51 protein-coding genes are annotated in these 50,839 nt (G+C 60.3%); 35 read left to right on the top strand and 16 right to left on the bottom strand.

The annotated features are described in order from the left end of the window. Nucleotides 1–379: 379 nt before the first annotated feature. Entirely contained in the window at nucleotides 380–1,600 is a 1,221-nt protein-coding gene (locus tag AC0IXA_RS10400) for a CaiB/BaiF CoA transferase family protein (RefSeq protein WP_073470759.1), read from the bottom strand. 14 nt (nucleotides 1,601–1,614) lie between these two features. Next, nucleotides 1,615–2,796 carry an acyl-CoA dehydrogenase gene (locus tag AC0IXA_RS10395; protein ID WP_024015035.1) on the bottom strand — a complete coding sequence of 394 codons (1,182 nt, stop codon included), beginning with the start codon at nucleotides 2,794–2,796 and terminating at the stop codon, nucleotides 1,615–1,617. Between the two features lie 157 nt (nucleotides 2,797–2,953). On the opposite strand from AC0IXA_RS10395, the gene AC0IXA_RS10390 reads away from it, so the two are divergent. The 10 genes from AC0IXA_RS10390 (at nucleotide 2,954) to AC0IXA_RS10345 (ending at nucleotide 12,806) form a co-directional block, all read left to right on the top strand. After that, a complete protein-coding gene (locus tag AC0IXA_RS10390) occupies nucleotides 2,954–3,853 on the top strand; it encodes a LysR family transcriptional regulator (RefSeq protein WP_471812917.1) in 900 nt (299 codons plus the stop codon). Nucleotides 3,854–4,287: 434 nt separating this feature from the next. After that, nucleotides 4,288–5,409: a Re/Si-specific NAD(P)(+) transhydrogenase subunit alpha gene (locus AC0IXA_RS10385; RefSeq protein WP_471812915.1), complete on the top strand. Its 1,122-nt coding sequence runs from the start codon at nucleotides 4,288–4,290 to the stop codon at nucleotides 5,407–5,409. 15 nt (nucleotides 5,410–5,424) lie between these two features. Next, on the top strand, nucleotides 5,425–5,745 hold the full coding sequence (locus AC0IXA_RS10380; RefSeq protein WP_003220416.1) for an NAD(P) transhydrogenase subunit alpha part 2: 321 nt from the start codon (nucleotides 5,425–5,427) through the stop codon (nucleotides 5,743–5,745). Further along, nucleotides 5,745–7,178, top strand: a complete 1,434-nt coding sequence (locus AC0IXA_RS10375; RefSeq protein WP_110644713.1) for an NAD(P)(+) transhydrogenase (Re/Si-specific) subunit beta — start codon at nucleotides 5,745–5,747, stop codon at nucleotides 7,176–7,178. Before AC0IXA_RS10380 ends, AC0IXA_RS10375 begins: the two co-directional genes overlap by 1 nt. A gap of 214 nt (nucleotides 7,179–7,392) precedes the next feature. Further along, nucleotides 7,393–8,886: an acetyl-CoA hydrolase/transferase family protein gene (locus AC0IXA_RS10370; protein WP_471812912.1), complete on the top strand. Its 1,494-nt coding sequence runs from the start codon at nucleotides 7,393–7,395 to the stop codon at nucleotides 8,884–8,886. 321 nt (nucleotides 8,887–9,207) lie between these two features. After that, on the top strand, nucleotides 9,208–9,423 hold the full coding sequence (locus AC0IXA_RS10365) for a DUF1127 domain-containing protein (RefSeq protein ID WP_007911656.1): 216 nt from the start codon (nucleotides 9,208–9,210) through the stop codon (nucleotides 9,421–9,423). A 333-nt stretch (nucleotides 9,424–9,756) separates the two neighbouring features. Continuing rightward, nucleotides 9,757–10,074, top strand: coding sequence for a DUF2388 domain-containing protein (locus AC0IXA_RS10360; protein ID WP_042608980.1), 318 nt, complete (start codon nucleotides 9,757–9,759; stop codon nucleotides 10,072–10,074). A gap of 108 nt (nucleotides 10,075–10,182) precedes the next feature. Then, entirely contained in the window at nucleotides 10,183–10,500 is a 318-nt protein-coding gene (locus tag AC0IXA_RS10355; protein WP_471812909.1) for a DUF2388 domain-containing protein, read from the top strand. A gap of 27 nt (nucleotides 10,501–10,527) precedes the next feature. After that, on the top strand, nucleotides 10,528–10,848 hold the full coding sequence (locus AC0IXA_RS10350) for a DUF2388 domain-containing protein (protein ID WP_041476450.1): 321 nt from the start codon (nucleotides 10,528–10,530) through the stop codon (nucleotides 10,846–10,848). Next, complete coding sequence (locus tag AC0IXA_RS10345; RefSeq protein ID WP_024015030.1) at nucleotides 10,845–12,806, top strand: DUF7844 domain-containing protein; 1,962 nt, start codon at nucleotides 10,845–10,847, stop codon at nucleotides 12,804–12,806. Before AC0IXA_RS10350 ends, AC0IXA_RS10345 begins: the two co-directional genes overlap by 4 nt. A 58-nt stretch (nucleotides 12,807–12,864) precedes the next feature. On the opposite strand, the gene trpA is transcribed toward AC0IXA_RS10345, so the two are convergent. Next, nucleotides 12,865–13,674 carry a tryptophan synthase subunit alpha gene (gene trpA, locus AC0IXA_RS10340; protein WP_024015029.1) on the bottom strand — a complete coding sequence of 270 codons (810 nt, stop codon included), beginning with the start codon at nucleotides 13,672–13,674 and terminating at the stop codon, nucleotides 12,865–12,867. Beyond that, nucleotides 13,674–14,906 (bottom strand): tryptophan synthase subunit beta, encoded by a 1,233-nt coding sequence (trpB, locus tag AC0IXA_RS10335; protein ID WP_016772302.1) that lies wholly within the window; start codon nucleotides 14,904–14,906, stop codon nucleotides 13,674–13,676. Before trpB ends, trpA begins: the two co-directional genes overlap by 1 nt. A gap of 113 nt (nucleotides 14,907–15,019) precedes the next feature. Here trpB and AC0IXA_RS10330 point away from each other — a divergent pair, with 113 nt between their 5' ends. After that, complete coding sequence (locus AC0IXA_RS10330) at nucleotides 15,020–15,937, top strand: LysR family transcriptional regulator (RefSeq protein ID WP_471812905.1); 918 nt, start codon at nucleotides 15,020–15,022, stop codon at nucleotides 15,935–15,937. Here AC0IXA_RS10330 and AC0IXA_RS10325 read toward each other — a convergent pair. Then, nucleotides 15,910–16,236: an ElaB/YgaM/YqjD family protein gene (locus tag AC0IXA_RS10325; RefSeq protein WP_039757078.1), complete on the bottom strand. Its 327-nt coding sequence runs from the start codon at nucleotides 16,234–16,236 to the stop codon at nucleotides 15,910–15,912. The two genes, AC0IXA_RS10330 and AC0IXA_RS10325, sit on opposite strands and share 28 nt — an antisense overlap. 166 nt (nucleotides 16,237–16,402) lie before the next feature. Between AC0IXA_RS10325 and AC0IXA_RS10320 the strand changes: the two genes are divergently transcribed. Both AC0IXA_RS10320 and AC0IXA_RS10315 read left to right on the top strand, forming a co-directional pair. Next, the gene (locus AC0IXA_RS10320) at nucleotides 16,403–16,618 is read left to right on the top strand and encodes a dodecin (RefSeq protein WP_016772305.1); all 216 of its coding nucleotides are present in this window, start codon (nucleotides 16,403–16,405) and stop codon (nucleotides 16,616–16,618) included. Between the two features lie 129 nt (nucleotides 16,619–16,747). Beyond that, nucleotides 16,748–16,972 carry a DUF1161 domain-containing protein gene (locus AC0IXA_RS10315; RefSeq protein WP_313871143.1) on the top strand — a complete coding sequence of 75 codons (225 nt, stop codon included), beginning with the start codon at nucleotides 16,748–16,750 and terminating at the stop codon, nucleotides 16,970–16,972. 164 nt (nucleotides 16,973–17,136) lie between these two features. On the opposite strand, the gene AC0IXA_RS10310 is transcribed toward AC0IXA_RS10315, so the two are convergent. Next, the gene (locus AC0IXA_RS10310; RefSeq protein WP_313871139.1) at nucleotides 17,137–18,138 is read right to left on the bottom strand and encodes an LLM class flavin-dependent oxidoreductase; all 1,002 of its coding nucleotides are present in this window, start codon (nucleotides 18,136–18,138) and stop codon (nucleotides 17,137–17,139) included. Nucleotides 18,139–18,378: 240 nt separating this feature from the next. On the opposite strand from AC0IXA_RS10310, the gene AC0IXA_RS10305 reads away from it, so the two are divergent. Continuing rightward, nucleotides 18,379–18,810 carry an OsmC family protein gene (locus AC0IXA_RS10305; RefSeq protein ID WP_016772308.1) on the top strand — a complete coding sequence of 144 codons (432 nt, stop codon included), beginning with the start codon at nucleotides 18,379–18,381 and terminating at the stop codon, nucleotides 18,808–18,810. Between the two features lie 240 nt (nucleotides 18,811–19,050). Beyond that, the gene (locus tag AC0IXA_RS10300) at nucleotides 19,051–19,290 is read left to right on the top strand and encodes a DUF1161 domain-containing protein (protein WP_313871137.1); all 240 of its coding nucleotides are present in this window, start codon (nucleotides 19,051–19,053) and stop codon (nucleotides 19,288–19,290) included. A 4-nt stretch (nucleotides 19,291–19,294) separates the two neighbouring features. On the opposite strand, the gene AC0IXA_RS10295 is transcribed toward AC0IXA_RS10300, so the two are convergent. Together AC0IXA_RS10295 and AC0IXA_RS10290 are read right to left on the bottom strand one after the other, a co-directional pair. Beyond that, nucleotides 19,295–19,714, bottom strand: a complete 420-nt coding sequence (locus AC0IXA_RS10295; RefSeq protein ID WP_125917046.1) for a PA0061/PA0062 family lipoprotein — start codon at nucleotides 19,712–19,714, stop codon at nucleotides 19,295–19,297. Nucleotides 19,715–19,754: 40 nt separating this feature from the next. Beyond that, the gene (locus AC0IXA_RS10290; RefSeq protein ID WP_400502137.1) at nucleotides 19,755–20,177 is read right to left on the bottom strand and encodes a PA0061/PA0062 family lipoprotein; all 423 of its coding nucleotides are present in this window, start codon (nucleotides 20,175–20,177) and stop codon (nucleotides 19,755–19,757) included. Nucleotides 20,178–20,235: 58 nt separating this feature from the next. On the opposite strand from AC0IXA_RS10290, the gene AC0IXA_RS10285 reads away from it, so the two are divergent. Continuing rightward, nucleotides 20,236–21,327, top strand: a complete 1,092-nt coding sequence (locus AC0IXA_RS10285) for an aminopeptidase (protein WP_471812900.1) — start codon at nucleotides 20,236–20,238, stop codon at nucleotides 21,325–21,327. 39 nt (nucleotides 21,328–21,366) lie between these two features. On the opposite strand, the gene AC0IXA_RS10280 is transcribed toward AC0IXA_RS10285, so the two are convergent. Both AC0IXA_RS10280 and AC0IXA_RS10275 read right to left on the bottom strand, forming a co-directional pair. Next, on the bottom strand, nucleotides 21,367–22,017 hold the full coding sequence (locus AC0IXA_RS10280) for an HAD family hydrolase (protein ID WP_016772313.1): 651 nt from the start codon (nucleotides 22,015–22,017) through the stop codon (nucleotides 21,367–21,369). Between the two features lie 28 nt (nucleotides 22,018–22,045). After that, nucleotides 22,046–22,591 (bottom strand): gamma carbonic anhydrase family protein, encoded by a 546-nt coding sequence (locus AC0IXA_RS10275; RefSeq protein ID WP_471812898.1) that lies wholly within the window; start codon nucleotides 22,589–22,591, stop codon nucleotides 22,046–22,048. An 89-nt stretch (nucleotides 22,592–22,680) separates the two neighbouring features. On the opposite strand from AC0IXA_RS10275, the gene prlC reads away from it, so the two are divergent. The 3 genes from prlC (at nucleotide 22,681) to AC0IXA_RS10260 (ending at nucleotide 27,157) form a co-directional block, all read left to right on the top strand. After that, on the top strand, nucleotides 22,681–24,732 hold the full coding sequence (gene prlC, locus AC0IXA_RS10270; protein ID WP_095182345.1) for an oligopeptidase A: 2,052 nt from the start codon (nucleotides 22,681–22,683) through the stop codon (nucleotides 24,730–24,732). Further along, entirely contained in the window at nucleotides 24,729–25,019 is a 291-nt protein-coding gene (locus AC0IXA_RS10265; protein ID WP_016772316.1) for a YheV family putative zinc ribbon protein, read from the top strand. The genes prlC and AC0IXA_RS10265 overlap by 4 nt, the downstream gene beginning before the upstream one ends. A gap of 113 nt (nucleotides 25,020–25,132) precedes the next feature. Further along, on the top strand, nucleotides 25,133–27,157 hold the full coding sequence (locus tag AC0IXA_RS10260) for a M3 family metallopeptidase (protein WP_471812895.1): 2,025 nt from the start codon (nucleotides 25,133–25,135) through the stop codon (nucleotides 27,155–27,157). A gap of 5 nt (nucleotides 27,158–27,162) precedes the next feature. Here the strand turns inward: AC0IXA_RS10260 and AC0IXA_RS10255 are convergent, their stop codons facing one another. Then, complete coding sequence (locus AC0IXA_RS10255; protein WP_471812893.1) at nucleotides 27,163–27,810, bottom strand: phosphatase domain-containing protein; 648 nt, start codon at nucleotides 27,808–27,810, stop codon at nucleotides 27,163–27,165. 280 nt (nucleotides 27,811–28,090) lie between these two features. On the opposite strand from AC0IXA_RS10255, the gene AC0IXA_RS10250 reads away from it, so the two are divergent. From AC0IXA_RS10250 to AC0IXA_RS10225, 6 genes are all read left to right on the top strand, one after another. After that, nucleotides 28,091–28,837 carry a gluconate 2-dehydrogenase subunit 3 family protein gene (locus AC0IXA_RS10250; RefSeq protein ID WP_471812891.1) on the top strand — a complete coding sequence of 249 codons (747 nt, stop codon included), beginning with the start codon at nucleotides 28,091–28,093 and terminating at the stop codon, nucleotides 28,835–28,837. A 2-nt stretch (nucleotides 28,838–28,839) separates the two neighbouring features. Next, on the top strand, nucleotides 28,840–30,624 hold the full coding sequence (locus AC0IXA_RS10245) for a GMC family oxidoreductase (protein ID WP_471812889.1): 1,785 nt from the start codon (nucleotides 28,840–28,842) through the stop codon (nucleotides 30,622–30,624). A gap of 12 nt (nucleotides 30,625–30,636) precedes the next feature. Continuing rightward, nucleotides 30,637–31,938 (top strand): c-type cytochrome, encoded by a 1,302-nt coding sequence (locus tag AC0IXA_RS10240; protein WP_471812887.1) that lies wholly within the window; start codon nucleotides 30,637–30,639, stop codon nucleotides 31,936–31,938. 74 nt (nucleotides 31,939–32,012) lie between these two features. Then, on the top strand, nucleotides 32,013–33,071 hold the full coding sequence (locus tag AC0IXA_RS10235; RefSeq protein ID WP_471812885.1) for a PA0069 family radical SAM protein: 1,059 nt from the start codon (nucleotides 32,013–32,015) through the stop codon (nucleotides 33,069–33,071). Between the two features lie 237 nt (nucleotides 33,072–33,308). Beyond that, nucleotides 33,309–34,037 carry a carbonic anhydrase gene (locus tag AC0IXA_RS10230; RefSeq protein ID WP_016772323.1) on the top strand — a complete coding sequence of 243 codons (729 nt, stop codon included), beginning with the start codon at nucleotides 33,309–33,311 and terminating at the stop codon, nucleotides 34,035–34,037. 90 nt (nucleotides 34,038–34,127) lie between these two features. Next, on the top strand, nucleotides 34,128–35,654 hold the full coding sequence (locus tag AC0IXA_RS10225) for a SulP family inorganic anion transporter (RefSeq protein WP_071173969.1): 1,527 nt from the start codon (nucleotides 34,128–34,130) through the stop codon (nucleotides 35,652–35,654). Nucleotides 35,655–35,790: 136 nt separating this feature from the next. Here the strand turns inward: AC0IXA_RS10225 and AC0IXA_RS10220 are convergent, their stop codons facing one another. Continuing rightward, nucleotides 35,791–36,441, bottom strand: coding sequence for a hypothetical protein (locus tag AC0IXA_RS10220; protein ID WP_024015006.1), 651 nt, complete (start codon nucleotides 36,439–36,441; stop codon nucleotides 35,791–35,793). 370 nt (nucleotides 36,442–36,811) lie between these two features. Between AC0IXA_RS10220 and coxB the strand changes: the two genes are divergently transcribed. From coxB to AC0IXA_RS10200, 4 genes are all read left to right on the top strand, one after another. Beyond that, nucleotides 36,812–37,939, top strand: a complete 1,128-nt coding sequence (gene coxB, locus AC0IXA_RS10215) for a cytochrome c oxidase subunit II (RefSeq protein WP_016772326.1) — start codon at nucleotides 36,812–36,814, stop codon at nucleotides 37,937–37,939. Between the two features lie 82 nt (nucleotides 37,940–38,021). After that, nucleotides 38,022–39,608 (top strand): cytochrome c oxidase subunit I, encoded by a 1,587-nt coding sequence (ctaD, locus tag AC0IXA_RS10210; protein WP_016772327.1) that lies wholly within the window; start codon nucleotides 38,022–38,024, stop codon nucleotides 39,606–39,608. 261 nt (nucleotides 39,609–39,869) lie between these two features. Beyond that, nucleotides 39,870–40,421 (top strand): cytochrome c oxidase assembly protein, encoded by a 552-nt coding sequence (locus AC0IXA_RS10205; protein WP_076564848.1) that lies wholly within the window; start codon nucleotides 39,870–39,872, stop codon nucleotides 40,419–40,421. A gap of 25 nt (nucleotides 40,422–40,446) precedes the next feature. Then, nucleotides 40,447–41,334 carry a cytochrome c oxidase subunit 3 gene (locus AC0IXA_RS10200; protein WP_471812881.1) on the top strand — a complete coding sequence of 296 codons (888 nt, stop codon included), beginning with the start codon at nucleotides 40,447–40,449 and terminating at the stop codon, nucleotides 41,332–41,334. A gap of 90 nt (nucleotides 41,335–41,424) precedes the next feature. Here AC0IXA_RS10200 and AC0IXA_RS10195 read toward each other — a convergent pair whose 3' ends face one another. After that, on the bottom strand, nucleotides 41,425–41,628 hold the full coding sequence (locus AC0IXA_RS10195) for a twin transmembrane helix small protein (protein ID WP_471812879.1): 204 nt from the start codon (nucleotides 41,626–41,628) through the stop codon (nucleotides 41,425–41,427). A gap of 70 nt (nucleotides 41,629–41,698) precedes the next feature. On the opposite strand from AC0IXA_RS10195, the gene AC0IXA_RS10190 reads away from it, so the two are divergent. From AC0IXA_RS10190 to AC0IXA_RS10170, 5 genes are read left to right on the top strand one after another with little or no spacing between them, the layout of a single operon-like run. Further along, on the top strand, nucleotides 41,699–42,439 hold the full coding sequence (locus AC0IXA_RS10190) for an SURF1 family protein (RefSeq protein WP_471812877.1): 741 nt from the start codon (nucleotides 41,699–41,701) through the stop codon (nucleotides 42,437–42,439). After that, nucleotides 42,405–42,998, top strand: coding sequence for a hypothetical protein (locus AC0IXA_RS10185; protein WP_471812875.1), 594 nt, complete (start codon nucleotides 42,405–42,407; stop codon nucleotides 42,996–42,998). Before AC0IXA_RS10190 ends, AC0IXA_RS10185 begins: the two co-directional genes overlap by 35 nt. Before the next feature lie 10 nt (nucleotides 42,999–43,008). Further along, nucleotides 43,009–44,088 (top strand): COX15/CtaA family protein, encoded by a 1,080-nt coding sequence (locus tag AC0IXA_RS10180; RefSeq protein WP_039757117.1) that lies wholly within the window; start codon nucleotides 43,009–43,011, stop codon nucleotides 44,086–44,088. Continuing rightward, nucleotides 44,076–44,975 (top strand): heme o synthase, encoded by a 900-nt coding sequence (cyoE, locus tag AC0IXA_RS10175; RefSeq protein ID WP_471812873.1) that lies wholly within the window; start codon nucleotides 44,076–44,078, stop codon nucleotides 44,973–44,975. The genes AC0IXA_RS10180 and cyoE overlap by 13 nt, the downstream gene beginning before the upstream one ends. Further along, the gene (locus tag AC0IXA_RS10170) at nucleotides 44,972–45,607 is read left to right on the top strand and encodes an SCO family protein (protein WP_341638270.1); all 636 of its coding nucleotides are present in this window, start codon (nucleotides 44,972–44,974) and stop codon (nucleotides 45,605–45,607) included. Before cyoE ends, AC0IXA_RS10170 begins: the two co-directional genes overlap by 4 nt. Nucleotides 45,608–45,839: 232 nt before the next feature. On the opposite strand, the gene AC0IXA_RS10165 is transcribed toward AC0IXA_RS10170, so the two are convergent. The 3 genes from AC0IXA_RS10165 to AC0IXA_RS10155 all read right to left on the bottom strand — a co-directional run bounded on the left by AC0IXA_RS10165 (nucleotide 45,840) and on the right by AC0IXA_RS10155 (nucleotide 48,356). Further along, on the bottom strand, nucleotides 45,840–46,610 hold the full coding sequence (locus AC0IXA_RS10165; RefSeq protein ID WP_039757123.1) for a MetQ/NlpA family ABC transporter substrate-binding protein: 771 nt from the start codon (nucleotides 46,608–46,610) through the stop codon (nucleotides 45,840–45,842). A 64-nt stretch (nucleotides 46,611–46,674) separates the two neighbouring features. Continuing rightward, nucleotides 46,675–47,349 carry a methionine ABC transporter permease gene (locus tag AC0IXA_RS10160; RefSeq protein ID WP_016772337.1) on the bottom strand — a complete coding sequence of 225 codons (675 nt, stop codon included), beginning with the start codon at nucleotides 47,347–47,349 and terminating at the stop codon, nucleotides 46,675–46,677. Then, nucleotides 47,349–48,356, bottom strand: coding sequence for a methionine ABC transporter ATP-binding protein (locus tag AC0IXA_RS10155; RefSeq protein WP_016772338.1), 1,008 nt, complete (start codon nucleotides 48,354–48,356; stop codon nucleotides 47,349–47,351). The genes AC0IXA_RS10160 and AC0IXA_RS10155 overlap by 1 nt, the downstream gene beginning before the upstream one ends. A 262-nt stretch (nucleotides 48,357–48,618) precedes the next feature. Here AC0IXA_RS10155 and katE point away from each other — a divergent pair, with 262 nt between their 5' ends. Next, nucleotides 48,619–50,760 (top strand): catalase HPII, encoded by a 2,142-nt coding sequence (gene katE / locus AC0IXA_RS10150; RefSeq protein WP_471812870.1) that lies wholly within the window; start codon nucleotides 48,619–48,621, stop codon nucleotides 50,758–50,760. Nucleotides 50,761–50,839 lie beyond the last annotated feature (79 nt).

Below are 50,839 nucleotides of genomic sequence, written 5' to 3'. Positions count from 1 at the left end.
AATTCTTCAACAACTTCAACCACTTGCGCTTCCGATCTCTCGTTAGCGGGAGGCGAATTCTACAGCGTTAATCGCTGCTGTCAACACCTCTTTTTCTCCGCTTTCGACCGAGAAGATCGAACCGTTAAAAGAGCCAAACATCACCGCTCTTTCAACTCCTTCCAGGCTTCGATGATCTGAAGCAAGTCACTGTCGAAAACTGCGTAACTCTTTGAATCTCAAGGAGTTTTCCGTTTCGACTGCGCCGGAAGTGGGGCGAATTATAGACCTCTGGTATCTGCCGTCAACCGTTAATTTCGCTTTTCTTTCAATAACTTGCGAATTGGTTAAAAAACATCCAATCAGATGAGAAAAGGGCGTCTTCTATATAGAAGAAGACTTAAAGGACGCCTTCTTCCTTCAACATAGCCACCGCACCTGCCCCCAGACCCAGTACCCGCTGCAGAACCTCTAACGTGTGCTCACCTAATAAAGGAGGCGCATGACGATATTCGACGGGCGTCTCCGACAATCGAATCGGGCTGGCCACCTGGGGCACCATCCCCGCCAATGCATGAGGCAGTTCGATCGCCAGACCGCGCGCCTTCACTTGTGGATCTTCAAACACCTGCGACAGATCATTGATCGGCCCACAAGGCACACCCGCCTGCTCCAATTGAGCAACCCACTCGGCCGTAGTCTTGAAGACCGTAGCTTGGCGGATCAACGGGATCAGCACCGCGCGGTTCGCTACCCGCAGCTTGTTGGTCGCGAAGCGCGGATCATCCGCCCACTGCGGTTGCCCCGCGACTTCGGCGAACTTGCGGAACTGCCCGTCATTGCCCACGGTGAGGATGAAGTCGCCATCCGCCGTAGGAAAGTCCTGATAAGGCACGATGTTGGGATGGGCATTGCCCAGACGCTTTGGCGCATTGCCGGTGGTCAGGTAGTTCATCGCCTGGTTCGCCAGACATGCGACCTGAACATCCAGCAACGCCATATCGATGTGCTGGCCGCCACCGTCGTGATCGCGATGAGCCAATGCCGCGAGGATCGCTACCGTCGAATACAGCCCGGTAAGAATATCCGTCAGCGCTACACCCACCTTGACCGGACCCGCCCCCTCGTCCCCTTCGGGTCGACCAGTCAGACTCATCAAGCCGCCGAGGCCCTGGATCATGAAGTCATACCCTGCACGCTTGGCGTAAGGGCCGGTCTGGCCGAAGCCGGTGATGGAGCAATAGATCAGATTCGGGTTGAGCGCCTTCAGCGACTCATAGTCCAGACCATAGGCCGCCAAACCACCTACTTTGAAATTCTCAATCAGAATGTCCGACTTTGCCGCCAGGTCGCGCACCAGTTTCTGCCCTTCAGGCCGGGTGAAGTCGATGGTGACCGATTGCTTGTTGCGGTTTGCCGAGAGGTAATAAGCCGCTTCCGACGTGTTCTCGCCGTAAGCGTCTTTAAGGAAGGGCGGACCCCAGGCGCGGGTATCATCACCATTGCCCGGGCGCTCGACCTTGATCACTTCGGCGCCAAGGTCGGCGAGGATTTGCCCGGCCCAAGGCCCGGCCAGTACTCGCGATAAATCCAGTACCCGCAGATGCGACAGCGCGCCCATGGTCCGCCCTCCTATTAATAGAACGCCTGCAGACCGGTTTGTGCACGCCCGAGGATCAGCGCGTGAACGTCATGGGTACCTTCATAGGTATTCACCACTTCCAGGTTGACGAGGTGACGGGCCACGCCGAACTCATCGGAGATGCCGTTACCACCGAGCATGTCGCGCGCCATCCGCGCGATATCCAGCGACTTGCCGCAGGAGTTGCGCTTCATGATCGAAGTGATTTCAACGGCGGCGGTACCCTCGTCCTTCATCCGGCCCAAGCGCAGGCAGCCTTGCAGTGCCAGAGTGATTTCGGTCTGCATGTCGGCGAGTTTCTTCTGTACCAGCTGAGTTGCGGCCAACGGACGACCGAACTGCTGACGATCCAGAGTGTATTGGCGCGCAGTGTGCCAGCAGAATTCGGCAGCGCCCAGCGCGCCCCAGGAAATGCCATAGCGTGCGGAATTGAGGCAGGTGAAAGGACCTTTCAGGCCACGGACATCCGGGAAAATGTTCTCTTCCGGCACGAACACGTTGTCCATGACGATCTCACCGGTGATCGAAGCGCGCAGGCCGACCTTGCCGTGAATCGCCGGAGCGCTCAGACCTTTCCAGCCTTTCTCCAGAACGAAACCACGGATGTCGCCAGCATCGTCCTTGGCCCAGACCACGAATACGTCAGCGATCGGGCTGTTGGTGATCCACATCTTCGCGCCAGTCAGGCTGTAGCCGCCATCGACTTTGCGCGCCCGGCTAATCATCGCGCCCGGATCGGAACCGTGGTTCGGTTCGGTCAGACCGAAGCAACCGATCCATTCGCCGGAAGCCAGTTTCGGCAGATACTTCTGTTTCTGTGCTTCGGTGCCGAATTCGTTAATCGGCACCATCACTAGCGAGGATTGCACGCTCATCATCGAGCGGTAGCCGGAGTCGACGCGCTCGACCTCTCGGGCAATCAGGCCGTAGCTGACATAGTTCAGACCGCTGCCACCGTATTGTTCGGGAATGGTGGCGCCGAGCAGTCCGACTTCACCCATCTCGCGGAAGATTGCCGGATCGGTCTTCTCATGACGGAAAGCTTCGAGCACACGCGGCGCCAGACTCTGTTGAGCGAACTGGGCGGCGGTGTCGCGGATCATCCGCTCTTCTTCGGTGAGCTGTTGATCCAGCAGCAGGGGATCGATCCAATTGAAACTAGCTTTACCGCCCATGAGTGTGCCCTCGCAATCGGGTGAATTAACGTGGCATTGATCCTAGGCGCGGTTCGCCATCGCGGCAAACGAGGATTTCGCATCCTGTTGTGCTAATTTCTCACTCCGAAACGTCGCGAATTGCCTTTTATGCGGCGCATTAGTGAGGTTGACGTACATGCGCAGGAAGATCCCCAGCACCGCCGCACTGATCAGCTTCGAAGCTGCCGCCCGCCATGAGAGCTTTACCCGGGCCGCTGAAGAGCTGTCGCTCACACAGGGTGCCATTTGCCGACAGATCGCCAGCCTTGAGGAATTCCTCAGCGTGGAGTTGTTCCGACGCTCGCGACGTGGGGTGAAGCTGACGGAAGCGGGACTTTCCTACAGCCGCCGGGTGGCGACTCAGCTCGATGCAGTGGAGCGCGACACCCTCTCGGTGATGGGCCAGCAGGGCACCAACGTCATCGAGCTCGCTGTCGTCCCGACCTTCGGCACGCAATGGCTGCTGCCACGGCTCAAGGATTTCCAGCTCAAGCACCCGGAAGTGACCGTCAACCTGACCAACCGCACTCGGCCATTCCTGTTTGCCGACACCGAATTCGATGCCGCGATCTACTTCGGTGATGCCGACTGGTCGGGTACCGAATCCCACAGATTGATGGGCGAAAATCCTATGCCGGTGTGCAGCCCCGCCCTACTCGGCGATCACACGCAGCTGACAGCGCAAGCCATCGCCGAGCTACCGCTGCTTCAGCAGACCACCCGACCTTACGCCTGGCGCCAATGGTTCAACTCGCAACAGCTGAATATTCCGCGCGACATGACAGGTCCACGCTACGAGCTATTCTCCATGCTTGCCCAGGCAGCCATGCACGACATGGGCGTCGCGCTGATTCCGCCGTTTCTGATTCAGCGCGAGCTGACAGAGAAACGTCTGGTGGTTGCCAACTCTCAAGCGCTCTCCAGTATCAAGGCCTATTACCTGATGATTCCGGAGCGAAAGGTCGAATCGGCATCGCTGAAGGCATTTCGTGACTGGCTGGTGAATCAGGCGCAGAGCTACAGCCTAGAAGAATAAAGGTCTTGCGCAATACTTAACCCCGTAGTCAGGAAAACCAAAGCCCTACAGATATAACTATTTGTCGCTTTTGCGCAGACTGTATCCGAAAGTCGTACAGACGTCCCACAAGCTGCCAAACACGTGGCTTTGAGCCTCAAATGGCGACGCATTACTGCCTATTCACGCCACCGATGCGAATTTTTTTTAAATTCAGCCAGAATCCTTGCAGGGCACGGCCCGCAAGGGGTTCAACTGGCCATCTGCGACATTCGGTCACGGCATGACTTGTAGTTAATTTTCCGTCACCAGTCATAATCCCTTGAAGGGCATAAAGTTCGCCTGCAAAATGCCGCGCCCCGCCCTGATTCGGCGGGATCGTGCTGATCGGCCGCCCCAGTCGCACCATCCGTAGTGCATGGGTTTACTCAATAAGATCACGCAGGAGATTTGACGTGCACATTGGTGTTCCTCTCGAAACCCAGACCGGTGAAACACGGGTTGCTGCAACCCCGGAAACCATCAAGAAGCTGATCAGCCAAGGCCATAAGGTCACTGTGCAAAGCGGCGCTGGCGTCAAAGCCAGTGTCGTCGACAGTGCCTATGAAACGGCCGGCGCAACCATTGGCACCGCCAATGACGCGTTCGGCGCCGAGCTGATACTCAAAGTGGTCGCGCCAAGCGATGCCGAACTGCCGCTGATCAAGCGCGGTACGGTGCTGGTGGGCATGCTCAACCCATTCAACAACGAGACCATCGCGAAGATGGCAGAGTGCGGCATTACCGCGTTCGCCCTCGAAGCGGCGCCGCGTACCTCGCGGGCGCAGAGTCTTGATGTGTTGTCGTCGCAGGCGAATATCGCCGGCTACAAAGCGGTGTTGCTCGCGGCTCACTATTACCCACGCTTCATGCCGATGCTGATGACCGCTGCGGGCACCGTGAAAGCGGCGCGGGTGCTGATTCTTGGCGCAGGCGTGGCCGGATTGCAGGCGATTGCCACGGCGAAACGTCTGGGTGCGGTGATCGAAGCGTCCGACGTGCGTCCAGCGGTGAAGGAACAGATCGAATCCCTCGGCGCGAAGTTCGTCGACGTGCCTTACGAGACCGATGAAGAGCGCGAATGCGCCGTCGGTGTCGGCGGTTACGCGCGGCCGATGCCGGCGAGCTGGATGCAGCGTCAGGCGCAGGCTGTGCACGAGCGCGCCAAGCAGGCCGATATCGTCATCACCACTGCGCTGATTCCGGGCCGCAAAGCACCGACGCTGCTCAGCGCCGAGACCGTGGCACAGATGAAACCGGGCTCGGTGGTCATCGACCTCGCCGCCGCCCAGGGTGGCAACTGCCCACTGACCGTCGCCGATCAGGTCGTTGTGGAAAACGGTGTGACCATCGTTGGCCCGACCAACCTCGCCGGTGAAGTCGCTGCCGATGCTTCGGCGCTGTACGCACGCAACCTGCTGGACTTCCTCAAGCTGGTGCTCACCAAGGAAGGCCAGTTCGACGTCAACCTCGAAGACGACATCGTCGCCGCGTGCCTGATGTGCCGCGACGGCCAAGTCATCCGCAAAAACGCCTAAGCAGGGATTCAGACGATGGAAGAGCTTATCTCCCCCGGTATCTACAACCTGATCATCTTCGTGCTGGCGATTTATGTCGGTTACCACGTGGTCTGGAACGTTACACCTGCGTTGCACACGCCGTTGATGGCGGTGACCAACGCTATTTCCGCGATCGTGATCGTCGGTGCCATGCTCGCTGCTGCGCTGACCGTCACGCCGCTGGGCAAGACCATGGGCACGCTGGCTGTGGCACTGGCGGCGGTCAATGTGTTCGGTGGCTTCCTGGTCACCCGCCGCATGCTTGAGATGTTCAAGAAGAAAGCCCCGAAAGCAAAAGAAGAGGCGCCGAAGTAATGAGCATGAATCTCGTCACGACGCTTTATCTGATCGCGTCGATCTGCTTTATCCAGGCCCTCAAAGGCCTGTCGCACCCGACCACTTCGCGGCGCGGCAACCTGTTCGGCATGCTCGGCATGGCGTTGGCGATCCTCACCACCGTCGGCCTCATCTATAAGTTGGGCGCCGAGCTGGCCACTGCCGGTATCGGTTACGTGATCGTTGGCCTGTTGGTCGGCGGCACCGCCGGCTCGATCATGGCCAAGCGCGTTGAAATGACCAAGATGCCGGAACTGGTAGCGTTCATGCACAGCATGATCGGCCTCGCGGCGGTGTTCATTGCCATCGCGGCCGTGGTCGAGCCGCAGTCGTTGGGCATCGTTAAACAGCTAGGCGATGCGATTCCGGCGGGCAACCGTCTGGAGCTGTTCCTCGGTGCTGCGATCGGTGCGATCACCTTCTCGGGTTCGGTGATCGCCTTCGGCAAGCTCTCGGGCAAATACAAGTTCCGTCTGTTCCAGGGCGCACCGGTACAGTTCGCCGGTCAGCACAAGCTCAATGCGGTTCTAGGTCTGGCTACGCTGGTTCTCGGCCTGACCTTCATGTTCACCGGCAACCTCACGGCGTTCGCGCTGATGCTGGCGCTGGCGTTCGTGATGGGCGTGCTGATCATCATCCCGATCGGCGGTGCCGACATGCCAGTGGTGGTGTCGATGCTCAATAGCTATTCCGGCTGGGCGGCGGCGGGGATCGGCTTCTCGCTGAACAACTCGATGCTGATCATTGCCGGCTCGCTGGTGGGTTCGAGCGGTGCGATCCTCTCGTACATCATGTGCAAGGCGATGAACCGCTCCTTCTTCAATGTACTGCTCGGCGGTTTCGGCAATACGGCAGATGCAGGTCCTGCCGGTGCGCAGGAAGCCCGTCCGGTGAAATCCGGCTCGGCTGATGACGCAACCTTCCTGCTGACCAACGCCGACACCGTGATCATCGTCCCGGGCTACGGTCTGGCAGTCGCCCGTGCACAACACGCGCTGAAGGAGCTGACCGAAAAGCTGACCCATCGTGGCGTGACCGTGAAGTACGCGATTCACCCGGTGGCCGGCCGCATGCCTGGGCACATGAACGTCCTGCTCGCCGAGGCCGAAGTGCCTTACGACCAGGTGTTCGAGATGGAAGACATCAACTCCGAGTTCGGTCAGGCCGACGTGGTGCTGGTGCTCGGCGCGAACGACGTGGTCAACCCGGCCGCGAAGAACGATCCGAAGTCGCCGATTGCCGGTATGCCGATTCTCGAAGCGTTCAAGGCCAAGACCATCATCGTCAACAAGCGCTCGATGGCCAGCGGCTACGCCGGCCTGGACAACGAACTGTTCTATCTGGACAAGACCATGATGGTTTTCGGCGACGCGAAGAAAGTCATCGAAGACATGGTCAAAGCGGTCGAGTAATTCACCGCTGCAATAGCCAACGCCCCGACTTGTCGGGGCGTTTTTGTTTGCGCCAGACGCTGGACAATTTGCCGCGTTGTTGCAGATCCGGTAACGGTGTTTTACTGCAAACCCGCGAAATAGAGGCCTCGTTTGCGACCTTGGTAGCGGGACAGGCGCCGGCCAAATTCACTAGACTGCGCATCCTGCTACTCGTTGCCCGAGATAATAATCCATGTACCGTGACCGTATTCGCCTGCCTTCGTTGTTGGACAAAGTGATGAGCGCTGCCGACGCCGCTGCTCTGATTGAGGACGGCATGACCGTCGGCATGAGCGGTTTCACCCGCGCCGGCGAAGCCAAGGCCGTTCCCCACGCACTGGCCGAGCGCGCCAAGGTCACGCCGCTGAAGATCAGCCTGATGACCGGCGCCAGTCTGGGTAACGACCTCGACAAGCAACTGACCGAGGCCGGCGTGCTGTCGCGGCGCATGCCGTTTCAGGTCGACAGCACGTTGCGCAAGGCAATCAACGCCGGCGAAGTGATGTTCATCGACCAGCATCTCTCGGAAACCGTAGAGCAACTGCGCAACCAACAGTTGAAGCTGCCGGACATTGCCGTCATCGAGGCAGTCGCCATCACCGAACAAGGCCATATCGTGCCGACCACTTCGGTGGGCAACTCGGCCAGCTTCGCGATTTTCGCCAAACAAGTGATCGTCGAGATCAACCTGGCCCACAACGCCAACCTCGAAGGCCTGCACGACATCTATATCCCGACGTACCGCCCGACGCGCACGCCAATCCCGCTGGTGAAAGTCGACGATCGCATCGGCAGCACGGCAATTCCGATTCCGCCGGAGAAGATCGTTGCGATTGTCATCACTCAGCAGTCGGACTCGCCGTCCACAGTGTCGGTACCGGACGTTGATACCAACGCTATCGCCGAACACCTGATCACCTTCTTCAAGCAGGAAGTTGCGGCCGGCCGCATGACCAACAAGCTCGGCCCGCTGCAGGCTGGCATTGGCAACATCGCCAACGCGGTGATGTGCGGCTTGATCGACTCGCCGTTCGAAGACCTCACCATGTATTCGGAAGTGCTGCAGGACTCGACCTTCGACCTGATCGATGCCGGCAAGCTGAGCTTCGCCTCGGGCAGCTCGATCACCCTGTCCGAGCGGCGCAACAGTGACGTGTTCGGCAACCTGGAGAAGTACAAGGACAAACTGATTCTGCGGCCGCAGGAGATTTCCAATCACCCGGAAGTCGTGCGGCGGCTGGGTATTATCGGCATCAACACTGCGCTGGAATTCGACATCTACGGCAACGTCAACTCCACCCATGTCTGCGGCACGCGGATGATGAACGGCATCGGCGGCTCCGGCGACTTCGCGCGCAACGCGCATCTGGCGGTATTCGTGACCAAATCGATCGCCAAGGGTGGCGCGATTTCCAGCGTGGTGCCGATGGTCAGCCACGTCGACCATACCGAGCATGACGTCGACATCTTGGTGACCGAAGTCGGCCTCGCCGACCTGCGTGGCCTGGCGCCACGGGAGCGTGCACGAGTGATCATCGACAACTGCGTGCATCCGGACTTTCGCCAGGCACTGAATGACTATTTCAGCGCTGCCTGTGCAATCGGCGGGCACACCCCGCACATTCTGCGCGAAGCCCTGAGCTGGCATATGAACTTGGAAGAAACCGGGCGCATGCTGGCGATGTGATTCACACAGATAACCACCGAGGCAAACACAGTTTTGCCTCGGTGGATGCCCGCGAGAAGCAGGATCGCAAAAAACTGTACTGCTGTACCGGTCTTTTCCTACAGCAAAGCCCCACTCAATTCCGTGATACGAGCCGAAATGCACCAATCAAGTGCGGACAGGTACAGTTTGCCCAATTTCGACCCGTACACCATCCATAAACAGTTAACTGCTCACTCACAATACAAATGAACTGTATCTACAGAGACTATCCAAACGAGAGGATCATGGGCACCAGTCAAACCACTACCTGATCCCGCCACAAGCGGAAGGATGTCAACCATGGAACGTACACTCAGTTCCGAACTGTTCTTCGAAGACAAAGCTGTAAACACCCAGGCTTCCCTGCCTCTGCGCGTTATTGCCAACCTGATGTTGTGGCAGCGCCGCATCTCCAGCCGCCACCAACTGGCCCGTCTGGATTCGCGTCTGCTGGCTGACGCCGGTATCAGCGAAGCACAACGCTACGAAGAGCTGAGCAAGCCGTTCTGGCGCTAAGCAGCGTCGCTGGCTCTGGTCGTCAGACCCACCGCCAGCAACCCGAATTGCACAAGCAGAACCCGTCGTGGGCAACCACGACGGGTTTTGTCGTTTCAGGGGCCTTGAATGCTCTAAAACGCATATATGAACGAGCACAGGTACAATTTAAGAAATACTCGAATATACCAGTACAGTTATCCAGAAACTTTGGAGTATCACTGGCCACCACTGGGCGAACCGCATCTGGCAGCCTAATATCCATGCAGAACGTGGCGAACGTTGCGCAACAGGCGTCTGACTCCTCAGATACCGAGCCACCTCTCACTACGGTTTATCCAAAGGAGTTCCATCATGACCCGTCTTCGTCTGCTCAGTGCCGCCGCCCTGCTGGCCGTGGCTGCCAACGCCAGCGCTACCAGCTTCATCGTCACCACCGACTCGATCGTCGGCGCGCTGAAAGCCTCCTCCGACGCCACTTCCGATGTGACCTCCTCGTTCCGTGACGACAAGATCGTCCTCGCCGCCCGCGACGATGCCGCCAGCTTCGTGGCCAGCGAAGGCGATATCCGTGGAGTGAAGCTGGAAAGCGCGCTCGATCACATCCGCCATCAGGCGCCACAACTCAATGCCACCGATGCCCAATTGGCTCAGGCCATTCTGACCCTCTGATTGTTTGCGGTATTGCGGGACACGCCACCCGTGTCCCGATGTTTCAACGCTGGCTCTGGTCCGGGCATTTGCGCTAGCCTTCAGGCTCGTTAACAGTTGTCGAGTCCCATGCGCTTTCTTCCAAACCTGCTCATTTTTTCTACTTTATTCACGGCCTGCTGGGCGATGTCCGCCAACGCCTTCGATGCTTTCAATGCGTCGACCCAAGGCACGGTTGTCAGCGGTTACGCCACCAGCATGGTGTCTTCTGCGCCGTTCGACCGTAAACTGCTGCGCGCCGCTCATGATGACGCGGCCGCCTTTGTTGCCAGTGACGGTGAATGGCGAGGCGCAAGGCTGGAATCCGCGCTGCATTACCTGCGCAAAACCCGGCCGAAACTTCATGCCAGCGACCTTGAACTGGCAGAGGCAATTCTCGTCCAATAGTTATCCTTGTCCTTCCGGAGTCGTTCCATGCGTAGCCCGCTGATTGCTGCCGCCCTTGGCCTGTTTGTGTTGGCCGATGTGGCCCAGGCGCACACCCTGGTAGCCACCAGTAACATCATCGTTCGTGCCTCCCAGCGCAGCATCGATTTCACTTCCGATACCACCACGTCGATTCGCGATTCGAAAATCATCCGCGAAGCCCACGACGACGCCGCCAGTTTCGTCGCCAGCAACGGCGACATCCGTGGCGCGCACCTCGAAGCCGCCCTCAACACCTTGCGCACTCGTGTACCGGAAGCGCGCGACGCCAGTGATCAGGTACTCGCCGAAGCCATTCTCGCGCTGTGAAGTCCGTTGGCGCCTGGCTGCTGGCCGGGGCATTGTTGCTGCTCGGCAACAGCGCCCACGCCGGCCTGCAATTGCGGCTCAAGACCGAGGGTCTGAGCCCGGCTCAACAACAGGCCAGTCAGGCGCTGATCGATGAGGCGATGGCGAAACTGCCGCCGAGCTTCATCGAGCGGCTGGATCGGCGCATCGACGTCGGCTGGACCGACGACATGCCTGCCAACGCTTACGGGCAGGCGACGCTGGTGTCCGAGCTCGATCTGAATCGCAAACTGCTCGCCGGTCTAACCGATGGCAGCGCGGCGAAAGAGAAAACCAATCGCCCCCACGGCACTGTGCGCCAGGAACTGCTGGCCACAGTACTGCACGAAATCACGCATATCTACGACCGCGCGCGTTTATGGCCGAGCGCCGAGCGCACGTTGATCCAGCGCTGCACCCGACGCTTCAACAGCGCCGGGCTGATCGGTATTCCCGATGAGTGTCGCGGGCAGAACGGTCGCCGCTTCACCATCAGCGACGACCCGCGCCTGCTCGATCTGGCCGGGTGGCAACAGTACGTCGGCCGCCGTGGCGAGCGTGAACAACACAACCGCCAGATCGCCCGCAGCCCGGACCTCTACGAAATTTCCAGTCCCAAGGAGTTTGTCGCGGTCAACATGGAGTACTTCCTTCTCGACCCGAGCTACGCCTGCCGCCGCCCGGCGCTGTATCGCTACTACAAGGAACATTTCGGCTGGGCGCCGCCAGCGCAGGACACCTGCAGCAAGAGCTTCGCCTTTCTCAATGCGGGCAATGACTTCGCCAAGCAGCCTCTGGGGCAAGTCGATCCGGAACGGGTCTACGCTGTCGATTACCTGCTGGCCGAGGCCAATCAGAACTGGGTCAGCCGCTGGGGCCACAGCATGCTGCGCCTGGTGATCTGCGCCCCCGGTCGTCCGCGTGGCCCGGATTGCCGCCTCGACCTCGATCAGCACCTGGTGCTGTCCTATCGCGCTTTCGTTGGCGATGTGCAGCTGTCGAGCTGGGACGGACTGGTCGGCAAATACCCGTCACGGCTGTTCGTGTTGCCGCTGGCGCAAGTGATCGACGAATACACCAAGACCGAGCTGCGCAGTCTCGCTTCGGTGCCGCTGAAGCTGTCTCGCGAGGAAATCGAAGGCGTCGTCGAACATGCTGCCGAGATGCACTGGAGCTACGACGGCAACTATTTCTTCCTGTCCAACAACTGCGCGGTAGAAGGTTTGAAACTGTTGCGCAGCGGCAGCAATAACAGCCAACTGGTCGGCCTCGACAGCATCATGCCCAACGGCTTGCTGGAAGTGCTCAAGGGCCGTGGTCTGGCCGACACCAGTGTGCTCGACGATCCGAAAGAAGCGCTGCGTCTGGGTTACCGCTTCGACTCGTTCCGCGATCGTTATCAGGCGATGTTCGATGTGTTGAAGAAGCAGCTGCCGATCAAGCAGACCACTGTCGAAGACTGGCTGTCACTCAGCGCTGAGCAACGCCGCGAATGGTTCGACCGCGCCGACCTGCGCACCAGTGCCGCGCTGTTGCTGCTCGAGCAGGCCAGTTTCCGCCGGCAGTTGTTACTGGCGCAGGATGAGGTCAAGCAACGCTACCTCGGCGCCCGCGAGCTGGAAAACGGCGGCATGGACAAAGCCAATGCGACCTTGCAGGAGATCCTCGCCAACAGTGGCTTCCTCAGCCGCCCGGCGGAACTGCTCGACTCTAAAGGTTACGGACTGCCCCAGCCGAGCGAGTTTGGCCGACTGGAAGCGGAAAGCAGCCAGCGGCAGAAGAAGCTGCTGGCGCTGTCCGGCGACCTCGATACTGAAGTGCGCAAGCTGCTCGAACCCAAGCGCGCCGCCGAGATTGCCGCCAGCGAGGCCAACGTGAAGCAGATTGGCGAGCATTTGCGCAAACTGCACAAAGCTTCGGGCGGACTGCAATTACCCTGAGCACAAAAAAAGGCTTCAGAACGCCTGTTCTGAAGCCTTTTTGCTTTCCCCTGCGGTCTTAGACGCGAGCCTTGCGCACGCCTTGGGACAGCGCCGAACACAGACTCAACACGCCATCGATGGCCTGTTCAGGCGTATCGGCACTGGCGATGTGATCGATCAACGCCGAGCCCACCACCACACCGTCAGCCAGACGCGCGATGGCCGCGGCCTGCTCCGGTGTACGGATGCCGAAGCCAATGCTGATCGGCAGGTCGGTATGCCGACGCAGACGTGCAACCGCCTCTTCCACGTGCTCCAGAGTCGCTGCACCGGCGCCGGTGACACCTGCGACCGACACGTAGTAGACAAAACCGGAACTGCCGTTGAGCACACGCGGCAGACGCGCGTCGTCGGTGGTCGGCGTGGTCAGGCGGATGAAGTCCAGGCCAGCAGCCTGCGCCGGGTCGCACAGCTCTTCGTTGTGCTCTGGTGGCATGTCGACCACGATCAGGCCGTCAACGCCAGCCTCTTTGGCTTCGGCGATGAAACGCTCGACGCCGAATTTGTGGATCGGATTGAAGTAACCCATCAACACCAGCGGCGTGTCGCTGTTGCCTTCACGGAACTCGCGAACCATTTGCAGGGTTTTCGCCAGATTCTGTTTGGCGCCCAGTGCCCGGATATTAGCCAGCTGGATCGCCGGGCCATCGGCCATCGGATCGGTGAACGGCATGCCCAGCTCGATCACATCGGCACCTGCGGCAGGCAGGCCTTTGAGTATTGCCAGCGAAGTGTCGTAGTCAGGATCACCGGCAGTGACAAAGGTCACCAGCGCGGCGCGGTTCTGTTGCTTGAGGTCGGCAAAGCGGGTTTGCAGGCGGCTCATCAGTGTTTCTCCTGCTGCGACTGTTGCATATGGTGCATCACGGTTTGCATGTCCTTGTCGCCACGGCCCGAGAGGTTGACCACCATCAGGTGATCCTTCGGCAGCTTCGGTGCGCGCTTGAACACTTCGGCCAGGGCGTGGGCGCTTTCCAGGGCAGGGATGATCCCTTCCAGACGGCAGCATTTGTGGAACGCTTCAAGAGCTTCGTCGTCGGTTACCGAGGTGTACTGGACGCGGCCGATGTCGTGCAACCAGGCGTGTTCAGGGCCGATGCCCGGGTAATCGAGGCCGGCGGAAATCGAGTGGGCGTCGATGATCTGGCCATCGTCGTCCTGCAGCAGGAACGTGCGGTTACCGTGCAGCACGCCCGGCACCCCGCCGTTCAGGCTGGCCGCGTGCTTGCCGGTTTCGATGCCGTAACCGGCGGCTTCGACGCCGATGATCTCGACGCTCTTGTCATCGAGGAACGGGTGGAACAGGCCCATGGCGTTGGAACCGCCACCGATGCACGCCACCAGGCTGTCCGGCAGACGACCTTCCTGAGCTTGCAGTTGATCGCGGGTTTCCTTGCCGATGACGGCCTGGAAGTCGCGAACCATTGCTGGATACGGGTGCGGGCCGGCCACGGTGCCGATCAGGTAAAAGGTGTTGTCGACGTTGGTCACCCAGTCACGCAGGGCTTCGTTCATCGCATCTTTGAGAGTGCCGGTGCCGGCCACGACCGGAATGACTTCAGCGCCGAGCAGCTTCATGCGGAAGACGTTGGCCTGCTGACGTTCGATGTCGGTGGTGCCCATGTAGATCACGCAGTCCAGACCGAACCGCGCAGCGACGGTGGCCGTGGCCACGCCGTGCATGCCGGCGCCGGTTTCGGCGATGATGCGCTTCTTGCCCATGCGCCGCGCCAGCAGAATCTGGCCGATGCAGTTGTTGATCTTGTGCGCGCCGGTGTGGTTCAGCTCTTCGCGCTTGAGGTAGATCTTCGCGCCGCCGCAGAACTCGGTCAGGCGTTCGGCGAAATACAGCGGGCTCGGACGTCCGACGTAATCACGCTGGAAGTAGGCCAACTCTTCCTTGAATGCCGGATCTTCCTTGGCCGCTTCGTATTCGCGGGCCAGGTCGAGGATCAATGGCATCAGGGTTTCCGCTACATAACGGCCACCGAACGCACCGAACAGGCCGTTGGCGTCAGGGCCGTTACGCAGATCAGAGGTGTTCGAAGTCTGGGTCATGGGTCGCTCCAGGTGAATTCGGTCAGAAGACAATGACGATCACTCTACCCCTGACGTTGCAGGCTGAAAACCGATAAGATCGCCACAACCTGTCAGGAAAACTCACAGATACCATGAGCCATGACCTTCCCCCGCTGAATGCCTTGCGCGCCTTCGAGGCCACCGCCCGTCTGAACAGTGTGAGTCAGGCTGCCGAACAGCTGCACGTCACCCACGGCGCGGTCAGCCGCCAGCTCAAGGTGCTTGAAGAACATCTAGGGGTGAGCCTGTTCGTCAAGGACGGACGCGGCTTGAAACTCACAGATGCCGGAGCGCGTCTGCGCGATGCCAGCGCTGAGGCGTTCGATCGGTTGCGCAGTGTTTGCGCCGAACTTACGCAAAGCACAGCGAATGCGCCGTTCGTGCTGGGTTGTTCGGGGAGCCTGCTGGCGCGCTGGTTTATTCCGCGTCTGGGGCGGCTGAATGCCGATTTGCCTGATCTGCGCTTGCACCTGTCGGCCGGTGAAGGCGATCTCGATCCCCGGCGCCCGGGCCTTGATGCGTTGTTGCTGTTCGCCGAACCACCGTGGCCGGCCGATATGCAGGTCTATGAACTGGCGGCGGAACGCATCGGCCCCGTAATGAGCCCGTTGTATAGCGGTTATCAGAAGCTGCACACCGCTGTGGCCGCAGATCTTTTTGATGAGCCCTTGCTGCACACCACCTCTCGCCCACAAGCCTGGCCCAGTTGGGCGCAGCAAAACCACCTCAACACCAGGGCGTTGAAGCTCGGGCAAGGTTTTGAGCATTTGTATTATTTGCTGGAGGCGGCTGTTGCAGGTCTCGGCGTGGCAATCGCGCCGGAGCCGCTGGTAACCGAAGATCTGAAGGCGGGTCGCCTGGTTGCGCCGTGGGGCTTTTGCGAAACCCCGGCGCAACTGGCGTTGTGGCTACCCAAGCGCGCCGCAGACGGACGCGCCCGGCAACTGGCGCAATGGCTCAAAAACGAGCTGCGCCAGACTGATCACTCACCGCGCTTGAACAAAAAGTAGGCAGCGAGCAGACCGATTGCACCGACAGCCACGCCGGCTGTGGTCCATGGGTGTTCCTGCGCGTAGTCACGAGTGGCAATGCCGGTCTCGCGGGTTTTCACTTTGACTTCTTCGTACGCGTCGCTGAGCAGATGACGGGAATGTTTCAGCGCACTTTCGGCGTTGCTTTTCAGCGCCTTGAGGGTCTTGCGCGACTCGTCCGAAGCATCGTCTTTCAAGCTTTCCAACGATTTGAGCAGACTCTCGATCTCGGCTTCCATGCTTTGCAACGAGGCTTTACGTAAAGAGGTGTTGGCCATGGTGGCTCTCCTGCATTGGTGATGAGTGGCGTGTGTTGGTTGGGACTTCAGCATGTCGAGAAAGTGCAGAAATTCTGAACTTCGGCAGCGCAGCGGCGCCGAAATCATCAGTGCAATTGCCTGCTAGGCTCAATTTCACACGCCATTCCAACCCAAGGAGAACGCCATGAGTGACCATCACACGTACAAGAAAGTCGAGCTGGTCGGCTCGTCCACCACCAGCATCGAAGACGCCATCAACAATGCACTGGCCGAGGCGAACAAGACCCTGCGCAATCTGGAATGGTTTGAAGTGACCGAAACCCGTGGCCACATCGAAAATGGCCAGGTAGCGCACTTTCAGGTCACGCTGAAAGTCGGCTTCAAGATTGCCGCCAGCTGAGTTTGAGCTAGTCTTCTGAACTTGCGCGCTGGCCGAGTGCCATAGGGAATGGCAAAGCGCTACAAGGTGAGCGCATCGGGTGGATGACTCGATGCCCGCCTCTTTCAATCCGACCAGGGAGTGCGACCGATGAAGAAGTTCATGTTGGCAGTAGGTTTGTTGAGCCTTGCGGGTGGTGCGTTTGCAGCCGGCAAGCCATGTGAAGAGCTGAAAAGCGAAATCGCCGCGAAGCTCGACGCCAAAGGCGTCTCCGGTTATTCACTGGAGGTTGTCGACAAGGGTGCGGCGACTGATGGTGACGTCGTCGGCAGTTGCGAAGGCGGCAGCAAGGACATCGTCTACAAGCGCGGTTGATTGCGCCTGAAATACAAAAGCCGACGCGGATGCGTCGGCTTTTTTATGGACGATGATTTTCCGGGCAGGAGCTGCAGCATGCTGCGATCTCTTGATCTTGATTTCAAATCAAGATCAAGAGATCGCAGCCTCGTTTTACTCGACAGCTCCTACAAGGGTTCGCGTTATCCCTTCATGACTTGCGCAAGCAGTTCGTAGGAATGGATGCGATCGGCGTGTTCGTAAAGATCACTGGTGAAAATCAGCTCGTCCGCCTGGGTCTGCTCGATCAGCACCTCAAGCTTGGCGCGGATCTTCTGCGGGCCGCCGACCATGGCGAGGCCGAGGAAATCGCCCACCGCTTCACGTTCATGGGGCAGCCACAGGCCATCCATGGTTTTCACCGGTGGACGCTGCACCAGGCTCTGGCCACGCATCAGCGCAAGAATGCGCTGATACACCGACGTCGCCAGGTAATCGGCTTGCTCATCGGTATCCGCTGCCACCAGCGGCACGCCGAGCATCACGTACGGCTTGTCGAGCACCGCCGACGGTTTGAAGTGATTGCGGTAGATACGGATCGCCTCGTGCATGAAGCGCGGCGCGAAGTGCGAGGCGAAGGCGTAGGGCAAGCCGCGCTCACCCGCCAATTGCGCGCTGAACAGACTTGAGCCGAGCAGCCAGATCGGCACGTTGGTGCCGGTGCCGGGCATGGCGATCACGCGTTGCTCCGGGGTGCGCGGGCCGAGGTAGCGCATCAGTTCGGCAACGTCGTCAGGGAAGTCGTCAGCGCTGCCCGAGCGCTCACGGCGCAAGGCGCGGGCGGTCATCTGGTCAGAGCCGGGCGCGCGGCCCAGACCCAGGTCGATGCGTCCCGGGTACAGGCTCTCGAGGGTGCCGAACTGCTCGGCAATCACCAGCGGCGCATGGTTGGGCAGCATCACCCCGCCGGAACCGACGCGGATCGTCGACGTGCCTCCGGCCAGATAGCCGAGCAACACCGAAGTGGCCGAACTGGCGATGCCGTCCATGTTGTGGTGTTCGGCGACCCAGAAGCGCGTGTAGCCGAATTTCTCGGCATGTTGCGCCAGGTCCAGCGAGTTGCGCAGCGATTGCGCCGCGCTGCCGTTTTCGCGCACCGGCACCAGGTCGAGGGTGGAAAATTTAACGTCGGACAGTTTTTTCATGAACCTGCATCTCCGGGTGGGGAGGCAGGTTTTTCTTGCGAACGAAAACCTGCCAAATCCATAAGCGTGTTTTATGGAATGAGGGCATATACCCGAGATTCAATAGCAGCGACGAAATTTCCTACTAAAAAAGTCAACGATTCAGCCAGGCTGAACTTTGTTCCGCCGTCTATCCTCAGAAGCCTTGCTAGTAAAAACCGCGACGGCGCGGCGTTCCGCGCCATATTTGAGGAGGCAGAAATGGCTATCGTGAAAAAGGCATCGGCGCATTGGGAAGGCGATCTGAAAACCGGTCTCGGCTCGATCTCCACCGAAACCGGCGTACTGCGCGAAGCGCCGTACGGCTTCAAGGCGCGCTTTGAAGGCGGTAAAGGCACCAACCCGGAAGAACTGATCGGCGCGGCCCATGCCGGCTGCTTCTCCATGGCGTTTTCGATGATTCTCGGCGATGCCGGCCTGAAGGCAGACAGCATCGACACCAACGCCGAAGTCACCCTCGATCAGGTTGACGGCGGCTTCGCGATCACTGCGGTGAAGCTGATTCTCAAGGCGAAGATCCCGGGCGCAACTCAGCAGCAGTTTGAAGAGTTGAGCAACAAGGCCAAGGAAGGGTGCCCGGTTTCCAAGGTGCTGAATGCGAAGATCACCCTCGAGGCTTCGCTCGTCAGCTGATTCGGCGTTTGCCGGGCTGACGCTTTCGCGAGCAGGCTCGCTCCCACAGGGGATTGGTGCACGTCGCAGATCCAGTGTGGGAGCGAGCCTGCTCGCGAAGGCAGTCTCGAAACCTGCTCAGCGGCCGGCAATTAATACAAGGTGTGAGCAAAGTCAGAACCCGCTCTGCAGAAGTGTGGTCGAATAATCGACAGCAGCTTCAGCGCACGCCCGTGCGCGCTGCCTCAAGGAGCTTCATCGATGAAACGTATTGGCTTGGCGATCCTTTGCAGTGCACTGGCCACATCCGCTTTCGCAGCCCCCAAGGACTGCGAAGAGCTCAAAAAAGAAATCGAGGTCAAAATTCAGGCGAAAGCGGTCCCAACGTACACCCTGGAAATCATCACGGCAGAAGAGGCGAAGCAGCACGACTCGGCCATGATCGTCGGTTCTTGCGAGAACGGCACCAAGCGCATCATCTATCAGAAGAACGACAGCTGAAGCGCTAGATGATGCAGTGGAACTCGCGGTCTTCAGCAACGATCTCGCGCTTGGCATTGTACAAACGCGCGCTGGGCGTGAATGCCAACGAACGTCCTTCCAGCAGATAGCGCTGGCCGGCTTCGAAGTGGTCGTAGCGGATCGTCAGATAACACAAACGCTCGACCGGGCCGGTGAGCAGACTGCCACCGCCGCCAAACACTTCGAAGTCGAAACGCACCCGCAACTCATGGCTACCGGGCGTCACCTGGAAGAAACGCCCGTCGTTCAAGCGCTGGTTGTCGAGACGCTCGGCCATCAGCAACTTGCCGCCGGGGCTTGGCGTGGAGAAGTCGACCCAAGCCATGTGCGGATCAACCGGTGGCAATGGCGTCTGGCATCCGGCGACGAGACCGACAACGAGCAACAGCAGCAAGGTACGCATGATGGATATCCGCAGATTCGAATAGCCAGCATAGCGCCGATCAACTGCTCTGACAGCCCGCCGGTGTGCCCTGACCGACTACCTTGCGCTGTTCGTCATAAAGCTTGGCCCAAGGCCGGAAGCCGATGCTGCCCGCCTGCAGCTGATAGCGCTGGCCGGCGTTGAAGTCCTTGAATTTCACACTCATCTGGCAATCGCGCCACAGCGGTTCGGCATTCGGGCCGATATTGGTGGCCTCGACCGGGAATTGATAGCGCACCTTCAGCTCATGGCTGCCGGGCTGCACTTCGAAATAACGTTTGTCGACAGCCTGTGTGGCATCGACTTGTACGGCTTGCAGCGCCGTGTCGTGTTGGCGAGCGTCAAGATCGATCCAGGCTTGCGAAGGGTCGGGGTCGGGCATTCCGAATCCGGCACAACCGGCCAGCGTCAGCAGGCCTCCTGTCAGCATCAACATGCGCATAGCGGTGCTCCTTGAGGCGGGATAGTCTTGGGGCAGACTTTCCGGGGAATTTCTTATTTTGATCAGGCCGTTTTCCAGCCTTGGGTTACTTGATCGCGTTTTTCCGATTTTGTTTCCGGGTGTGTTGTTTTTGTTGCTCAACGGTTGCGCCAGCGTCAGCTACTACAGCCAGTTGGCCAGCGGACAATTGCAATTGCTGCGCGCGCGCGAGCCTGTTGAGAAGGTCATTGCCGACCCAAGCCGCGACGCCAGATTGCGCGCGCATCTGACCCAATCGCAAAAGGCCCGCTCGTTCGCCAGTGAGCATCTGCACCTGCCGGACAACCGGAGCTATCGGCTGTACGCCGACATCGGTCGCCCATTCGTGGTGTGGAACGTGTTCGCCACCGCAGAGTTTTCCCTGACGCCACAGAATCACTGCTTCCCGATTGCCGGCTGCGTGGCCTATCGCGGCTACTACAGCCAGAGCGCGGCCCGTGGCGAAGCGGCGCTTCAACGTCTGCAGGGCATGGACGTGTCGATCGGCGGGGTCGAGGCGTACTCGACGCTCGGTTGGTTCAATGACCCGATCCTCAACTCGATGATGGGCTGGGGCGATGAGCGTCTGGCCACACTGATCTTTCATGAACTGGCGCATCAGCGTTTCTATGTGAAGGACGACACTGAGTTCAACGAGTCATTCGCGACGTTTGTCGAGCAGGAAGGCACGCGGCAGTGGCGCGCATTTCGCGGGCTGCCGGCGGAGTCGGATGCCAGGCTCAAGCAGCGTGACCAGTTCATCGGTCTGGTACTCGACACGCGCTCACGACTGGAGACGCTGTATGCGCAGCCGCTGTCGGTTGAGCAGATGCGTGAGCGCAAAGCAGCTGAATTCGAGCGCTTGCGCCGGGAGTATCGGGTCATGCGCGACAGTCAGTGGGCCGGGGATAAGCGCTATGACGCCTGGGTCAATGCGCCACTGAACAACGCGCGGTTGTTGCCGTTCGGGCTGTATGACCAGTGGGTGCCGGCGTTTGCGGCGGTGTTCAGGCAAGTAGATGGGGATTGGCTGAGGTTTTATGCCGAGGTCGAGCGGTTGGGACGGTTGCCGGTTGATGAGCGCAAGGCGGCTTTGAGGGCCTTGGCAGTTCCTGAGTCCTCCAGCGGCTGAACGGGCCTCATCGCTGGCTTGCCGGCGATAACCATCTGCTCAGCGCTGCAAAAACGCCTGATGCAACTCGTCCAAGGTTTCAAAGTGATAAGCCGGCGCCTCGGCATTCAGTTCTTCAAAACTGCCGAACCCATAGCCCACCGCCGCCGCATCCAGGCCATTGCTGCGCGCGCCGATCAGGTCGTGCTTGCGATCGCCGATCATCAGGGTCTGCGCCGGGTCCAGGCGTTCTTCCTCAAGCAAGTGCGCAATCAACTCAACCTTGTTGGTCCGCGTGCCGTCCAGCTCGCTGCCGTAGATCACCTTGAAGTGGCGGGCGAAGTCGAAGTGCCGGGCGATCTCGCGGGCGAACACCCACGGTTTGGAGGTGGCGATGTACAACTGCCGCCCCTGCCCGCTCAAGGTCTCCAGCAACGGCGTGACCCCGTCGAACACCCGATTCTCATAGAGGCCGGTGACCTTGAAGCGCTCGCGATAGAAATTCACCGCTTCCCAGGCCCTGGCCTCGTCGAAGTCGTAGAACTGCATGAACGCTTGCAGCAGCGGCGGGCCGATGAAGTGTTCCAGTTTGCTCAGGTCCGGTTCGTCGATGCCGAGATTGGCCAAGGCAAATTGAATTGAGCGGGTGATGCCCTCACGCGGGTCGGTCAGGGTGCCATCGAGGTCGAACAGTACGGTCTGGTAATGCATGAGAGTTCCTGAGCTGGTGTAGGGCAATTCAGAGCTGGTCGTAGCATTCGGCCAGATGCAGGTCCTTGAGCTTGACGTAGTTCGCCGCGCTGTACGTAAAGAAGGCGTTTTCCTTATCGGTCAGCGGGCGCACTTGCTTGACCGGGCTGCCGACATACAGGAAGCCGCTCTGCAGGCGCTTGCCCGGCGGCACCAGGCTGCCGGCGCCGATGATCACATCGTCCTCGACCACGGCGCCGTCCATGACGATGCTGCCCATGCCGATCAATACGCGGCTGCCAACGGTGCAGCCGTGCAGCATGACCTTGTGGGCGATGGTCACGTCATCGCCGATCAGCAATGGAAAACCGTCCGGGTTGAATGGGCCGGCGTGGGTGATGTGCAGCACGCAGCCATCCTGCACGCTGGTGCGCGCACCGATGCGGATGCGGTGCATGTCGCCACGGATCACCGTCAGCGGCCAGACCGAGCTGTCTGTGCCAATTTCGACGTCGCCGATCACCACCGCCGAACCGTCGACGAATGCGCCGTTGCTCAGGCGGGGGGTGTGATTCTGGTATTTGCGAAGGGACACGATTAGTTCTCTCTCTGTCGCCGATAGCTGCGGTGAGTGTCGATTGTAATTAAGATGGGCGCATGTTTCTTCCAGCCAAGGTGCCAACCGTGAGCGTGAACAACCCTCTTTTGCAGTCCTACGACCTGCCGCCGTTCTCCACGATCCGTGCCGAACACGTCCTGCCCGCCATCGAAACCATCCTCGCGGACAACCGCGCCGCCATCGCCGAAATCCTCAAGACCCAGGGCAAGAACCCGACCTGGGCCGGTCTGGTGCTGGCGATGGACGAACTCAACGATCGCCTCGGTGCGGCGTGGAGCCCGGTCAGCCATCTTAACGCCGTGTGCAACAGCGCCGAACTGCGTGAAGCTTACGAGTCGTGCCTGCCGGCCCTGAGCGCCTACTCCACCGAGATGGGCCAGAACCGCGAACTGTTCCAGGCGTATGAAGCGTTGGCCAACAGTCCGGAAGCTGCCAGTTTCGACGTCGCGCAAAAGACCATTCTGGAACACGCCCTGCGCGATTTCCGTCTGTCGGGTATCGATCTGCCGGAAGCCGAGCAGAAACGTTACGCCGAAGTGCAGAGCAAACTGTCCGAGCTCGGCAGCCGCTTCTCCAACCAACTACTCGACGCCACCCAGGCGTGGACCAAGCACATCACCGACGAAGCCGCCCTCGCCGGTCTGACCGATTCGGCCAAGGCACAGATGGCTGCCGCAGCCCAGGCCAAAGGCCTCGACGGCTGGCTGATCACCCTGGAATTCCCCAGCTATTACGCGGTGATGACCTACGCGCAAGACCGAGCGCTACGCGAAGAAGTCTACGCCGCCTACTGCACCCGCGCCTCGGACCAAGGCCCGAATGCCGGGCAGAACGACAACGGCCCGGTGATGGAAGAGATCCTCGACCTGCGTCAGGAACTGGCCCGACTGCTGGGTTTCGCCAGTTTCGCCGAGCTGAGCCTGGCGACGAAAATGGCCGAATCCAGCGATCAGGTGCTGAGCTTCCTGCGCGATCTGGCCCAACGCAGCAAGCCGTTCGCCGCGCAGGATCTGCAACAGCTGCGCGCTTACGCCGCCGAACAGGGCTGCGCCGATCTGCAAAGCTGGGACAGCGGTTTCTACGGTGAAAAACTTCGCGAGCAGCGTTACAGCGTCGCCCAGGAAACCCTGCGAGCCTACTTCCCGATCGACAAAGTCCTCAGCGGCCTGTTCGCCATCGTCCAGCGTTTGTACGGCATCGAGATCGCCGAGCAGAAAGGCTTCGACACCTGGCATCCGGACGTCCGCCTGTTCGAGATCAAGGAAAACGGTCAGCACGTCGGCCGCTTCTTTTTCGACTTGTATGCCCGCGCCAACAAGCGTGGCGGCGCATGGATGGATGGCGCCCGCGACCGTCGTCGCACCGTCGACGGTGTGCTGCAAAGCCCAGTCGCCAATCTGGTATGCAACTTCACCCCGGCCGACAGCGGCAAGCCTGCGCTGCTGACCCACGATGAAGTGACCACCCTGTTCCACGAGTTCGGCCACGGCCTGCATCACCTGCTGACCCGCGTCGAACACGCTGGCGTATCCGGCATCAACGGCGTGGCCTGGGACGCGGTCGAGCTGCCGAGCCAGTTCATGGAAAACTGGTGCTGGGAGCCGGAAGGCCTGGCGCTGATCTCCGGCCACTACGAGACCGGCGAGCCACTGCCGCAGGACCTGCTGGAAAAAATGCTCGCGGCGAAGAATTTCCAGTCCGGGCTGATGATGGTGCGTCAGCTGGAATTTTCGCTGTTCGACTTCGAACTGCACGCCACCCACGGCGATGGCCGCAGCGTGGCGCAAGTGCTCGAGGGCGTGCGTGACGAAGTGTCGGTGATGCGTCCACCGGCTTACAACCGCTTCCCCAACAGCTTTGCGCACATTTTCGCCGGCGGTTACGCAGCGGGTTACTACAGCTACAAGTGGGCTGAAGTGCTGTCCGCCGATGCCTTTTCGAAATTCGAGGAAGACGGCGTGCTTAACGCTGAAACCGGTCGGGCGTTCCGCGAGGCGATTCTGGCGCGCGGCGGCTCGCAGGCACCGATGGTGCTGTTCGTCGACTTCCGTGGCCGTGAGCCGTCGATCGATGCGCTGCTTCGCCACAGCGGCCTGAGTGAGGACGCGGCAGCATGAGCGACGGCCCTGTGATCACCAAGAAGCGCTTTATCGCCGGGGCGGTCTGCCCGGCGTGCAGCGAGCCGGACAAGTTGATGATGTGGAACGAAGACGGCGTGCCGCACCGCGAATGCGTGGCTTGCGGCTACTCCGACACCCTCAACGAGCAGGGCCTGTCGGTGCCCAAAGAACTGGGCACGCGGGTCAATACCAGTGCGCTGAAGCCTGCCGCCGACAAAAAGGTCCAGGCCGTGCAGTTCTTCCCCAACCCCAAGTTGAAGAAAAAGCCCGACGAGCAACAGTGACAACTACCGCCACCTGCCGATGATCGTCGTCAGGTGGCGGTAACTATCTACCACCTCGCCCCCGCGCTTCGTGATTAGGCTGGTCAATCCAGCCCTCACTCACGGAAGACGCCATGCCTGACACCAACCCACTCCTGCAACAATGGCAGTTGCCGCCCTGGTCGGCGATACGCGCCGAACATCTGCTGCCGGCAGTCGAGCGCATCGTTGCCGACAACCTGCTGATCATCGAAAACGTCATCGCCACTCAGGTTGATCATCCCAACTGGGACGACGTGGTCATTGCCATTGATGAAGCCGATGCACGCCTGAATGAAACCATGGCGATTATCGAATTCCTCTCGGTCAGGCATGCCGATGATCCCCAGTGGTTGGCGCAGGAAGCGCTCAGCACCCACGCTGCACAGCATCACAAGGCTGCGAAGGCCGGCAATCGACAGTTGCTCCAGGTTTATCAACGATTGGCACAGAGCTCCATAGCCGCCAACTTCAGTGATGCACGCAAAGCCTCGCTGGCGAAAATCCTGCGCAGGTTTCACTTGGCCGGCAGCGAATTGTCGAGTGCGCAGCGCAAGGATCTGACGCGATTGAACGGCGAAATCGATCTGCTGGAAAAGCGCTACATGAGCAATCTCAGATCGGTCAACGCTGCATGGAGCAAGGACATCGACGATGCAGCGCTGTTGGCGGGACTGCCGGCCGAAACGCAGGCGCATCTGGCCGCCAATGCCAAAAATGCCGGCCTGTCCGGGTGGCGGCTGACACTCGATCAGAACACTTACGATCAGGTCATGAAGCGGGCGCGGCACCGCGGTTTACGTGAAGAGTGTTTCAAAGCCTGGTGCACCCGCGCTTCGGATCAGGGGCCATACGCCGGCCGCTTCGACAACGGACCGGTGCTGCACAAGCTGCTGGCGGCGCGTCATGCCAAAGCCCGGCTGTTGGGTTTCGACAACTTCGCTCAGCTGCGACTGCTCGACCGCATGGCCGTGGATACTGACCAGGTCCGCCGTTTTCTGCAGCAGCAGATCGCCCTCAATGCAGCGGCGCTTGCGCGCGAAACCGATGACCTGCAAGCCTCTGCACGCCAGTACGGTATTGATCAGATAGAAGCGTGGGATCACGACTTCCTCGCCGAGCAATTGCGCCTGAAGCAATTGGACGGCGAGGAGCAGGACCTGCGCCTGTTTTTTCCGCTGGACGCCATACTGCAGAGCCTGTGCCGCTTCAGTGAGCACATGTTCGGCATCAGGATCAGCGAAAATATTCGCCTGGAGACTTTCAACGAAAACGTGCGCCTGTTCGAAGTCAGCGAGCATGAGCAAGCGGTCGGCTTCATCTACATCGACCCGTTCCACCGCGCCGCTGGCGCCGACTACGCCTGGACAGGTGTACTGCGCAACCGACGGATCAATGCGGAAGGCCGGCCATCAATGCCGATAGCCTCGCTTCAATGCAATTACACGGCCGCCGCCGACGGGCTGAATCTGCTGGCACATCAGGATCTGCGCGTGCTGCTGCACGAATTCGGCCATTGCCTGCATCACGTGCTGACACGTTCGCCGCACTACAACCTGTCCGGCATTTCGCATCTGAGCCGCGACGCTGCCGAGTTTGTCGGGCAGCTGTTCGAGAAATGGGCGCTATCCGGGCAATTCCTGCGCTGGCTGGGTACGCATCATCAGAGCGGTGAGCGCCTGTCGGAAACGCAGGCCGACGCCGCGTTTTCCACCACCGACATCCAGCGCAGCCGAGAGACGGCGATGCTGCTGCTGAGCGCGCTGTTCGACTTCGAACTGCATCGCAGTCACGGCGACGGTCGCACTGTTCAGCAAGTGATGGCGGATGTGCAAAGCGAATTCCCGGGCCTGCATATTCCAGCCTACTGCCGCTTCGCCAACAGCTGCGATTATCTGGTCACCGGTTACGAGGCTTCGCTGTACGCCTACAAATGGTCGGGTGTGCTCGCGAGCGAGGCATTCAAACGCTTCGAACGTGAAGGCCTGTTCAACGAACAGACGGGCCGGGACATGCGCGAACACCTGCTCTCGGGTGACAGGCAGGCACTGCCCGCCGCACTGCAAGCCTTTCTCGGAAAACCGATCGACAGCGCACTGTTTCCTGCGCCAGCCGATTGAGCTGATCAACGCTGTACGTGCGCCGAGTCGAACCAGTTCTTCATCGAACACATGGCGAATGCACTGGTGCTGCATTCGCCATTGATCAGGGCTTCGTGCAACCGATCGACATCGGCCTGCATCACGTAACGCACGCTGTCGTGGAAATGCTGACTGTCACCAAAACCGCCCTCGGTCATCTCCTTGAGCGCCTGCTCTTTGCTCCAGCCCTGCACCACCACGCGGTACATCGCCGCCATCAGACCGGTGCGGTCAGAGCCGTGCTTGCAGTGCATGAGCACCGGGCCGTCGGCTTCGGCGGACTGAATCGCGCGCAGAGCCTTGAGCACATCGCTGTCGTCGACGTGGTTGGTGCGATACGGCAGCTGCACTTGCTTGATGCCCGACGCGAAGAGCCAGTCGCTATCAGCATCAGGCAGGAAGTTGATTACGGTGACGACATGCAGATCGTTCAACAGCGGCACCGCGCTGCGGCTGGGCAAGGCGCTGCGATACAGCGTCGGTGACATGCGGAACAGGTTGAACTGCGCCTCGACCGGTTGCGCCCACTCGGACGGGCGAGATGGCGTGGCGTCGGCCGCCCGGGCGGCAATGCCATGCAACAGGGCAACAAGCGAAAAACATAACGCGGGGAAAAAGCGCACTCGAGACATGCTGGGCTGACCGTTTCGGCAATCTTCATGGGACGAATTGCAGCTTCGCTTTTGAGCGGTCAACGCGCCGTGAGCCGGTCGTCAAAGAAACGTGAATCGTCGCTTCGCCGGGCTTTTTTCCGTGCAAACGGTTTTTCTTGATGCTTAGCCTGCTACCATTTGTCACATGATGTTGCAGACGTAGCGCCCTTTTTCGGGACAGACCCTCGTCATCGCGACGCAAAATTCCTCGAGCTGCTCGCAGAAGCGGCTGACTTCTATGCCTGATGAGGTGCCCCCCATGTCTGATCAAGATCGAGACAACCCGCGGCGTGAGTTCTTGCGCAAATCCCTGACCCTGATTCCGGTGGTCACGCTTGCCGGTACCGGCCTGGGCAGCAGCGTGCTGCAAGCCGCACCTGAAAGCACACCGGCGCCGGTCGCAGCAAAACCGGCCGCTGCTGGCGCCGGTGAGTATCAGCCGAGCTTTTTCACCGCTGAAGAATGGGCATTCATCAATGCCGCCGTCGCCCAGTTGATCCCCAACGACGCGCAAGGCCCGGGCGCGCTTGAAGCCGGCGTGCCGGAATACATCGACCGCCAGATGAACACCCCGTACGCCGCCGGTGCCCTGTGGTACATGCAAGGCCCGTTCAATGCCGACGCTGCGCCGGAGATGGGCTGGCAGAGCAAACTGGTGCCTAAAGACATCTATCGCCTCGGCATCGCCGCCACGGATCAGTGGGTAAAAGGTCTGAGCGGTAAAACATTTGCCGAGCAAGACAGCGCTACCCGAGACGATTTGCTCAAGCAACTCGAAGCCGGCAAGCCGCAGTTCGATGCGGTGCCGGCGAAGATTTTCTTCAATCTGCTGCTGCAAAACACCAAGGAAGGTTTCTTCTGCGACCCGATCCACGGTGGCAATAAAGGCATGGTCGGCTGGACCATGATCGGTTTCCCCGGCGCCCGCGCCGATTTCATGGATTGGGTGGAACGCAACGAGCAATACCCCTTCCCGGCAGTGTCGATTCGCGGCGAGAGGGCGTAAGCATGGCAACGGTATTGAAGAAGGTTGATGCAGTCATCGTCGGTTTCGGCTGGACAGGCGCCATCATGGCCAAAGAGCTGACCGAAGCGGGTCTGAACGTGCTGGCGCTGGAGCGCGGGCCGATGCAGGACACCTACCCCGACGGCAACTATCCGCAGGTGATCGACGAACTCACCTACAGCGTGCGGAAAAAGCTCTTTCAGGACATCTCCAAAGAGACGGTGACCATTCGCCACAGCGTCAATGATATCGCCCTGCCCAACCGCCAGTTGGGCGCGTTCCTGCCGGGGAATGGCGTCGGTGGCGCCGGACTGCATTGGTCGGGCGTGCACTTTCGTGTCGACCCGATCGAGTTGCGCATGCGCAGCCACTACGAAGAACGCTACGGCAAAAGCTTCATCCCCAAAGACATGACCATTCAGGATTTCGGCGTCAGCTATGAAGAGCTGGAACCGTTTTTCGACTTCGCGGAAAAAGTCTTCGGCACCTCCGGCCAGGCCTGGACCGTGAAAGGCCAATTGGTCGGTCAGGGCAAGGGCGGCAACCCCTACGCGCCGGACCGTTCCAACCCGTTCCCGCTTGAAGCGCAGAAGAACACCGTATCCGCACAGCTGTTTGGTAAAGCGGCTACAGAGGTGGGCTACAAACCCTACAACCTGCCTTCGGCAAATACCTCTGGGCCGTACACCAATCCCTACGGCGCACAAATGGGGCCGTGCAACTTTTGCGGATTCTGCAGCGGCTACGTCTGCTACATGTATTCCAAGGCCTCGCCGAACGTGAACATTCTGCCGGCGCTCAAGCCCCTGCCGAATTTCGAACTGCGGCCCAACTCCCATGTGCTGCGGGTCAATCTCGACAGCAGTAAGTCGAAAGCCACCGGCGTCACCTACATTGACGGCCAGGGCCGCGAGATCGAGCAGCCGGCGGACCTGGTGATCCTCGGCGCGTTCCAGCTGCACAACGTGCGTCTGATGCTGCTCTCCGGGATCGGCAAACCCTACGACGCGATCAGCGGCGAAGGCGTGGTCGGGCGTAACTTCGCCTACCAGAATATGGCGACCATCAAGGCCTTCTTCGACAAGGACACCCACACCAACAACTTCATCGGCGCTGGCGGCAACGGCGTGGCGGTGGACGATTTCAACGCCGATAACTTCGATCACGGCCCGCACGGCTTTGTCGGTGGCTCGCCGATGTGGGTCAACCAGGCTGGCAGTCGACCGATTGCCGGCACCTCGAACCCGCCGGGCACGCCGGCCTGGGGCAGCGCGTGGAAACGCGCCACCGCCGATTACTACACCCACCAGGTGTCGATGGACGCCCACGGCGCGCACCAGTCCTACCGTGGCAACTACCTCGATCTCGATCCGGTGTACCGCGATGCCTACGGCCTGCCGCTGCTGCGCATGACCTTCGACTGGCAGGAAAACGACATCAAGATGAACCGCTTCATGGTCGAGAAAATGGGCAAGATCGCCCAAGCCATGGGCCCGAAAGCCATTGCGGTGATCGGCAAGCAGGTCGGCGACCACTTCAACACCGCCTCGTACCAGACCACCCACCTCAACGGTGGCGCAATCATGGGTACCGATCCGAAGACCAGCGCGCTGAACCGCTATTTGCAGAGCTGGGACGTGCACAACGTGTTCGTCCCGGGCGCCTCGGCGTTCCCGCAGGGCCTGGGCTACAACCCGACCGGACTGGTGGCGGCGCTGACCTACTGGTCGGCAAAAGCGATCCGCGAGCAATACCTGAAAAACCCCGGCCCGCTGGTGCAGGCTTAAGGAGCGATGACCATGAAAACTTTCGTTATCGCCACCCTCGCCCTGCTCGGCAGCACTGCAATTTATGCGGCCGATGTTGATCAAAATCTGATCAAGCAAGGTGAATACCTCGCCCGCGCCGGTGACTGCGTGGCCTGTCACACCGCCAAGGGCGGCAAGCCGTTCGCCGGCGGCCTGCCGATGGAGACGCCAATCGGCACGATCTACTCGACCAACATCACCCCGGATAAAACCGGCCTGGGCGATTACAGCTTCGAGGACTTCGACCAGGCCGTGCGCCACGGTGTGGCCAAAAACGGCAGCACGTTGTACCCGGCAATGCCTTATCCGTCCTACGCGCGGGTCAACCAGGCCGATATGCAAGCGCTGTATGCGTATTTCATGCACGGCGTCGAACCGGTGGCGCAGGAGAACAAGGCCAGCGACATTCCGTGGCCGTTGAGCATGCGCTGGCCGTTGATGGGCTGGCGCTGGCTGTTCGCGCCGAAGGTCGAGGATTATCAGGCCACGTCGGCCGATCCGGTGATCGATCGTGGCGCATACCTGGTCGAAGGCCTCGGCCACTGCGGCGCCTGTCACACCCCGCGTGCGCTGACCATGCAGGAAAAATCCCTGAGCGCGGCGGACGGCAGCGAATTCCTCGCCGGCAGTGCGCCGCTGGAAGGCTGGATCGCCAAGAGCCTGCGCGGCGATCACAAGGATGGCCTCGGCAGCTGGAGCGAAGAACAACTGGTGCAGTTCCTCAAGACCGGGCGCAGTGATCGCAGCGCAGTGTTCGGCGGCATGAGCGATGTGGTCACCCACAGCATGCAGTACATGAGCGACGCCGACCTCACCGCGATTGCCCGCTATCTCAAATCACTGCCGGCCAATGAACCGGCGGATCAGCCGCATCAGTACGACGAGAAAGTGGCCAAAGCGCTATGGAACGGTGACGACAGCCAACGCGGCGCGTCGGTGTACATCGATAACTGCGCGGCCTGCCACCGTACCGATGGTCATGGCTACACCCGGGTGTTCCCGGCGCTGGCGGGCAATCCGGTGCTGCAGACGGATGACCCGACCTCGCTGATTCATATCGTGCTCAAGGGCGGGACTTTGCCGGCAACACACACCGCGCCATCGACCTTCACCATGCCCGGTTTCGCCTGGCGCCTGTCGGATCAGGAAGTCGCGGATGTGGTGAGTTTCATTCGTGGCAGCTGGGGCAACAAGGGTGCGCCGGTGAAAGCTGCCGATGTTGCCGAGTTGCGTACGGAGGATATGAAGCAGACCTCCGGTGACGATCTGGGCCAAGTGACGCAACACAACTGACCACTCGCCCGACGGCACTAGCCAGATGAGGATCGCCCCGATACTGTGCGCATATACAGTATCGGGGCGTTTTCATGTCTACTCCATTGCCACCTCGCGGTCGCGGCACCGCAACCAACCCGCACAACCGCTTTGCGCCGATTCGTTCGGTGGCCGAGGACGATGGCTGGTATCAGGAAGTGCCAGAGACGCAAAACACCGAAGTGATTATCGAGAAGGCCAAATCGATCATCAGCCGCAACACCTCGCCGGATCTGCCCTTCGACCGTTCGGTAAATCCCTATCGCGGCTGCGAACACGGCTGCATCTATTGCTATGCACGGCCCAGCCACGCCTACTGGGACATGTCGCCGGGCCTGGATTTCGAAACCCGGCTGATAGCCAAGACCAATGCCGCCCAGGTCCTCGAGGAACAACTGAGCAAACCCGGCTATCAATGTGCGCCGATCAATCTTGGTTCCAACACCGACCCGTATCAGCCCATCGAGCGCGAATACAAAATCACCCGTCAGACCCTGGAAGTGCTGCTGCGCTATCGCCACCCGGTGACCATCGTCACCAAAGGTTCGCTGATTCTGCGCGATCTCGATTTGCTCACGGAGCTGGCGCAGCAACGGCTGGTAACGGTGATGATCAGCCTGACCACGCTGGATGATGAACTCAAACGCATCCTCGAACCGCGCGCCGCTGCGCCCAAGGCACGCCTGCGCGCAATTCGGGTCATGCGTGAAGCAGGCATTCCGGTCGGCGTGCTATGTTCGCCGATGATTCCGATGATCAATGACCGCGAAATCGAAAGCCTGCTCACCGAGGCCCATGCTGCCGGTGCGCAAAGCGCCGCCTACATGATGTTGCGCCTGCCGCTGGAAGTGGCGCCGCTGTTCGAGGAGTGGTTGCAGGCGCACTATCCGCAACGTGCCGCCCATGTGCTCAGCCTGATCCGCCAGAGTCGCGGCGGTGAACTCTACGACAGTCGATTCGGCGCGCGGATGCGCGGTGAAGGGCCGTTTGCCGACCTGCTCGCACAAAGATTTGCCAAGGCCATCAAAAAGCTTGGCCTGAACAAACGCGAGGGCTATAACCTCGACTGCTCGGCCTTCTGTCCGCCGGGTCGCCAGATGTCGTTGATTTAGCGACAATTGGCTTTGGGTTGACGGGTTGGAATCCTTCCGCCGAAACACGCCGGTCACGTTTTTTGTGACCTGGAACACACGTTCTAGAGCGTTTGATTCAGTTTCAGTTAAGTTTCGGCGGCTACCTTGTTCATCGAGTGACTGACGGGTCGGGATGACCCGGATGGTTTAAACAGCCACTGGCTTCATACCGGAATACCGGGGAAGACTCCCTGAATCCGCACAAGAGGATGAATCATGAGTGACAAGGATAAACAGTCGTTGGCTGCCTCGGCGCAAAGCCCTGAAGCACAATCCGCCGATGCAGCACTGCGACAGATCGTTGATGGCTTTTTACGCTTTCACCATGACGTTTTTCCGCAGCAGGAAGAACTGTTCAAGAAGCTCGCCACCGCTCAGGCGCCCAAGGCGATGTTCATCACCTGCGCCGACTCGCGCATCGTTCCCGAGCTGATCACCCAAAGCTCGCCGGGCGATCTGTTCGTCACCCGTAACGTCGGCAACGTGGTGCCGCCCTACGGTCAGATGAACGGCGGCGTCTCCACCGCGATCGAATACGCGGTACTGGCGCTGGGCGTGCAGCACATCATCATTTGCGGCCACTCCGATTGCGGCGCCATGCGCGCGGTACTCAACCCCGACAGCCTGGAAAAAATGCCGACGGTCAAAGCCTGGCTGCGCCATGCTGAAGTCGCGAAAACCATGGTGCACGACAACTGCAACTGCACCGACGAAAAAGACAGCATGCCGATCCTCACCGAGGAAAACGTCATCGCCCAACTGCAGCACTTGCGTACCCATCCTTCGGTAGCCTCGCGCATGGCGAACGGTCATCTGTTCATCCATGGCTGGGTCTACAACATCGAAACCAGCGAAATCAAAGCTTACGACGCGGACCAGGGTCGTTTCCTGCCTCTCGACGGCAGCCATCCGATTCCTGTGGCGACGCCCAAAGCGCGCTTCTAAATCTTCCCAACAATCTGTGTGGTATGACGCCGGCCGCTGATTCAGCGGCCCGGCCTCGCCACGCCTGAAGAAAACTTCGGGAGAATCGCCATGCGTGCGGCTCAATTGAAAGCTGTGTTGCCACGGGAGCTGCTCGCCTCCGTGGTTGTGTTTCTGGTCGCCCTGCCACTGTGCATGGGCATCGCGATTGCCTCAGGGCTGCCGCCGGCCAAGGGTCTGATCACCGGCATCATCGGAGGTCTGGTGGTCGGTTGGCTGGCGGGCTCGCCGTTGCAGGTCAGCGGTCCGGCGGCGGGTCTGGCGGTGCTGGTTTTCGAGCTGGTGCGCCAGCATGGCGTCGAGATGCTCGGGCCGATCCTGCTGCTCGCCGGATTTCTGCAACTGGTCGCCGGGCGGCTGAAGCTCGGCTGCTGGTTTCGCGTCACGGCGCCAGCGGTGGTCTACGGCATGCTCGCGGGCATTGGCGTGTTGATTGTGCTCTCGCAAATTCATGTGATGCTCGATGCCAAGCCGCAGCCTTCCGGGCTGGACAACCTCACGGCGTTCCCGGCGGCCGTAGCGCAAGCCTTGCCGTCGTTCGGCTGGCAGGCGGGTCTGCTCGGCTTGTCGACGATTGCGGTGATGTGGCTGTGGGAAAAATTCCGCCCGCATTCGCTGCGCTTCATTCCCGGCGCATTGCTCGGGGTGGGTCTGGCGACGGTGGCGAGCCTGATGCTGGCGTTGCAGGTCAAACGCGTCGAGGTACCGGCGAATCTGGCCGAAGCGATCGATTGGCTCAAGCCGGCCGACCTGATGAGCCTGGCCGACCCGACGCTGCTGATCGCCGCGTTCGCCGTGGCGTTTATCGCCAGTGCCGAAACCCTGCTATCCGCTGCGGCGGTGGATCGCATGCACAGCGGCGTGCGTTCGGACTTCGACCGTGAACTGTCGGCGCAAGGTGTCGGCAACATGCTCTGCGGTCTGGTCGGCGCGCTGCCGATGACCGGGGTGATCGTGCGCAGTTCGGCCAACGTTCAGGCTGGTGCGACCACACGCTACTCGACGATTTTCCATGGCCTGTGGCTGCTGGCATTCGTGCTGTTGCTGTCGAGCGTGCTGCAAAGCATTCCGGTGGCGAGTCTGGCGGGGGTGCTGGTGTATACCGGCTTCAAACTGGTCGACCTGAAAGCTTTCCGTGGTCTGGGTCGGTACGGGCGGATGCCGATGTTCACCTACGCCGCGACGGCGCTGGCGATCATTTTTACTGACCTGCTCACCGGTGTGCTGATCGGTTTCGGCCTGACCATGTTGAAACTGGCATTCAAGGCTTCGCGCTTGAAGATCAGCCTGATCGACCTGCCGCAGGACGGCGAGATGGAATTGCGTCTGGTCGGTGCGGCGACGTTCCTCAAAGTACCGGCGCTGACCCAGGTGCTGGGCAGCATTCCCCACGGCACGACGGTGCACGTGCCGCTGAACAACCTGAGCTACATCGACCATTCGTGTCTCGAGTTGCTTGAGGAATGGGGCCGGGCGAATGCGGCGAAGGGGTCGAAGCTGTTGATCGAATCGCGCGGGTTGAAGCGCAGGCTGGAAGGCCGGGTGCGGACCAATACCGGGATTGGTGCGGCGGGTTAGAAGTCGACCTCAAAACGCAAACCCTGTGGGAGCGAGCCTGCTCGCGAAAGCGGTGTATCAGCCAACAGAGATGTTGAATGATCGACCGCATTCGCGAGCAGGCTCGCTCCCACATTGCATCTAGGGTGTATGAGGGTTACGCAGCAGGCTGATCCAGCTCAAGCCCCACACCCAACCGGCGGCTCATGCACGGCCAGCGTTTCCACGCCGCGCCAGTGTCCGGACTGCTGAGTTTTTCGCGATAGGCTTCGACCGACTCCAAAGCAAAACTCTCTTCGTTGAGCATCTCGTCGATCGCATGATGCACCGCTTCATCCAGTTGGTTGGCGAATTCCTCACCGATCAATTGGTGAGCAATCAGGTTGGCGACCGTCATGTCCAAGGGGATCAATGGCTGGCCGAAATGCTTGATGTACAGGTCGTTGACCTCTTCGACAAAGCGGTGTGCCAGATAGGCTTCGTCGAGCAGGCTGTCCAGGCCGACGTGTCCGGCCATGATCGCCGGCGGCTGGAGGAAATACTGCTCGGCGATTTTCAGCACAGGTTTGATCTGCGATTCGATTCCCGCTTCCCTGGCGACTTCATTGGCTGCATCCAGCAGGTCCGGTACTTCATCGATGTAGGCGGCGACAAAACGCGTCAGCACGCCCTGGGCGTCGGCTTCCGGCAACTGGATCGCCGGGTGCAGGTGAGGCAGCTTGCTTTCCAGCTGACGGGTCAGCAGGCCGGTGTCTTTTTCGTGCTGTTGGGCTTTTTGGATCTGCTCGCGCAATGCGGCGGTGTTCATGAAAACTCCAGGAAACAAGGCAATGAAATAGGGAAGACATAACTTAGCTGGCTTACGAAAAACGCTAAGACGCATTTGTCATAATTATTTCATCCTTGATGCAGCTGCGTTATATCCATTCGCCACCACTCGTCTGCATCCTTCTCCATTCGGGCACTTGAACGCAAGCGCCGGGTGTTTCAGCTCATTTACGTGCCCGGGTTGCAATTCCCGGGCGCTGTCTATACTCGCCAATGAATGGAGTTAGCTGATGACGCCCGACTGCACCCGCAGCAAGGCCCGGCGATTCAAGTTCGTAGTCTGATGCAGCCGCTCCCTTGCCGCAGGCGATACGCCGGCGGGATAACAAGAACGATAAGGGGAACCCGCAATGATGCGACATCCACATGTCTGGATGGGCCTCCTGTTGTGGTCGATTTTCAGCCCGGCCAACGCGGCCTGGACTGTGAATATGGCGCCTGGAGCGACTGAAATCAGTCACGCAGTATTCGACCTGCACATGACCATTTTCTGGATCTGTGTGGTGATCGGGATCATCGTCTTCGGCGCCATGTTCTGGTCGATGATGGTGCACCGCCGCTCCACTGGCCAGGTCGCGGCCAAATTCCACGAAAGCACCGGCGTCGAGATCATGTGGACCATCGTGCCGCTGCTGATCCTGGTGGCCATGGCCGTCCCCGCCACCGCGACGCTGATCAAGATGTACGACACCAGCGAGCCGGACATCGATATCCAGATCACCGGTTATCAGTGGAAGTGGCACTACAAATACCTGGGCCAGGACGTCGAGTTCTTCAGCAACCTGGCCACCCCCGCCGAACAGATTCACAACAAAGAAGCCAAGGGCGAGCACTACCTGCTCGAAGTCGACAAGCCGCTGGTGCTGCCGATCGGCGCCAAGGTGCGCTTTCTGGTGACCTCGGCCGACGTCATTCACTCATGGTGGGTGCCGGCGTTTGCGGTCAAGCGCGATGCGATTCCGGGGTTCGTCAATGAGGCCTGGACACGCATCGACAAGCCTGGCCTCTACCGTGGCCAGTGCGCCGAATTGTGCGGCAAGGATCACGGCTTCATGCCGATCGTGGTCGAGGTCAAGGAACAGGCCGACTACGAAAAATGGCTCGCCGAGCGCAAGGCCGAAGCCGCACAGCTCAAAGAGCTGACCAGCAAAGAATGGACCCTCGACGAGCTCAAGGAGCGCGGCGACAAGGTTTACCACACCACTTGCGTGGCCTGTCACCAGGCCGAAGGCCAAGGCCTGCCGCCGATGTTCCCGGCACTCAAGGGCTCGAAAATCGCTACCGGGCCGATCAAGGATCACCTGAGCATCGTCTACCACGGCAAACCCGGCACTGCCATGGCGGCGTTCGGCAAACAGCTGTCGGAAGTCGATATCGCAGCGGTCGTGACTTACGAACGTAACGCCTGGGGCAACAACAAGGGCGACATGGTCACGCCAAAAGAAGTGCTGGAGCTGAAACAGGCGGAAAGCAAATGAGCCGGTCAATTGCGTATTCAGTGAACCGGTCGGGGCAGCGCGCCCTGGCCTGCCCCGTCCACTTTCGTGAAGGAGACCGGCCATGAGCGCTGTCATCGATGACCACGGTCACGCCGACCACGCCCACGGCCCCGCCAAAGGCCTGATGCGCTGGGTGCTGACCACCAACCACAAGGACATCGGCACGCTGTACCTGTGGTTTGCCTTCTGCATGTTCCTGCTCGGCGGCTCGTTCGCCATGGTCATTCGCGCCGAGCTGTTCCAGCCCGGCCTGCAGATCGTGCAGCCGGAATTCTTCAACCAGATGACCACCATGCACGGTCTGGTCATGGTGTTCGGTGCGGTGATGCCGGCCTTCGTCGGTCTCGCCAACTGGATGATTCCGCTGATGGTCGGTGCGCCGGACATGGCCCTGCCCCGGATGAACAACTTCAGCTTCTGGCTGTTGCCGGCGGCGTTTCTGCTGCTGGTCTCGACGCTGTTCACCCCGGGCGGCGGACCGAATTTCGGCTGGACCTTCTACGCGCCGCTGTCCACCACTTACGCACCGGAGAGCGTGACGTTCTTCATCTTCGCCATCCACTTGATGGGCATCAGTTCGATCATGGGCGCGATCAACGTGGTCGCGACCATCCTCAACCTGCGCGCCCCCGGCATGACCCTGATGAAAATGCCGCTGTTCGTCTGGACCTGGCTGATCACCGCGTTTCTGCTGATCGCAGTGATGCCGGTGCTGGCCGGCTGCGTGACGATGATGCTCATGGATATTCACTTCGGCACCAGTTTCTTCAGTGCTGCCGGCGGCGGTGACCCGGTGCTGTTCCAGCATGTATTCTGGTTCTTCGGCCACCCCGAGGTGTACATCATGATCCTGCCGGCGTTCGGCGCGGTCAGCCAGATCATCCCGACCTTCGCGCGCAAGCCGCTGTTCGGCTACACCTCGATGGTCTACGCCACGGCGAGCATCGCGTTCCTGTCGTTCATCGTCTGGGCGCACCACATGTTCGTGGTCGGCATCCCGCTGGTGGGCGAGCTGTTCTTCATGTACGCGACCATGCTGATCGCCGTGCCGACGGGTGTGAAAGTGTTCAACTGGGCGAGCACCATGTGGCAGGGCTCGATGACCTTCGAGACGCCGATGCTGTTTGCCGTGGCGTTCGTCATCCTGTTCTCGATTGGCGGTTTCTCCGGGCTGATGCTGGCGATCGCCCCGGCGGACTTCCAGTATCAGGACACCTACTTTGTCGTCGCGCACTTCCACTATGTGCTGGTACCGGGGGCGATCTTCGGCATCTTCGCCTCGGCCTATTACTGGCTGCCGAAGTGGACCGGGCACATGTACGACGAAACCCTCGGCAAGCTGCACTTCTGGCTGTCGTTCGTCGGCATGAACCTGACCTTCTTCCCGATGCACTTCGTGGGTCTTGCGGGGATGCCGCGACGGATTCCGGACTACAACCTGCAGTTCGCCGATTTCAACATGGTCTCGTCGATCGGCGCATTCATGTTCGGCGCCACGCAGATCTTCTTCCTGTTCATCGTCATCAAGACCATCCGTGGCGGCGCACCGGCCCCGGCGAAACCGTGGGACGGTGCTGAAGGGCTGGAGTGGAGCGTGCCGTCGCCAGCGCCGTACCACACCTTCACCACGCCGCCGGAAGTGAAATGAACACCTGCTGTTTTTTGCAATGTGTGCAGAGGCACAGATCCCCAGTGGATGCTCACAGATCTCCTGTGGATGTACACAGATCCCTTGTGGGGAGGGGATTTATCCCCGTTGGGCTGCGCAGCAGCCCCAAAACCTGCAATCGAAATTCATCAGGTAGACCGTGTGCGCTGGATTCAGGGCCGCTTTGCAGCCCAACGGGGATAAATCCCCTCACCACAAAGGTGTTGCCGGGCAAAGGTGATCACCGGGGAGGCATGAATCATGGCTGACTCGATCTCGCTGAAGAAACTCGTCACCCGCCTGCTGCTGGTGGTGGTGGCGATGTTTGTCTTCGGCTTCGCCCTGGTGCCGATCTACGACGTGATGTGCAAAGCCTTCGGCATCAACGGCAAGACCGGCGGCCAGTATGCGGGCGAGCAAGTGGTCGACACCTCGCGCCAGGTGCGCGTGCAGTTCTTGTCGACCAACACCGCCGACATGCCGTGGGACTTTTACCCGAAACACGACGAGATGACCGCCAATCCCGGCGCGGTGAACGAGATGGTCTTCATCGCGCGCAATCCCACCGACAAACCGATGAGCGCGCAAGCGGTGCCGAGCATCGCGCCGAGCAACGCGGCGGCGTTTTTCCACAAGACCGAATGCTTTTGCTTTACCCAGCAGGTGCTGCAACCCGGCGAACAGATCGAGATGCCGGTGCGTTTCATCGTTGACCGCGACATGCCCAAGGAAGTGAAGCACCTGACGCTGTCCTACACGCTGTTCGATATCACCGCCCGACATCCGCCGGTGGCTGTTAACACTGGCGGTTGAGCGTGGCCGATAAGGAGAACAATAAATGGCAACTCATGAGCATTATTACGTCCCGGCCCAGAGCAAATGGCCGATCATCGCCACGCTCGGGATGTTCGTCACCGTGTACGGCCTCGCCACCTGGTTCAACGATCTCAAGGCCGCACGCCCGGATTCCCACGGCCCACTGATCTTTTTCGTCGGCGGCCTGCTGCTGGCGTACATGTTGTTCGGCTGGTTCGGTGCGGTGATCAAGGAAAGTCGCGCGGGGTTGTACAGCCCACAACTGGACCGTTCGTTCCGCTGGGGCATGAGCTGGTTCATCTTTTCCGAGGTGATGTTTTTCGTCGCCTTCTTCGGCGCGCTGTTCTATATCCGCGTCGTGTCCGCACCCGGGCTGGCCGGCGAAGGCAGCAAGGGCCTGTCGGAAATGCTCTGGCCGAACTTCGAATATGTCTGGCCGTTGCTGAACAACCCCGACCCGAAACTGTTCCCCCCACCCAAGGATGTCATCAGTCCTTGGGGCCTGCCGCTGCTCAACACGATCCTGCTGGTCAGCTCCAGCGTGACCATCACCATCGCCCACCATGCGCTGAAGAAAGGCCATCGCGGCGCACTGAAACTGTGGCTGGCGATTACCGTACTGCTGGGCATCGCGTTCCTCGGTTTCCAGGCCGAGGAATACATCCACGCCTACCAAGAGCTGGGGCTGACCCTCGGCTCGGGCATCTACGGCGCGACGTTCTTCATGCTTACCGGCTTCCACGGCGCCCACGTGACCATCGGCACGATCATCCTGTTCGTGATGCTGATGCGCATCATGAAGGGCCACTTCGACAACGAGCACCATTTCGGTTTCGAAGCGGCGAGCTGGTACTGGCACTTCGTCGACGTCGTGTGGATCGGTTTGTTCTTCTTCGTCTATGTGCTCTGAAAACAGCTGCAAGTGGCGAGCTGCAAGCTTCAAGTCAAAGCGGGATGGCCTCTAACTTGTAGCTTGCCGCTTGAAGCTTGCCGCTCGCGCCTACCACGGCGCATGGGACACCAGCTGGCCGCTGTAGAAACCCCAGGCCATCAGGCCGACGGTGACCACGGCCAGTGCCACCCGAACACTCAGGGCGATGACCAGGCGATTGGAGCTGCTGTCGTCCTTGACCAGGAAAAACAGGCCGCTGAACAGGCTGACGACCGTGGCAATCAGCATCAGGACGATCGCTGCTTTGTACATGGCAAGACTCCGGGGGACAGGCGATGCAATTGAGTATAGCGATCGCGATCACTGACTTTATGGCGCGCCCATGAAGCGCTTTCGCCCGGGCGTGATTCCCACCGTGGCAGTCGCCCTGTTGTTGCCACTGATGGTTGCGCTGGGCTTCTGGCAGCTGGGCCGGGGCGCGGAGAAAACCGCGCTGCTGGCCAGTTATGCCGAACGTCGCGTGGCCGAACCGATGGACAGCAGTGAACTGCTCGGCAACGCCGACCCGGCCTACCGGCGCGTGAGACTGCACGGCCAGTTCGACCCAGCCCACACGCTGTTGCTGGACAACCGCCAGCGTGGCGGCAAGGTCGGCGTTGAAGTGCTGCAACCGTTTCAGGATCAACGCAGCGGCCTGTGGCTGCTGGTCAATCGCGGCTGGATGCCATGGCCCGACCGGCGCGTGCCGCCGCAATTCAGCACACCCGCCGAGACGCTGACGCTCGACGCCTGGGTCTACGTCGCCCCCGGCGCAACGTTCCAGTTGCACGCCGATCCGGCCAGCAATGTCTGGCCGCAAATCATCACCGCCGTCGAGCCGGGCAAATTGTGGCAAACCCTGGAGCGCGACGGCTTCGCCTACGAATTGCGCGCCGAACCTGGCCCGGCCAGCTACCAGACCGATTGGCCGGTGGTCGCGATGGGCCCGGAAAAACACCTCGGCTATGCCGTGCAATGGTTCGCCATGGCCACGGCGTTGCTCGGACTCTACCTCTATTTGGGCTGGCACAACGCAAAGGAGAAACGCCATGGGAAGCGCCATGAATCCACCCAGCATGTCTGAGGCCAAACCCGTTCCCAGCCGCCGGCGCGGGCGCATTCAGTTGTTGCTGATCGTGCTTGGCGTGGTCGGGCCGATGCTGCTCGCCACCGGCATGTACAAATTGCAGTTCTGGGTGCCGGAAGGACGCAGCTATCACGGCGAACTGATCGGCGACGGCCAGACCCGCGCCGACCTTGGCGTGCAGGCCGATGAGCAGCGCTGGCAGATTCTGGTCACGGCGCCGAAGGACTGCGCTGTCGATTGCCAGCAACTGGTTTATCTGGCGCGGCAGATCCAGATCAGCCTCGGCCGCGAAGCCGGGCGCGCCAGCCACGCGCTCGCCGCCGCGCAACCACTGAGCGCCGAGTACGCCGCCAAGCTCGATCGCGAATATCCGCAGTTGCAGCGCTATCCGCTGGATGCCGGCGTATTTACCAGGACCACCGGCGACAAAGCCGTGCCGCAGCTGTGGATCGTCGACCCGCACGGCAATCTGGTGCTGCGTTACGAGCCGAATGTGAAGGGCAAGGATCTGCTTAACGACCTGCGGCATCTGCTGGAACTGTCGAACATCGGATAAGGGCATCGTCATGGCCAAACCTGGATTTCGCCTCGCGCTGTTTGCCACCCTGCTGGCACTGATTGTGGTGTTGCTCGGCGCCTATACGCGCCTGACCCACGCCGGCCTCGGCTGCCCCGACTGGCCAGGCTGCTACGGCTTTATCAGCGTGCCGAAAAGCGAGGCGCAACTGGCCCATGCCGAACTGCATTTCCCTGACGCGCCGGTGGAAGCGCACAAGGGCTGGAACGAGATGATTCACCGCTACTTCGCCGGCACCCTCGGTTTGCTCATTTCAGTTTTGGCCGGGCGTGCCTGGGTCAATCGGCGCCATCCGGGCCAGCCGGTAAAGCTGCCGCTGTTTCTGCTGGCGGTGGTCATCGCTCAGGCGGCGTTCGGCATGTGGACGGTGACGCTCAAACTCTGGCCGCAAGTAGTCACCGGACATTTGCTCGGCGGCTTTGCCACGTTGAGTCTGCTGTTTCTGCTGACGCTGAGATTGTCCGGCGTGCTGCCGGCGCTGACCGTGCCCAAGCGCCTGCAATATTGGGCGACGGCGGGCCTGTTGCTGGTGATCGGCCAGATCGCCTTGGGCGGCTGGGTCAGTTCCAACTACGCAGCGGTGGCCTGCATCGACTTCCCCACCTGCCACGGCCAGTGGCTGCCGCCAGCGGACTTCGCCAATGGTTTCCACCTGACTCAGCACATCGGCCCGAATTATCTCGGCGGACAACTGGATAGCGACGCGCGCACGGCGATTCACCTGACCCACCGCATCGGCGCTTTGCTGGTGACGGTCGTGCTGCTCGGTCTGGCCTGGCAATTGAAAGCGGTGGGCATGACCCGACTGGCCGGTTTGCTGCTGATCGCCCTCGCCGCGCAAATCACCCTAGGCATCAGCAACGTACTGTTTCATCTGCCGCTGCCGGTGGCCGTCGCGCATAACGCTGGCGGTGCGGCGTTATTGCTGACGCTGGTGCTGGTCAATTATCACGCGCGCACCAGCCTGCTGCGGGTGAGCCAACCGGTGCTGGCGCGCTGGCGCTTGAGTGCGCACAAACCTGCCGTCGCGCCCATCGCATTGAAAGGAGAAACGCCATGGCGAGTCTGATCGGCCAGCGTGCAGCGCAAGCGCTGTGGCGCGATTATCTGGAGCTGACCAAACCGAAAGTCGTGGTGCTGATGCTGATCACCTCACTGGTCGGCATGTTCCTCGCTACCCGCGCCGGCGTGCCGTGGACAGTGCTGGTGTTTGGCAATCTGGGCATTGCCTTGTGCGCCGGCGGCGCGGCGGCGGTCAATCATGTGGTCGACCGGCGTATCGATGCGGTGATGGCGCGTACGCACAAGCGGCCGCTGGCCGAAGGTCGGGTTTCACCGGTGGCGGCGCTGACCTTCGCCCTGGTGCTGGCGTTGCTCGGCCAGGCGCTGCTGCTGACCTTCACCAATCAATTGACTGCGTGGCTGACCCTCGCCTCGCTGCTCGGTTATGCGGTGGTCTACACCGGTTTTCTCAAACGCGCGACGCCGCAGAACATCGTCATCGGTGGCCTCGCCGGTGCCGCGCCACCGCTGCTGGGCTGGACCGCCGCCACCGGCCATGTCAGCGCCGAACCGCTGTTGCTGGTGCTGATCATCTTCGCCTGGACTCCGCCACATTTCTGGGCGCTGGCGATTCATCGCAAGGAGGAATACGCCAAGGCCGACATTCCGATGCTGCCGGTGACCCATGGCGAGCACTACACCAAAGTGCACATTCTGCTGTACACCTTTGCGCTGCTGGCGGTGAGCCTGCTGCCGTACGTGATTCACATGAGCGGCGTGCTGTATCTGGTCTGCGCGCTGGGGTTGGGCGCGAGGTTTCTGCAATGGGCCGTGGTGCTGTACCGTGGCAGTCGGCCGCACGCGGCGATCAACACCTTCAAGTACTCTATCTGGTACTTGTTCCTGTTGTTCATCGCCCTGCTCGTAGACCACTACTTACTGTTGAACCTATGACCCGAACCCAGAAAACCGTCTTCATCCTCGTCGCCGTGATCGCGCTGATCCTCGGGCTTACCGTGAATAAAGTGCTGAACGGCAAAGGCCAGGGCGATCCGACTGCGCTGATCGACGCCGGCATTATCCTGCTGCCGCAGAGCCGCAACCTGCCGGACGTGACCATGACCGATCAGGACGGCAAACCAGTTGCCATCGACGAGTTGAAAGGCAAGTGGAGTCTGTTGTTCTTCGGTTATACCTTCTGCCCGGACATCTGCCCGACCACCCTGGCGCAACTGCGGCAGATCAAGAGTGAATTGCCGAAAGAGGCTGTGGATAAATTGCAGATCGTGCTGGTCAGCGTTGACCCCAACCGCGACACGCCGAAGCAGTTGAAACAGTACCTGGGCTACTTCGATCCGCAGTTCATCGGCCTGACGCCGACCTCGATTGAAGAGCTGCAGAAGGTCGCGAACGCGGTGAGTATTCCGTTTATTCCGGCGGACACCAGCAAGCCGAATTACACCGTCGACCATAGCGGCAATCTCGCGGTGATTGGTCCGGACGGCACGCAGCGCGGGTTTATTCGGGCGCCGCTGAACAACGCCAAACTGGTGTCGCAGTTGCCGGTGATGCTTAACCGCAAGTAAGTCACCACTGGAAGCAACGAGAACCCTTTGTGGCGAGGGGATTTATCCCCGTTGGGCTGCGAAGCGGCCCCAAACCTGCAACTGCGTTGTATCAGGAATACCGTGTGCAATGATATTGCGACTGCTGCGCAGTCGAACGGGGATAAATCCCCTCGCCACGAATGCGGTGCGGTATTCATGCAATGAAAAAGGGGCGCATCAGATGCGCCCCTTTTCATTGCAGCAACCTTAATCAGAACGCCGGCAACACCGCGCCTTTGTACTTCTCGGTAATGAACTGCTTCACTTCCGGGCTGTGCAGTGCAGCCGCCAGTTTCTTCATCGCGTCGCTGTCCTTGTTGTCCGCGCGGGACACGAGGATGTTCACGTATGGCGAGTCGTTGCCTTCGATCACCAGCGCATCCTTGGACGGATCAAGCTTGGCTTCCAGCGCGTAGTTGGTGTTGATCAGCGCCAGATCGACCTGAGTCAGAACGCGCGGGATGGTCGCGGCTTCCAGTTCACGGAATTTCAGGTCTTTCGGGTTTTGCTCGATGTCTTTGAGGGTCGACAGAATGTTGCTCGGATCCTTCAAAGTGATCACGCCAGCCTTGGCCAGCAGCAACAGCGCACGGCCGCCGTTGGTGGCGTCGTTCGGGATCACCACGTTGGCACCACCGGGCAGGTCCTTCAGATCCTTGAGCTTGCTCGAATAAGCACCCAGCGGCTCCAGGTGCACGCCGGTCACGGCAACGAGGCTGGTGCCCTTGGCCTTGTTGAACTCATCGAGGTACGGCTGGTGCTGGAAGAAGTTGGCGTCCAGACGCTTTTCCGCGACCTGTACGTTCGGCTGAATGTAGTCGGTGAAGACCTTGACCTTCAGATCCACGCCTTCCTTGGCCAGGGCCGGTTTGACGAACTCGAGGATTTCCGCGTGCGGCACCGGGGTGGCGGCAACGGTCAGGGTCTCGGCGTGGGCCGAAAACGCCGCAACAGCGGCGAAAGCAGCGATCAGTTTTTTCATTCAGCTAACTCCTTGTGAGGGCGCCCGCCAGCGAATGGCCCGCGCCTCTTGATTAAAAAACCGCTTATTTGCGCGAGAAATGCACGACCAGGCGGTCGCCAACCATTTGCAGCACTTGCACCAGAATCAACAGCAGCACCACGGTGACGATCATCACGTCAGTCTGGAAACGCTGGTAGCCGAAACGGATCGCCAAGTCGCCCAGACCACCGGCGCCGACCACACCGGCCATCGCCGTGTAGGACACCAGTGTAATCGCTGTCACCGTAATCGCTGCGAAGATGCCCGGACGGGCTTCCGGCAGCAAGGCGTTCATGATGATCTGCCGCGTGGTCGCGCCCATCGACTGGGTCGCTTCGATGATGCCGCGATCGACTTCGCGCAGCGCGGTTTCCACCAGACGCGCGAAGAACGGCGTAGCGCCCACCACCAGAGGCGGGATCGCCCCGGCCACACCCAGCGAGGTGCCGGTGATCAGCACGGTGAACGGGATCATCACGATCAGCAGAATGATGAACGGCAGCGAACGCAAAATGTTCACCACCAGCGACAGCACGGCGTAGAGGCCACGGTTTTCCAGCAACTGACGCGGGCTGCAGAGAAACAGCAGCACGCCCAGCGGCAGGCCGAGCAGCACGGTGAACAGCAGCGAACCGCCGAGCATCAGCATGGTGTCGCCAGTCGCCAGCCAGATTTCGTACCAGTCGATATTGGCGAAGAAACTCATCAGGTCAGCCATTAGCGCAACACCTCCATGTGAACGTCAGCGGCGGTGAAGCGGGCAAACGCCGCCTCCATGTCGCCACCGGTGACAGCGAGGGTCAGTTGCCCGTACGGAATGTCTTTGATGCGGTCGATGCGACCGGCAAGGATGCTGTAGTCGACGCCGGTTTCCCGCGCGACGGTACCGAGCAACGGCGCATAGGTCGCTTCGCCCTGGAAGGTCAGACGCACGATACGCCCCGGCACGTGGGCGAAATCGTCACGCTGCTCGCTCTCGTCGATCTGCTCGCTTTCCTGGACGAAACGCTTGGTGGTCGGGTGCTGCGGATGCAGGAACACATCGGCCACCGGACCCTGCTCGACGATCACGCCGGCGTCCATCACCGCGACCTGATCGCAGACGCGCCGGATCACGTCCATTTCGTGGGTGATCAGGACAATGGTCAGTTTCAGCTCGCGATTGATTTCTGCCAGCAGTTGCAGGACCGATGCGGTGGTCTGCGGGTCGAGGGCGCTGGTGGCCTCGTCGCACAGCAGAATCTTCGGCTTGGTCGCCAGCGCACGGGCGATGCCGACGCGTTGCTTCTGGCCGCCGGACAATTGCGCCGGGTACTTTTTCGCATGGTCGGACAGACCGACCCGCGCCAGCAGCTCGGCCACCCGTTGATTGATTTCACTGCTCGACAGCTCACCCGCCAGGGTCAGCGGCAGGGCCACGTTGTCGGCGACAGTCTTGGAGGCGAGCAAGTTGAAGTGCTGGAAGATCATCCCGACCTGCTGGCGGAAACGGCGCAGGCCGTTGGCGTCCAGTGCGGTGACTTCTTCGCCGTCGACGATGATCTTGCCGCCACTGGAGTCTTCCAGGCGATTGATCAGACGCAGCAGGGTACTTTTGCCCGCACCGGAATGGCCAATCAGGCCGAACACCTGACCGTTCTCGATGGCGAGACTGGTCGGGTGCAGCGCGGGAATATCCTTACCGGCGACGCGGTAAGTCTTGTGGACGTTTTGAAACTCGATCACGTAGCGAACCTTGTGGGGCGCGTTGGAAAAGGATCAGCGGTTAGCCGGGCGCGCATTTTAGCCTGTCCGTATAGAGGTTCTTAGCATTTATTTCGCAATTAACCTTCAATTTGGCAATAACGCGATCAAAGGTCAGATAAACGGAACGGCTGAAACGCTCATCAGTCACTAAGTAAGCGACTTGAAACCCTGGGTGCCGTGCCCGGGAATCACTCAAGGGTCTGCGGAAGGCATCCGGGGCCAAACGAGGAGTTTACGTCTGATGAGCATCAAAAAGCCTGCACCCGATAAAAGCGAGATGGCCGGAACCGATACCCCGGATCGCGCCAACACCAACGCCAAGCTCGACAGCCTGGAAGAATTCCGTTCCGACGCCACCGGTCAGGCACTGCGCACCAATCAGGGCGTGAAGATCGCCGACAACCAGAACACCCTCAAAGCCGGGCCACGCGGACCGTCGCTTCTGGAAGACTTCATCATGCGTGAAAAGATCACGCACTTTGACCATGAGCGCATTCCGGAGCGCATCGTCCATGCGCGTGGTACCGGCGCCCACGGTTTCTTTCAGACCTACGAGAACCATGCAGCGCTGACCAAGGCCGGTTTCCTACAGGATCCGGGCAAGAAAACCCCAGTGTTCGTGCGCTTTTCCACGGTGCAGGGGCCACGGGGTTCCGGCGATACCGTGCGTGACGTGCGCGGCTTTGCGGTGAAATTCTTTACCGATGAAGGCAACTTCGACCTGGTCGGCAACAACATGCCGGTGTTCTTCATTCAGGACGCGATCAAGTTCCCGGACTTCGTCCACGCGGTGAAACCCGAGCCGCACAACGAAATCCCCACCGGCGGCTCGGCGCACGACACGTTCTGGGATTTCGTCTCGCTGGTGCCGGAATCGGCGCACATGGTGATCTGGGCGATGTCCGACCGGGCCATCCCGAAAAGCCTGCGCAGCATGCAGGGCTTCGGCGTACACACCTTCCGCCTGATCAACGCCGAGGGCAAATCACGCTTCGTCAAATTCCACTGGCGCCCTACCGCCGGCACCTGCTCGCTGGTGTGGGACGAGGCGCAGAAGCTCGCCGGTAAAGACACCGACTACCATCGTCGCGACCTGTGGGAAGCGATCGAGATGGGCGACTACCCGGAGTGGGAACTGGGCGTACAGATCGTCGAAGAAGAGAACGAACACGACTTTGATTTCGACATCCTCGACCCGACCAAGATCATCCCCGAAGAAATTGTCCCGATTACGCCGCTGGGCAAAATGACCCTGAACCGCAACCCGGACAACTTCTTCGCGGAAACCGAGCAGGTCGCTTTCTGCCCTGGCCACATCGTGCCAGGCATCGACTTCTCCAATGACCCGCTGCTGCAAGGTCGATTGTTCTCCTACACCGACACGCAGATCAGCCGACTCGGCGGGCCGAACTTCCATGAGCTGCCGATCAACCGTCCGGTGGCGCCGTTCCACAACGGCCAGCGTGACGCACAGCACCGCACCACCATCGATAAGGGTCGTGCCTCGTACGAGCCAAACTCGATCGACGGCGGCTGGCCGAAAGAAACCCCGCCGGCGGCACAGGACGGTGGTTTCGAGAGCTACCCGGAGCGCATCGACGCCGCGAAGATCCGTCAGCGCAGCGAATCGTTCAGCGATCACTTCTCCCAGGCCCGCTTGTTCTTCAACAGCATGAGCGACCACGAGAAAGAGCACATCATCGCTGCCTACAGCTTCGAGCTGGGCAAGGTCGAGCGTGAGTTCATTCGTGCCCGTGAAGTGAACGAGATCCTTGCCAATATCGACCTGACCCTAGCCAAACGCGTGGCGGAAAACCTTGGTTTGCCGGCGCCAGCCCAAGGCACGATCGAAGTGCGCAAGACCTCGCTGGAGCAGTCGCCAGCGCTGAGCCAGGCCAACCTGCTACCGGGCAATATCAAGACGCGCAAGGTGGCAATCCTTGCTGCCAATGGTGTTGATGCTGCGGCCATCGATGCGATGAAGAAAGCGCTGGAAGCCGAGGGCGCCCACGCGAAACTGCTAGGCCCGACCTCGGCGCCAGTCAAGACCGCTGACGGCAAGACATTGCCGGTGGATGCGTCGATGGAAGGCATGCCTTCAATTGCGTTCGATGCGGTGTTCGTACCGGGTGGCGCGGCGTCGATTACCGCGTTGAGCGGTGACGGCGTGGCGCTGCATTATCTGCTGGAGGCCTACAAGCACCTGAAGGCGATCGCGCTGCACGGCGAGGCCAAGCAGTTGCAGGACTTGCTGAAGCTCGACGCGGATTCGGGGCTGTTGCAGGGCGCGGATGTGGGTGCGTTGACCAAACCGTTCTTCGCCGCGATTGGCGAGCATCGGGTTTGGGCGCGCGAGCCTAAGGCCAAGGCGATTCCGGCTTAAGATCTTTATTGGTTGAGAGGACGCTTTCGCGAGCAGGCTCGCTCCCACAGGTACGCTGTTGCACCTGTGGGAGCGAGCC

The sequence above is a fragment of the Pseudomonas sp. AC083 genome (genome assembly GCF_979253165.1).
Note: the sequence above shows the minus strand (reverse complement) of the source record. Positions and strands in the feature narration are given on the sequence as shown.

Bases quoted from the DNA above. Each gene is read 5' to 3' on its own strand.
- AC0IXA_RS10205 (WP_076564848.1), top strand. From the start codon at position 39,870: ATGGCTGACTCGATCTCGCTGAAGAAACTCGTCACCCGCCTGCTGCTG.
- AC0IXA_RS10190 (WP_471812877.1), top strand. From the start codon at position 41,699: ATGAAGCGCTTTCGCCCGGGCGTGATTCCCACCGTGGCAGTCGCCCTG.
- cyoE (WP_471812873.1), top strand. From the start codon at position 44,076: ATGGCGAGTCTGATCGGCCAGCGTGCAGCGCAAGCGCTGTGGCGCGAT.
- AC0IXA_RS10310 (WP_313871139.1), bottom strand. From the start codon at position 18,138: ATGAAAAAACTGTCCGACGTTAAATTTTCCACCCTCGACCTGGTGCCG.
- AC0IXA_RS10290 (WP_400502137.1), bottom strand. From the start codon at position 20,177: ATGCGCATGTTGATGCTGACAGGAGGCCTGCTGACGCTGGCCGGTTGT.
- AC0IXA_RS10165 (WP_039757123.1), bottom strand. From the start codon at position 46,610: ATGAAAAAACTGATCGCTGCTTTCGCCGCTGTTGCGGCGTTTTCGGCC.
- AC0IXA_RS10195 (WP_471812879.1), bottom strand. From the start codon at position 41,628: ATGTACAAAGCAGCGATCGTCCTGATGCTGATTGCCACGGTCGTCAGC.
- AC0IXA_RS10250 (WP_471812891.1), top strand. From the start codon at position 28,091: ATGTCTGATCAAGATCGAGACAACCCGCGGCGTGAGTTCTTGCGCAAA.
- AC0IXA_RS10295 (WP_125917046.1), bottom strand. From the start codon at position 19,714: ATGCGTACCTTGCTGCTGTTGCTCGTTGTCGGTCTCGTCGCCGGATGC.
- AC0IXA_RS10375 (WP_110644713.1), top strand. From the start codon at position 5,745: ATGAGCATGAATCTCGTCACGACGCTTTATCTGATCGCGTCGATCTGC.
- AC0IXA_RS10390 (WP_471812917.1), top strand. From the start codon at position 2,954: ATGCGCAGGAAGATCCCCAGCACCGCCGCACTGATCAGCTTCGAAGCT.
- AC0IXA_RS10160 (WP_016772337.1), bottom strand. From the start codon at position 47,349: ATGGCTGACCTGATGAGTTTCTTCGCCAATATCGACTGGTACGAAATC.
- AC0IXA_RS10265 (WP_016772316.1), top strand. From the start codon at position 24,729: ATGAGCGACGGCCCTGTGATCACCAAGAAGCGCTTTATCGCCGGGGCG.
- AC0IXA_RS10315 (WP_313871143.1), top strand. From the start codon at position 16,748: ATGAAGAAGTTCATGTTGGCAGTAGGTTTGTTGAGCCTTGCGGGTGGT.
- AC0IXA_RS10300 (WP_313871137.1), top strand. From the start codon at position 19,051: ATGAAACGTATTGGCTTGGCGATCCTTTGCAGTGCACTGGCCACATCC.
- AC0IXA_RS10395 (WP_024015035.1), bottom strand. From the start codon at position 2,796: ATGGGCGGTAAAGCTAGTTTCAATTGGATCGATCCCCTGCTGCTGGAT.
- AC0IXA_RS10220 (WP_024015006.1), bottom strand. From the start codon at position 36,441: ATGAACACCGCCGCATTGCGCGAGCAGATCCAAAAAGCCCAACAGCAC.
- AC0IXA_RS10400 (WP_073470759.1), bottom strand. From the start codon at position 1,600: ATGGGCGCGCTGTCGCATCTGCGGGTACTGGATTTATCGCGAGTACTG.
- AC0IXA_RS10330 (WP_471812905.1), top strand. From the start codon at position 15,020: ATGAGCCATGACCTTCCCCCGCTGAATGCCTTGCGCGCCTTCGAGGCC.
- AC0IXA_RS10370 (WP_471812912.1), top strand. From the start codon at position 7,393: ATGTACCGTGACCGTATTCGCCTGCCTTCGTTGTTGGACAAAGTGATG.
- AC0IXA_RS10200 (WP_471812881.1), top strand. From the start codon at position 40,447: ATGGCAACTCATGAGCATTATTACGTCCCGGCCCAGAGCAAATGGCCG.
- AC0IXA_RS10355 (WP_471812909.1), top strand. From the start codon at position 10,183: ATGCGCTTTCTTCCAAACCTGCTCATTTTTTCTACTTTATTCACGGCC.
- AC0IXA_RS10230 (WP_016772323.1), top strand. From the start codon at position 33,309: ATGAGTGACAAGGATAAACAGTCGTTGGCTGCCTCGGCGCAAAGCCCT.
- AC0IXA_RS10255 (WP_471812893.1), bottom strand. From the start codon at position 27,810: ATGTCTCGAGTGCGCTTTTTCCCCGCGTTATGTTTTTCGCTTGTTGCC.
- AC0IXA_RS10245 (WP_471812889.1), top strand. From the start codon at position 28,840: ATGGCAACGGTATTGAAGAAGGTTGATGCAGTCATCGTCGGTTTCGGC.
- AC0IXA_RS10170 (WP_341638270.1), top strand. From the start codon at position 44,972: ATGACCCGAACCCAGAAAACCGTCTTCATCCTCGTCGCCGTGATCGCG.
- AC0IXA_RS10350 (WP_041476450.1), top strand. From the start codon at position 10,528: ATGCGTAGCCCGCTGATTGCTGCCGCCCTTGGCCTGTTTGTGTTGGCC.
- trpA (WP_024015029.1), bottom strand. From the start codon at position 13,674: ATGAGCCGCCTGCAAACCCGCTTTGCCGACCTCAAGCAACAGAACCGC.
- AC0IXA_RS10280 (WP_016772313.1), bottom strand. From the start codon at position 22,017: ATGCATTACCAGACCGTACTGTTCGACCTCGATGGCACCCTGACCGAC.
- AC0IXA_RS10180 (WP_039757117.1), top strand. From the start codon at position 43,009: ATGGCCAAACCTGGATTTCGCCTCGCGCTGTTTGCCACCCTGCTGGCA.
- AC0IXA_RS10225 (WP_071173969.1), top strand. From the start codon at position 34,128: ATGCGTGCGGCTCAATTGAAAGCTGTGTTGCCACGGGAGCTGCTCGCC.
- AC0IXA_RS10380 (WP_003220416.1), top strand. From the start codon at position 5,425: ATGGAAGAGCTTATCTCCCCCGGTATCTACAACCTGATCATCTTCGTG.
- coxB (WP_016772326.1), top strand. From the start codon at position 36,812: ATGATGCGACATCCACATGTCTGGATGGGCCTCCTGTTGTGGTCGATT.
- AC0IXA_RS10185 (WP_471812875.1), top strand. From the start codon at position 42,405: ATGGGAAGCGCCATGAATCCACCCAGCATGTCTGAGGCCAAACCCGTT.
- AC0IXA_RS10365 (WP_007911656.1), top strand. From the start codon at position 9,208: ATGGAACGTACACTCAGTTCCGAACTGTTCTTCGAAGACAAAGCTGTA.
- AC0IXA_RS10240 (WP_471812887.1), top strand. From the start codon at position 30,637: ATGAAAACTTTCGTTATCGCCACCCTCGCCCTGCTCGGCAGCACTGCA.
- AC0IXA_RS10320 (WP_016772305.1), top strand. From the start codon at position 16,403: ATGAGTGACCATCACACGTACAAGAAAGTCGAGCTGGTCGGCTCGTCC.
- AC0IXA_RS10360 (WP_042608980.1), top strand. From the start codon at position 9,757: ATGACCCGTCTTCGTCTGCTCAGTGCCGCCGCCCTGCTGGCCGTGGCT.
- ctaD (WP_016772327.1), top strand. From the start codon at position 38,022: ATGAGCGCTGTCATCGATGACCACGGTCACGCCGACCACGCCCACGGC.
- katE (WP_471812870.1), top strand. From the start codon at position 48,619: ATGAGCATCAAAAAGCCTGCACCCGATAAAAGCGAGATGGCCGGAACC.
- AC0IXA_RS10325 (WP_039757078.1), bottom strand. From the start codon at position 16,236: ATGGCCAACACCTCTTTACGTAAAGCCTCGTTGCAAAGCATGGAAGCC.
- AC0IXA_RS10260 (WP_471812895.1), top strand. From the start codon at position 25,133: ATGCCTGACACCAACCCACTCCTGCAACAATGGCAGTTGCCGCCCTGG.
- AC0IXA_RS10305 (WP_016772308.1), top strand. From the start codon at position 18,379: ATGGCTATCGTGAAAAAGGCATCGGCGCATTGGGAAGGCGATCTGAAA.
- trpB (WP_016772302.1), bottom strand. From the start codon at position 14,906: ATGACCCAGACTTCGAACACCTCTGATCTGCGTAACGGCCCTGACGCC.
- AC0IXA_RS10235 (WP_471812885.1), top strand. From the start codon at position 32,013: ATGTCTACTCCATTGCCACCTCGCGGTCGCGGCACCGCAACCAACCCG.